Origin of the sequence: Photobacterium sp. 1_MG-2023 (assembly GCF_030547945.1) — a bacterium.
Classification (GTDB): domain Bacteria; phylum Pseudomonadota; class Gammaproteobacteria; order Enterobacterales; family Vibrionaceae; genus Photobacterium.
Window position 1 is genome coordinate 1 of record NZ_JAUORR010000034.1, and the last position, 41362, is coordinate 41362.

At 51.5% G+C, this 41362-nt stretch carries 46 protein-coding genes; 12 read left to right on the forward strand and 34 right to left on the reverse strand.

All coding sequences use genetic code 11. The features are described from left to right. Nucleotides 1-356 precede the first annotated feature (356 nt). From Q4579_RS20325 to Q4579_RS20335, 3 genes are all read right to left on the reverse strand, one after another. Nucleotides 357-518, reverse strand: a complete 162-nt coding sequence (locus Q4579_RS20325) for an RtcB family protein (protein ID WP_303566605.1) — start codon at nt 516-518, stop codon at nt 357-359. Next, the gene (locus Q4579_RS20330) at nt 448-777 is read right to left on the reverse strand and encodes an RtcB family protein (protein ID WP_303566607.1); all 330 of its coding nucleotides are present in this window, start codon (nt 775-777) and stop codon (nt 448-450) included. Before Q4579_RS20330 ends, Q4579_RS20325 begins: the two co-directional genes overlap by 71 nt. 198 nt (nt 778-975) lie before the next feature. Then, complete coding sequence (locus tag Q4579_RS20335) at nt 976-1863, reverse strand: DMT family transporter (RefSeq protein WP_303566608.1); 888 nt, start codon at nt 1861-1863, stop codon at nt 976-978. A 226-nt stretch (nt 1864-2089) separates the two neighbouring features. Here Q4579_RS20335 and Q4579_RS20340 point away from each other — a divergent pair, with 226 nt between their 5' ends. Further along, nucleotides 2090-3073: a GlxA family transcriptional regulator gene (locus Q4579_RS20340; protein ID WP_303566609.1), complete on the forward strand. Its 984-nt coding sequence runs from the start codon at nt 2090-2092 to the stop codon at nt 3071-3073. Between the two features lie 13 nt (nt 3074-3086). On the opposite strand, the gene Q4579_RS20345 is transcribed toward Q4579_RS20340, so the two are convergent. Both Q4579_RS20345 and Q4579_RS20350 read right to left on the reverse strand, forming a co-directional pair. After that, entirely contained in the window at nt 3087-4334 is a 1248-nt protein-coding gene (locus Q4579_RS20345) for an MFS transporter (protein WP_303566611.1), read from the reverse strand. Nucleotides 4335-4477: 143 nt separating this feature from the next. Next, nucleotides 4478-4927: an HPP family protein gene (locus Q4579_RS20350; protein WP_303566613.1), complete on the reverse strand. Its 450-nt coding sequence runs from the start codon at nt 4925-4927 to the stop codon at nt 4478-4480. A gap of 113 nt (nt 4928-5040) precedes the next feature. Here Q4579_RS20350 and Q4579_RS20355 point away from each other — a divergent pair, with 113 nt between their 5' ends. Then, a complete protein-coding gene (locus tag Q4579_RS20355) occupies nt 5041-5610 on the forward strand; it encodes a TetR/AcrR family transcriptional regulator (RefSeq protein WP_303566615.1) in 570 nt (189 codons plus the stop codon). Between the two features lie 289 nt (nt 5611-5899). Here Q4579_RS20355 and Q4579_RS20360 read toward each other — a convergent pair whose 3' ends face one another. The 4 genes from Q4579_RS20360 to Q4579_RS20375 all read right to left on the reverse strand — a co-directional run bounded on the left by Q4579_RS20360 (nt 5900) and on the right by Q4579_RS20375 (nt 8542). After that, entirely contained in the window at nt 5900-6253 is a 354-nt protein-coding gene (locus Q4579_RS20360; protein WP_303566617.1) for an endonuclease domain-containing protein, read from the reverse strand. A gap of 14 nt (nt 6254-6267) precedes the next feature. After that, entirely contained in the window at nt 6268-7005 is a 738-nt protein-coding gene (locus Q4579_RS20365; protein WP_303566618.1) for an SDR family NAD(P)-dependent oxidoreductase, read from the reverse strand. Between the two features lie 23 nt (nt 7006-7028). Further along, nucleotides 7029-7751, reverse strand: coding sequence for an SIMPL domain-containing protein (locus Q4579_RS20370; RefSeq protein ID WP_303566620.1), 723 nt, complete (start codon nt 7749-7751; stop codon nt 7029-7031). A 149-nt stretch (nt 7752-7900) separates the two neighbouring features. Beyond that, on the reverse strand, nt 7901-8542 hold the full coding sequence (locus tag Q4579_RS20375) for an NAD(P)-dependent oxidoreductase (RefSeq protein WP_303566622.1): 642 nt from the start codon (nt 8540-8542) through the stop codon (nt 7901-7903). A gap of 111 nt (nt 8543-8653) precedes the next feature. Here Q4579_RS20375 and Q4579_RS20380 point away from each other — a divergent pair, with 111 nt between their 5' ends. Beyond that, nucleotides 8654-9556, forward strand: a complete 903-nt coding sequence (locus Q4579_RS20380; RefSeq protein WP_303566623.1) for a LysR family transcriptional regulator — start codon at nt 8654-8656, stop codon at nt 9554-9556. 36 nt (nt 9557-9592) lie between these two features. Here the strand turns inward: Q4579_RS20380 and Q4579_RS20385 are convergent, their stop codons facing one another. The 4 genes from Q4579_RS20385 to Q4579_RS20400 form a co-directional block, all read right to left on the reverse strand. After that, entirely contained in the window at nt 9593-10168 is a 576-nt protein-coding gene (locus Q4579_RS20385; protein ID WP_303566624.1) for an NAD(P)H-dependent oxidoreductase, read from the reverse strand. A 47-nt stretch (nt 10169-10215) separates the two neighbouring features. After that, nucleotides 10216-10581, reverse strand: coding sequence for a MerR family transcriptional regulator (locus Q4579_RS20390; protein ID WP_303566625.1), 366 nt, complete (start codon nt 10579-10581; stop codon nt 10216-10218). A 95-nt stretch (nt 10582-10676) separates the two neighbouring features. Next, nucleotides 10677-12314: a hypothetical protein gene (locus Q4579_RS20395; RefSeq protein WP_303566626.1), complete on the reverse strand. Its 1638-nt coding sequence runs from the start codon at nt 12312-12314 to the stop codon at nt 10677-10679. 102 nt (nt 12315-12416) lie between these two features. Then, entirely contained in the window at nt 12417-14297 is a 1881-nt protein-coding gene (locus Q4579_RS20400; protein ID WP_303566627.1) for a sigma-54-dependent Fis family transcriptional regulator, read from the reverse strand. Between the two features lie 276 nt (nt 14298-14573). Between Q4579_RS20400 and Q4579_RS20405 the strand changes: the two genes are divergently transcribed. Genes Q4579_RS20405 through Q4579_RS20430 form a run of 6 tightly spaced genes read left to right on the forward strand, consistent with a single transcriptional unit; the run spans nt 14574 to nt 20498 of the window. Beyond that, on the forward strand, nt 14574-15665 hold the full coding sequence (locus Q4579_RS20405; RefSeq protein WP_303566628.1) for an ABC transporter ATP-binding protein: 1092 nt from the start codon (nt 14574-14576) through the stop codon (nt 15663-15665). Next, nucleotides 15665-16795, forward strand: a complete 1131-nt coding sequence (locus Q4579_RS20410) for an ABC transporter ATP-binding protein (protein WP_303566629.1) — start codon at nt 15665-15667, stop codon at nt 16793-16795. The genes Q4579_RS20405 and Q4579_RS20410 overlap by 1 nt, the downstream gene beginning before the upstream one ends. Then, nucleotides 16779-17648, forward strand: a complete 870-nt coding sequence (locus tag Q4579_RS20415; RefSeq protein WP_303566630.1) for a carbohydrate ABC transporter permease — start codon at nt 16779-16781, stop codon at nt 17646-17648. The genes Q4579_RS20410 and Q4579_RS20415 overlap by 17 nt, the downstream gene beginning before the upstream one ends. A 2-nt stretch (nt 17649-17650) precedes the next feature. Next, on the forward strand, nt 17651-18451 hold the full coding sequence (locus tag Q4579_RS20420; protein WP_303566631.1) for a carbohydrate ABC transporter permease: 801 nt from the start codon (nt 17651-17653) through the stop codon (nt 18449-18451). 24 nt (nt 18452-18475) lie between these two features. Then, nucleotides 18476-18748, forward strand: coding sequence for a DUF2160 domain-containing protein (locus Q4579_RS20425; RefSeq protein ID WP_303566633.1), 273 nt, complete (start codon nt 18476-18478; stop codon nt 18746-18748). 22 nt (nt 18749-18770) lie between these two features. Then, nucleotides 18771-20498, forward strand: a complete 1728-nt coding sequence (locus Q4579_RS20430) for an ABC transporter substrate-binding protein (RefSeq protein WP_303566635.1) — start codon at nt 18771-18773, stop codon at nt 20496-20498. A 65-nt stretch (nt 20499-20563) separates the two neighbouring features. Here the strand turns inward: Q4579_RS20430 and Q4579_RS20435 are convergent, their stop codons facing one another. From Q4579_RS20435 to Q4579_RS20465, 7 genes are all read right to left on the reverse strand, one after another. Then, on the reverse strand, nt 20564-21352 hold the full coding sequence (locus tag Q4579_RS20435; RefSeq protein ID WP_303566636.1) for a hypothetical protein: 789 nt from the start codon (nt 21350-21352) through the stop codon (nt 20564-20566). A gap of 107 nt (nt 21353-21459) precedes the next feature. Beyond that, nucleotides 21460-22089, reverse strand: a complete 630-nt coding sequence (locus Q4579_RS20440) for a hypothetical protein (protein ID WP_303566637.1) — start codon at nt 22087-22089, stop codon at nt 21460-21462. 350 nt (nt 22090-22439) lie between these two features. Further along, nucleotides 22440-22661, reverse strand: a complete 222-nt coding sequence (locus tag Q4579_RS20445; protein WP_211651138.1) for a VF530 family DNA-binding protein — start codon at nt 22659-22661, stop codon at nt 22440-22442. A gap of 128 nt (nt 22662-22789) precedes the next feature. Next, complete coding sequence (locus Q4579_RS20450; RefSeq protein ID WP_303566638.1) at nt 22790-22984, reverse strand: hypothetical protein; 195 nt, start codon at nt 22982-22984, stop codon at nt 22790-22792. Then, a complete protein-coding gene (locus Q4579_RS20455; protein ID WP_303566639.1) occupies nt 22981-24090 on the reverse strand; it encodes a DUF1566 domain-containing protein in 1110 nt (369 codons plus the stop codon). Before Q4579_RS20455 ends, Q4579_RS20450 begins: the two co-directional genes overlap by 4 nt. Nucleotides 24091-24374: 284 nt before the next feature. Then, nucleotides 24375-24944: a ribosomal protein S5-alanine N-acetyltransferase gene (gene rimJ, locus Q4579_RS20460; protein ID WP_303566640.1), complete on the reverse strand. Its 570-nt coding sequence runs from the start codon at nt 24942-24944 to the stop codon at nt 24375-24377. Nucleotides 24945-24976: 32 nt separating this feature from the next. Then, nucleotides 24977-25633, reverse strand: coding sequence for an HAD family phosphatase (locus Q4579_RS20465; protein ID WP_303566664.1), 657 nt, complete (start codon nt 25631-25633; stop codon nt 24977-24979). 133 nt (nt 25634-25766) lie between these two features. On the opposite strand from Q4579_RS20465, the gene Q4579_RS20470 reads away from it, so the two are divergent. Continuing rightward, a complete protein-coding gene (locus tag Q4579_RS20470; protein WP_303566641.1) occupies nt 25767-26240 on the forward strand; it encodes a peroxiredoxin in 474 nt (157 codons plus the stop codon). Between the two features lie 45 nt (nt 26241-26285). Here the strand turns inward: Q4579_RS20470 and Q4579_RS20475 are convergent, their stop codons facing one another. The 7 genes from Q4579_RS20475 to Q4579_RS20505 form a co-directional block, all read right to left on the reverse strand. Continuing rightward, nucleotides 26286-26825, reverse strand: a complete 540-nt coding sequence (locus tag Q4579_RS20475; protein WP_303566643.1) for a GNAT family N-acetyltransferase — start codon at nt 26823-26825, stop codon at nt 26286-26288. Beyond that, on the reverse strand, nt 26822-27274 hold the full coding sequence (locus Q4579_RS20480; RefSeq protein ID WP_303566645.1) for a GNAT family N-acetyltransferase: 453 nt from the start codon (nt 27272-27274) through the stop codon (nt 26822-26824). Before Q4579_RS20480 ends, Q4579_RS20475 begins: the two co-directional genes overlap by 4 nt. Nucleotides 27275-27284: 10 nt before the next feature. Beyond that, the gene (locus Q4579_RS20485; protein WP_303566646.1) at nt 27285-27794 is read right to left on the reverse strand and encodes a DUF2867 domain-containing protein; all 510 of its coding nucleotides are present in this window, start codon (nt 27792-27794) and stop codon (nt 27285-27287) included. A 3-nt stretch (nt 27795-27797) separates the two neighbouring features. Next, the gene (locus Q4579_RS20490; protein ID WP_303566647.1) at nt 27798-28259 is read right to left on the reverse strand and encodes a GNAT family N-acetyltransferase; all 462 of its coding nucleotides are present in this window, start codon (nt 28257-28259) and stop codon (nt 27798-27800) included. A gap of 2 nt (nt 28260-28261) precedes the next feature. Then, nucleotides 28262-29158: an alpha/beta hydrolase gene (locus tag Q4579_RS20495; RefSeq protein ID WP_303566648.1), complete on the reverse strand. Its 897-nt coding sequence runs from the start codon at nt 29156-29158 to the stop codon at nt 28262-28264. A 14-nt stretch (nt 29159-29172) separates the two neighbouring features. Further along, nucleotides 29173-29547, reverse strand: a complete 375-nt coding sequence (locus tag Q4579_RS20500) for a nuclear transport factor 2 family protein (RefSeq protein WP_303566649.1) — start codon at nt 29545-29547, stop codon at nt 29173-29175. Between the two features lie 157 nt (nt 29548-29704). Next, nucleotides 29705-30079 (reverse strand): GFA family protein, encoded by a 375-nt coding sequence (locus Q4579_RS20505; protein ID WP_303566650.1) that lies wholly within the window; start codon nt 30077-30079, stop codon nt 29705-29707. Between the two features lie 424 nt (nt 30080-30503). Between Q4579_RS20505 and Q4579_RS20510 the strand changes: the two genes are divergently transcribed. After that, entirely contained in the window at nt 30504-31409 is a 906-nt protein-coding gene (locus tag Q4579_RS20510) for a LysR substrate-binding domain-containing protein (RefSeq protein WP_303566651.1), read from the forward strand. An 86-nt stretch (nt 31410-31495) separates the two neighbouring features. On the opposite strand, the gene aspA is transcribed toward Q4579_RS20510, so the two are convergent. From aspA to Q4579_RS20545, 7 genes are all read right to left on the reverse strand, one after another. After that, nucleotides 31496-32926, reverse strand: coding sequence for an aspartate ammonia-lyase (gene aspA, locus Q4579_RS20515; protein ID WP_211651123.1), 1431 nt, complete (start codon nt 32924-32926; stop codon nt 31496-31498). A gap of 236 nt (nt 32927-33162) precedes the next feature. Beyond that, a complete protein-coding gene (locus tag Q4579_RS20520; RefSeq protein WP_303566654.1) occupies nt 33163-33300 on the reverse strand; it encodes a hypothetical protein in 138 nt (45 codons plus the stop codon). Between the two features lie 23 nt (nt 33301-33323). Further along, nucleotides 33324-34613 (reverse strand): dicarboxylate/amino acid:cation symporter, encoded by a 1290-nt coding sequence (locus Q4579_RS20525; RefSeq protein ID WP_303566655.1) that lies wholly within the window; start codon nt 34611-34613, stop codon nt 33324-33326. Between the two features lie 306 nt (nt 34614-34919). After that, nucleotides 34920-36335, reverse strand: coding sequence for a sigma-54 dependent transcriptional regulator (locus Q4579_RS20530; protein WP_303566657.1), 1416 nt, complete (start codon nt 36333-36335; stop codon nt 34920-34922). Then, nucleotides 36332-38044, reverse strand: coding sequence for a transporter substrate-binding domain-containing protein (locus Q4579_RS20535; RefSeq protein ID WP_303566658.1), 1713 nt, complete (start codon nt 38042-38044; stop codon nt 36332-36334). Before Q4579_RS20535 ends, Q4579_RS20530 begins: the two co-directional genes overlap by 4 nt. A gap of 224 nt (nt 38045-38268) precedes the next feature. Beyond that, nucleotides 38269-38727, reverse strand: coding sequence for a GNAT family N-acetyltransferase (locus tag Q4579_RS20540; protein ID WP_303566659.1), 459 nt, complete (start codon nt 38725-38727; stop codon nt 38269-38271). Next, nucleotides 38724-39194, reverse strand: a complete 471-nt coding sequence (locus Q4579_RS20545) for a GNAT family N-acetyltransferase (RefSeq protein WP_303566661.1) — start codon at nt 39192-39194, stop codon at nt 38724-38726. Before Q4579_RS20545 ends, Q4579_RS20540 begins: the two co-directional genes overlap by 4 nt. A gap of 407 nt (nt 39195-39601) precedes the next feature. Here Q4579_RS20545 and Q4579_RS20550 point away from each other — a divergent pair, with 407 nt between their 5' ends. Then, nucleotides 39602-40522, forward strand: a complete 921-nt coding sequence (locus tag Q4579_RS20550; protein WP_303566662.1) for a LysR substrate-binding domain-containing protein — start codon at nt 39602-39604, stop codon at nt 40520-40522. The last annotated feature ends 840 nt before the right edge of the window (nt 40523-41362 follow it).

Here is a 41362-nt window from a genome sequence, read left to right on the forward strand (position 1 = left end):
AAGTCATCTGCCTAGGGAAAAATTCAGGACGAATTTTTAGGTTGTCGGCGTCGGGAACGCCTACAACCGCCCCGGACAACACCAAAGAGCCAAAAGGCATTTCTGGATACGCTTTGGGCCAACAAAGCCTATCTGGCGCGAAATACCAGATAGACTCGAGTACAACACTGAGCTCATTTAGGATCCGAGCATCAACGTCACTGGATTCCCGCCTGCGCGGGAATGACATAAGCATATGATTTTAGTGAAAATATAACCCCAACCCACGCTACCGCCGGAACGCACATCATTGCATACCCCGAAACCTTCGCGTCTCAAGCTTAGAACAGGGTTTCAGGGTGACTGCATTCAATCTGTCACAATGTGATTTGTGACAGCAAATCCATACCACAGCTTTGTTTTTCCTCACCTTTCACGCAGACAATCTGCTTGAGGGTATGCACCACTTCAACCAGATCTTTCTGGGCGGCCATCACGCTCTCGATATCTTTGTAAGCCATGGGTATTTCGTCGATCATGCTGGCATCTTTGCGGCATTCCACACCTTGACGGCGCGTTCACAGATGGAATCACACTACCAATCGTAGCCCCTTTACCCAAGTGGACATCTGGCATCACCGCAATATGGTGATGCACGATATCCATCGCAGCGATGTTCTTGAGCTGCGCCTGTGCTTTGGCGTCAAAAGGCACGCCCCGGGTCCTGGCGTGGATTGACACATGGCCTGTACTTGCCAGGGTTTCGTACTGTTTTTCATGTCTCTTTTCGTGACTCATTGTTTTATTCCTTCTGTTCTGATCGAGCAACAAACAGGGGCGTGATCGATTCTGACAGCATGTGCTGCACAATTTCTCACATGCTCTCCCTTTCGAAATTATCGTACTGAACCCATCCGACTGTCTGGGCTTTCAAGGACTGAAAAACAAAAAAAGGCAGCGTTTCCGCTGCCTCGATAAATATAATCCGGTTGAATGTTACGCGGCCACCAGCTTGCGGCGACGGGCTCTGAGTTTGAGCTGGGCAATCGCGACACCGCACAGGACCATGCCCCCGCCAATCAGATGCACTGGCTCGAGTTGTTCGTTCAGTAAGACACTGGCGATGATGGCTGTAATCACGGGCATCAGGTTCATGAACATGGCCGTTTTATCGGCACCCAGCATCTTGATGGCTTTCAACCAGCACCAGGGGGCAATCACCGAGGCCGGGATCGCAGCAAACAGAATCAGCGGCAGCGATTCACCGGTAATGCCAACCCGCTGGCTGGTAAATACCATCGGTAGCAGAAACAGCACGGCAAACACGCCTTGAACATACACCGAATGCCAGTTACTCAGCGGCATGTCCCACCGTTTGATCAGCACACAATACAGCGCATACACAAAGGCAGCCAGCAGAAGCAAAGCATCCCCTTGATTCATCCCCTGAGACAGCAACTGCGACGGATCGCCGTGACTGAGCATCAGCACCAGTCCGCCCAAAGACAGCACAGCGCCGATAAAAGCCAGTGGCGAGAGTCTTTGTTTCAGAATCGGGACGCTCAGGAACATGCTCATCAGCGGAACCAGCGACATAATCAGTGCCATGTTCGTGGCTGTGGTCGTAGGTGCGGCAAAGTAGCCCAGCGATTGGTTCAGGACCATGCCAAGCAGAGCCAGAAACGCCAGTTTTGACAAATAGGGTTTGATGCTGGCCCAGTTTTGAATCACAGATTTCAGTACAAATGGGGTGAGTGCCAGCATGGCAAAAAACCAGCGGTAAAATGCGATCGCTCCCGGATCAATCACGCTGAATGAAAGTTTGTTAACAATGGCATTCCCTGCCCAAATTGATACCGTCAATAAGGGTAATAAGTAGATCATGCGCTGCCTTAGATTGAGATCGTAGAAAAATACGCGGAACGTATGATGCTATTGTGTCAGGTCAGGTCGGAAATACATATCTCCGATCGGACACACGACCCTTACAGTCGGACATATCAATAAATTTCGATCACAGAGGATCTCGCGCCTGTTGGATCCAGCGGTGGCTTTCGTACAAGGCGGAGTGATACATTGCTTACTCTCTGTTTCAAAGGACTGACAGGCTATGGCATCTGACCGGATCAACCCCGTGCCACTTTCTATTTATTTTCTGCTGACGCCGGATGTACATCTGCTGGATCTGGCGGGGCCCTGTCAGGCTTTTCATGAAGCGCTCAGCCAGGGCATGCCGCTGGAACTGCACTATATCGGCGATCAGACGACCTGTCACAGCCATCAGGGACTGACTTTCTGTGGCATTGAACCTTTGCCGGAAAGCTTGCCTGAACCGTCGATCGTGATGGTCTGCGCTTCCAAATATCACCACGGTATTTATCGTAATCAGGCCAGTGAACACTGTATCGACTGGCTCAGAACCGTGCCGCAGTCACAAACGACAATCGTCGGTATCTGCACCGGTGCTTTTCTGCTCGGACTGGCAGGCTGGCTGAATGACAGACACTGCACCACTCATCATCAGCTGACGCAGCAATTATCTGAACAGTTTCCGGCGACCACAGTGCTGCCGGAACGGATTGTGGTGCAGGACGGGCAAGTTTATACCACGGCAGGCGTGACCGCCGGAATTGATCTGGCGCTTCAGCTGATAGAAGCGCGCAACGGCAGTGCCTTTGCCATGAACATCGCCAGAGAACTGGTGGTCTACCGCCGCAGAATGGCCAATGATCCGCAAATCTCGAAACAGCTTTCCTATCGCAGCCATATTTCACCGCTGGTCCATGCGATTCAGGATGATTTGCAGCGCCGGATCAGCGAAAAAATCACATTAAACGACGTTGCTGCCCGCTTCCGGGTTTCTTCCCGCCACATGCAGCGCGAGTTCAAACAAGCGACGGGCATCACCATCCGGGCCTATCTGGTCGAACTACGGCTGGAAGAAGCGAAAAGCTATCTCGATAACGGGGAGACAATTGAATCTGCTGCGCTGAAATCCGGCTTTCCTCAGGCCAGCGCATTGCGCGCCGCCTGGAAGAAAAAATATCAGTCGCTGCCCGGAAAATTTGCGACCAAGCACAACACTGCGGGCTGAGCCAAAATCGGGCTCACGCCTGCCCTTGCTGTGCCAGGCCGGAGCGAGTTTTGAACGGCTCTGAAAAGAAGAACAGCAGCCCGGTGACGGCAGACACAAAACACAGCCCGGAAACCGCCAGTGTGACCCCGGCATAACTTTGTGTGGCATCGAAAGATAACCCTCCCAGCCAGACCGTGCCGAACACAAAGATCTGATGCACGGTAAACAGGCAGCCGAAGATTTTCCCTTTCACCTGTTCGCCATAAGCCTGCAGACACATCATGGACGTTACGATCACCGTGCCCATATAAGTCAGACCAAAAAGAACCGCGAAAATCATGCACATCAGCAGGTTGTCTGCCGCCAGCACAATCAGCAGCGATGCCCCGCGAACCAGATACAGTCCTGCCAGAATCAGTGCCGGCGCTGAAAAACGCAGCAGATATCCCACCCAGAATGCACCCACCAGTTCCGCAGCGCCGAGCACACTGAGCGACGTGGCCACGAGGGTGGCTTCACCTTCCCCGCCACTGAAACGTTCCTGAAGCAGCGGGACCAGATGCACATCAATGTACGCCATGGATGCCCCGCATCCCCCGAAAGACAATGCCAGCAGCAGGAACAGCGGTTTTCTTAGATGCTGATGCCATGTCAGCGCATCCGGCTGATTTTCAGCCTCTGGCGCGAGCACAAACGCACGAAGGGGAAACAAACGGCACAGCCAGAGACTGGCTGGCAGAATCAGCAGCGTAAAAACACCAAAGATGATCAGGCTGATGTCCTGCCAGACCAGAAACGTATTGAGCCAGACCCAGAGCGGTGACAACACCATAAAGCCAATCGCGGTGCCGTTGGTGATCGCCGCATAAGCCATGCCTTTGTTGCGATGGTCAAAAATGCGGTCCACCAGTAATGCCAGCGGGACAAAGGTCATGGCGGTTAATGCGTAAGCTGCCAGTACCCCGAAAAGCACCAGAAACAGCCAGAAATGGAAGGTGAGTGTCATGAGCAAATACACAAACATTGCCACAATGACACCCGATAAAATGGTCTGCGCCGGGCCAATCCGGTCGCAGATCCAGCCGACCACCGGAGATAAAATGCCAATCGACAAGCCAAACAGGGCGCTGGTGAGCGAAAACACACCCCGACCAAGTCCACACATGCTGGCCAGATCCAGAAAATAAACCTGATAGCTGCCCTTGATCGATGATGCCCAGAAGGTCACCAGCACCCCCACCGAAATAGCGATAACTTGCGTGTTGCGGGAAATATCCATTCGTCCTCGTCCGCATCTGAAAAGAATCCATTTGATGCTTTCCATGCTATGAACTGCCTGAGTTATTGACTAGGCCAAAAAGAGACATTTTTTCACGCAAATAATGACATCTTACCGGGAGCAGATGGATGCTTTCAGCGCGGTCAGCGACTCAGCACCCAGCCCCGGTGCTTCACCATCTGACCGATCAGCACCATAACCAACGCGCCAATCAGCACCGGAGTGACCAGAAAAGACCAGCTTTGTCCGGTCAGCATAATCAACAGCGGATTGGCACCTGCAGGCGGATGGGTGGTTTTCGTCAGCAACATCGCAGAAACGGCCAAGCCAGATGCAATCGCCATCGTCAGTGGGGTGACGCCAATAAAAGCGACAAAAAAGACACCGATAAAGGCTGTCAGCAGGTGACCGGCGATCACATTCTTTGGCTGTGCAAGCGGGCTGTCCGGCACCCCAAACACCAGCACGGCTGTCGCTCCGAACGGTGCCATCAGCCAGAGTCCGGCGGTTGTCATGCTGTCTGCCAGTGATAACAGCCCAATCGCCAAAGCCGCGCCAATGCCAGAAATCAGTGCCATACCGTATTGATTCATTTGATACTCCTTTGTGTTTTTAGGTAGACCGATTTGTCTCCTTTATTAGAGTAGACAGATCGGTCTCCTTGTGTCAACATCCTGATGAACTCAGTGAATCAGAGAGGTTTCAGATGAAAACCGATAAACGACAGCAACTGATCAGCACCGCGCTGACGCTGTTCTACCGTCATGGCATTCATGCCGTGGGGATTAACGAAGTGCTGAAAGTCTCTGGCGTGGCCAAAAAAACACTGTACAGCCACTTTGCCAGCAAAGATGAGCTGATCCTCGCCACGCTGGCCGCACGCGATGAGATTTTCATGGCCTGGTTGGCGCGGCGTCTGGCACCGGCACACACCAATACTGACGTGATCACCTGCCTCTTCAGTGCCCTGAGTGACTGGTTCCATGGCCGGGTGCCTGAACTGAGCCCCTTCCGAGGCTGTTTTTTTATCAATGCATCGGCTGAATTCAGTGAAGAAAACACCGTCATTGCCGACTATTGCAGCGAGCACAAACGCAAAGTCCGGTTGCTGATCCAGCAACACCTTCACACACCAGACGAGGCCTTAGTGGATACCATTTGCCTGTTGAAAGAAGGTGCCATTGTGTCGGCATTTGTCGGGAAAGATCTGGATGCGGCAGAGAAGTGTACTGGGGTGTTGCTGAATTCGATCTCTTCTGGAAATCAGCTCATGTAACATTGCTTCCTCCTCAAAGGAAGAAAAAATCAACGCTCGATCTGTCCCTCCCTCTTTTCAAGGGGAGGGAATGATCAGCACTCGCAACAAACACGATCTGTTCCCACCCTTACCAAGGCAAGGAAAAACTCAGTACTCACCGCAAGCTCGATCCGTCCCTCCCCCTTTTCAAGGGGGAGGTTAGGAGGGGGTTATCAATCCAATCACCAGCACCAAATCCAATTCTGTGCGCGCTGTTCGAACCCCACCCTAGCCCTCCCCTTGCCAAGGGGAGGGAATGATCAGCGCTTCATCGGTGAATCAACCGATATATCATCTCAACAACTTCGTCTAAATTGCGCATGACTTCCTGATTTGTAAAACGTAATACCCGAATACCTAATTCAGCCATCAAGGCATCACGCTTTTCATCGTACTGCAGACCCACTTCCGAATAATGGCTATCGCCATCAATTTCAATCACCAACTTTTTATCCGGGCAATAAAAATCCACAATATATCGGCCAATACCATGCTGACGACGAAACTTCACGCCAAGCTGATGACAACGCAGCTTTCTCCAGAGGCGCCGCTCAGGTTCAGTCAAATAAGTACGTAATTGGGAACGAAAGCTTTTATTTTCAGTGGCATTCAATACTGACAACTCACAGATTCCATTCAACTCAAACTCAATCCGCCATCCACGACCAGTGTATGCCCCACGATATAGCTGGCTTTGTCGGACAAAAGAAACAGGATGGCTTCAACCACCTCAGCAGATTCAGCATAGCGTTTGACGGGTACAACCGCAGAAACCTCTGTCCGAGTGCCAGGCGCGGCTGCTTCCCGGGCTTCCCAGCGGGGTGTCCAGGTCACCCCTGGCGCGACAGCATTGATGCGAATTCCATGCTGAATCGCCTCCAGTGCAACCGATCGGGTTAAGCCTTCAATGGCATGTTTTGCAGCGCTGTACATCGCAGCGTTGGGTGTTGGACGCAACCCATTCACAGAGCTGAGATTCACAATCGCAGCCCCGGAATGCATGAGTCGAAGCTCCAGTTGTAAACACACGGCCTGTGCCCAGAAATCCTGCTCAAGTGTTTCGCGCAGCGCTGAAGGTGCGACTTCAGAAAATTGTCCGCGGGAAGCCAGTTCAGGCGACGCATTATTCACCGCCAGATCCAACTTGCCGTATGTCTCTTGAATCTGCGCAAACATGCGATTCAACTGCGAGTCATCGCCAATATCCACCGCATGATAATCCACAGAACTGAGTTGCGGATATCGCGCAACCTGTTGCTGCCAGACGGATGCCCGTCTTGAACAGGTAATGACCTGATAATCTTCTGCCACCAAACGCAACACTGTTTCGAGTCCGATTCCCTGGCTGCCACCGGTGACCAATGCTGTTTTCATCTTTCCTCCTTGGATTCAATAACTCAATCCGACAAATAATATTCGACGGTTGAAACGACTCTGATTTTCTTAATATGCGGATTATTTTTATCACGCGCACTGATTGAAAACTGTCCCTGCGACGCTTTGCGAATTTTGCCGAGTGTGCTGTCGGAATCCGATGCAAATTTTTGTGCCACTTCACGGGCGTTGGTCGTGGCTTCTTCAATCATGCCGGGCTTAATCTCGTTCAGACGGGTAAAGAGATATTCAGTCTGCGTCTGATACGCATCGCCGGTAAAGACAATCCCCTGTTTCCCCAGCTCTGACAGGGTTCCCATCACAGCCCGGACATTCTCAATCTCGCTGGAATAAACGGTCACGGTCTGAAACGCCGTATATCGGTAAGCCACCTGAGCCTCGTTGCCATATTGCTGGGCCGATTTATCGGTGATCGCCGGGGTAGAGACAGAGATTTCATTCGCACCGATACCATTGCTGCGAAGATAAGCACGAATTTGCGACGTCTGTCCGTCCAGCATCTGATACAGCTCCCCCAGATCATTGCTGGCAACGTTAAACTGAATCGGCCAGATCACAATATCCGCCGGAAACTCCCGTTCAGACAACCCTTTTACCGTCACACTGCGATCGAATTGTTTATAAGCCAGCGCTGCATGCCCCAGCAAATATCCTAAACATGCCAACCCGAGAAAAATAAAAACCCCGAGCAGCGCGAACCCGATTTTGTCCTGTTGTTTTTGCATGCCAATTCCCTATATGAATCGTGTCCTCAAACAATGGCTTATTTTTCCATGCAAATGAAATATAGGTGAAAAATCATGACCATGAACGATGAAAACCCAAAAACGCAGCCGAAGCTGCGTTTTTCCATCCAAAGGCAGGGACGGCGGGATCAGGCGTAAGCCAGCGTGAAGCGTTGATTCGTATTCGCCGGGGCTTCCAGCTCGTCAATCATGGCTTTTGCGTAGTCTTCAACTGAAATCTGGCTGTTGCCTGCTGCATCCGTGAGCAACTGATCGGTGCCCAGCTGATACTGGCCGGTCCGCTCGCCCGGTGCAATCATCGCCGCCGGAGACAACATAGTCCAGTTCACGCCCTGCTGGGCACGCAGTGCATTCAGCGCATATCTGGCCCCTTCGGCTGTGGCTTTGTATTCCGCCGGAAACTCTGGCGTATCAATCAGTTGTACACCGGGTGCGACTTCCAGAGAGCCCGCGCCACCAACAACCATCAGGCGATTGGCCTTTGCAGCTTGTGCTGCCGCCAGAATGCTGTCGAAACCCTGTGCAAAGTAACCGGCGACATCCGTTTGTGCGTGTCCGGAAAATGCGCTCAGTACGGCATCGTAACCTGCCAGTTGCGCTGTCAGTGCCTGGGTATCCTGCACATCGGCTTTCTGAATCGTCAGGCCGGGTTGTGTTGCCAGGCGCTCTGGACGACTGACCAGTGCCGTCACCTGATGACCACGGCTCAGTGCTTCTTCTCGCAGTGCTGAACCAATAAAACCACTTGCGCCAATGATTGCAATGTTCATGATGTTGTCCTCGATTGTTTTCGTTGATGGACACATTGTGCGATGAAAGATTGATTTGAAAAATACGCCGTTGGATAATTCACTGTTATTGATTCCATAACAGTCAGCATGATGAGCCACGCACTTGATCTCAATACCCTGCCCTTATTCATTGCCACCGTTGAGGCAGGATCATTTACGGCTGCGGCCGAGAAACTGGGCTGTACGAAAACCAAGATCAGCCTGAATATCAAAGCGCTGGAAACCCATCTGGGTTCTGCGCTGTTTAACCGGACCACGCGTCAGGTCACGCTGACGGAAGCGGGTCAACAGCTCTATCTGGCCTGCCAGCCATTGCTGACAAAGCTGGACGAAACACTCAGCGAAGCCAGTACCAGTGCGCAAGCTCTGTCTGGCACCCTGCGGATCACGGCGCCAGTGGATCATATGGCACTGATGCTGGCTCCCGCTGTGGCCGCTTTTTCAAAACGACATCCAAAGCTCACAGTTGAGCTGCGGGGCGGCGACAAGGTGTCGGACATGGTGCGCGATGGGATTGATTTAGCCATTCGGATGGGATGGCTGAAAGATTCCAGCCTTCGGGCGCAGAAACTGGGCGAGTTTGAGCAGCGTGTGATGGCTTCTGCCGGATATATGCAGGAAATGGGCAGACCACAGCATCCGAGCGAACTGAAGCATCATCGCTGGATTGAGTTTTCGCCCCTGCCAAGCGCGCTGACCTGGACGTTCACCCGATCTGACGAACAGGTTCAGGTTCAGATGCAAAGTCATGTTCGGGTCGACAACACCAGTGCCATGCGAAGCCTGATCAAAAGCAACGCGGGATTGTCGGTGATTGCGACCCATTTTGGCGAAAACGATCCGGAATTAGTGCCCTTGTTCACCGACTGGCAATTACCCAGAGGCGGGATTTACGCCGTCTTCCCGCCGGGCGCATTTATTCCGGCGAAAGTCAGAACTTTTGTTGAATTTTACCGGAGATGGCTGACCGAAAAGATGTCAGCCCATGTGTAATACCAATCCCAGTCAACCGGGTGTCTCACCGCATCGCTACAGCCCCTGCCGCCCAAGTGCTTGAATGTCTTTCAGCCATAATTGCCGCTGGGTTTCCGTCGACAGGATCACCGACCCCAGCAAAGTGGTTTCGGCAGGGCTAAACCCGCAAAACTGAAGCGTGAAACGATCAAGCTGAGCCAGCACAGGTTCAGCCTGTTCGGCCAGCATTTCGGCAGGGGCATCCATGGTCAGAATGATCCGGGCCGTTTTCCCTTTCAGTAACGGTACAGGCTCCGGGCTATCGCCTTCAAACTGAAAAGCAAATCCAGGCAAGAAGGTTCGATCAATGAAGCCTTTCAATTGAGCGGGTAATCCCCCCCACCAGATCGGAGCTATCAGTACCAGATGATCTGCACCGGCAAGCTGGCGCTGAAACGCCTTTAAACCGGGCTCCAGTGGCTGGATGGCATCGTAACCGGCAGCCAGATTCGGGTCGAATTCCATGTCCGATAAATTCAGTCGATGCACCGTGAATTGCTCACGCGCCTCAATTTCATAGGCGTCGGCCAACGCCCGGGCAAAACTCTCTGTTTTCGGGTTGGCATTCAGGAGCAGGATGTTTTTTCTCATGATTGTTCCTTGTTTCTGCAGGTTCAACCATGAGTGTAAAGTCTGCCCTATAGGGCAGAGTCAAGCCCCTGAGGACAAGTATGGATCGTTGCAAGGCAATGCTCGACCTGCTGAATTTGCGCATTCAGTCGCTGGCGTTCTGCCATCAGTTCACCCCGGACGTCCTTTAAAAACTGATGAATGCGCGCCCAGTCCACCACACCATGCTGATACCGGATCACGCCTTTCAGGCGGTTCAAAGTCACCCCCAGTTGTTTGGCTTCTGCGATCAACTGCAAGACCTCAATATCCGTTTCAGAATAGGTCCGGTATCGGTTCACCCGGGGTAGGGTACGAATCAGGCCCATCTCCTCATAAAGCCGGATCGCTTTTGCGGATAATCCAGTGCGTTGAGAAACTTCTCCGATGTACATATATTCACAACCTTGATTACATCTCCACTACTTCACACAAAAAAAGCAGACGGTATGTTGACCAGCCTGCTTCCATGAAAATACTTCAGTCTAAACTACCTGAGTGATGTTTCCAGCCTCTGATCCCAGGGCTCCAAATGCACCATCAGGGTCTGCCATTCGTCTGAATAATTCACAACATCCAATCCCCAGGCAACAACTGTCCCATCCTGCTGGAGTGCCAGAAATTTATCTTCAGCAGCTTTTAACAGGCGTGTGCGACTCAATTCACCAGATGCAGATGACAGATCGCCACCACCATGTTGATCTCCCCAGGCGACTAATCTGCCATCTGCCCGTAGCGCCGCAAATGCACAAGTCGTCGCTTCTACTTGTATGATATCTGTCATCCCTGCAGTGGCATGATTCGTTCCACCGCAATTATCAAATCCCCAGCTCACAACTGAACCATCTGCCTTGAAAGCAGTAAAGGCATTTGCATTCGGTACAATGGTTTTGACCTGATTCAGTTGATGACTGACAGACGAACTATTCCCACCCACGTACTCTGATCCCCAAGTCATCACATCCCCGGATTCAGTCAATGCAGCGTAAGCATCCCAGGTTGAAAAGATTTCTTTCGCGCCCGGAATGCTTAGTCTCCGCTCTTTCCTCAAATCTGCGAAGGTATTTGCGCCCCATGAAATGACAACGCCGTCATCTCTAATGGCAATAAAATCTGTACCATTCGTATAAGCACCCGGAAATGGTGTTCGGTTTGAAAAGACGCCCCGGATATTCACCAAATCCTTGCCAAACTCTCCGGTCGATCCGCCGTAATTCAGCTCTCCCCAAGTCACAAGCGTGTTGTCCGCTCTGATTGCAGCAAAAGAGCTATTATTTTCAATAATCGTCTGGATATTTGTCAGGTCAGCCTGAACCCCGCTGCTATTACCAGCGTCACCTCCTCCCCAAGCAACAACCGTCTGATCATTTTTCAATGCAGCAAAAGCATCTTTGGAGCTAAAGATTGATTCAACATCAGTCAGCTGCGCTTGCACCTGACTGCTTTCACCGCCGGAATAATCATCGCCCCACGTCACAACACTGCCATCACTTTGAATCACAGCGAACCCGCCTCCTTGATTTGAGTGAAATGATTTTGCGTGATAAATCGTGGGCATATCCGAAGGCATGGCAGTACGCCGCCAGGTAATCAATTTCCCATCCTTGTCTTGAGCTGCAAGACCAAAATCACTTTCAAAAACTGATTCTATTCCCTCATACGTGATTATCCGGCCATTTTGCCAGGTCACCATCTCGCCATTGGTTTTTAAGAAAGCAACATCACCCTTATGATTGCTAAATATCTTTTCCACTAGCACGGGCTGATAAATGACAAAGCCTGATTTAGATTGGCCATCAACCTGATACTGTATTGTCAGACGGGCGTTTGCACCATAATCATCCTCGCGCAATGTATAACGCTGGTTCTGAATCTCTTGATCAGAGACTAACCTGCCATTCACCAGAATGGTGTCACCCCATATCCCATTGCGGTTTGTATCCAACATCCAGGAATATTGAATTTGTTCACAGTCATTGCATCGAGCTGTTGCGGAGACTGTACTGCCAACGACCAGCTCTCCTTGTTTTTCTAATGCCACCAATCCCCTTCTTGGACCCGTGCCTTCTGAACCACAACCAACCAATGCCAGTCCGATCACGCCAGCTAAGAGAAATTTCGTTTTCATTCTTCTTCATATTTATCCAAGACAAACAATGCGTGTCATTTTTCATATGAATTATTGAAAATCAATCTCTTTTTCATTTGAGATGACCAATGATGAGAAACATCACCCGTCATGCCACAAGCCAAGCTGTTTCAATCGTTTATAGACGGTGTTCCGGCTGACGCCCATGGCTTCGGCGGTTTTGCTGACATTACGTCCCAGTGCTTTGTACACTTTGGGCAAAGCGACCTGCCAGTCATCTTCCAGCAGATCAGATTCGAGCAAGTCTGCATCTCTGGTGATGCCTTTAAGATCCCAGAAAAAATCATCCGGTAAATGTTCCGGCTGGATCTGTTGATCGCCGGCAAGCACCGAGGCCACGCGCAACACATTAAACAGTTGCCGGATATTCCCCGGCCAGAGGTGGGACAGAAACAGCTGCATCACTTCTTCGCTGACATCCCCTTTCAGGCCGCTGTCAGCCAGTTCTGCCAGCACCGCCTCAACCACTTTCGGCAAATCCTGCCGGTCTTTAAGCGATGGTAAGCTCACAGTGAGACCATTCATCCGGTAATACAGATCTTCACGGAACTGTCTGCGCTGAATAGCTTCCCGTAACGGTTGATGCGTAGCACACACCAGACGAAAATCCACCGGGTAGCGCTCGCTGCTACCCAGTGGGGTCACACATTTATCCTGCAAGACCCGCAGCAGTCTTGCCTGAGTTGAAAGGGGCATGTCACCGATTTCGTCCAGAAACAAAGTGCCCTGATCGGCACGGCGAATCAGGCCGATACTGCCTTTCGGACTGGCACCGGTGAACGCACCTTTGACGTAGCCGAAGAGTTCCGCTTCCACCAGCTCGGAGGGGATTGCCGCACAATTCACGGCAACCAGCTCAGCATCATGACGTGCAGATGACGCATGAAATGCACGAACAAAAATTTCTTTGCCCACGCCGGTTTCCCCCTGAATCAGCAACGGAATATCACTGTGGACCACACGCAAGGCCTGATCCACAGCGCGAGCCATGTGTTTATCGCCGGTGTCTAAATCGGCGAGTACACGCGCGTCGCCAGAAGGAAGCGTCGTGGGCCCTGGCGCTGTGACCATGGGTAAAGTCGCCACCTCACCGGAGACGTGCGGCGCAATGATCCGGGCAAACAACGGGATGGCTTCCGGCCCTTTCACGGTCATCGCTTCTGCGGCTTGCCAAGCCAGCAGTGTTGCCAGTGGCTGGCCGGTGACCGTTTCAATCGGCTGGCCCTGAAGTGACTGTCCCAGTAATGCATTGGCTCGCTGGTTCGACACCAGAATCTGTCCCTGCGCATTAAAAACCAGTAACCCTGCCCACTGACTGTCCAGATTATCAGGACTCGTATTCAGCATCAGTTGCCAGAAATGCTGCTGATAAGCGGCTGAAATCATCTGATTTTCAATGACCTGTGCCATAACTTTGGCCATACCGTGCACCAGGGTGGTCGGCAGATACGCGTCACTGGACACATTCAGCACCCCGACCAAGCGCCGGTTGGCATCAAAAATCGGCGACGCAGAAGCACTCATCATCCGGTTCACCGCCAGGAAGTGTTCATCACACTGCACATCTGCGATCGCCTGCGTTTGCAACACCGTGCCAATGGCATTGGTCCCGACGGCTTTCTCCTGCCAGCAGGCCCCCGGGGTCAGTAATTCAGCCGGAAGCTGCTGACAGAACGGCGGAGCACCCCATCGCTCCAGCAGATAGCCCTGCGAATCGGTCAGTAAAACCAGGCTGTTACTGTTATGGAGCATGCGCTGATACATGGGCAGCACTTTCTCCCGTGTGACCGAGACCATCTGCTGAGACTGCGCCAACCGCTGCTGCCATTGCTCTGGACTGAGCCGGGTGACCACAGGCGCCTGCTTGCAGTCCAGCCCATAACCCCGGCAACGTTGCCAGGAATCCGCAACCCGGCTTATCTGTCCGGCTTTTCCATAGAGACTCGCTTTATCTTCCTGCATGACTGATCCCAGAACTGATTCCAGAACTGACTCCTGAAAAAATCGCCACCGCACAGCGGCTTACACACCGGTAGAGGACCTGATGAACGTTGCTGAATGTTCAGACACACTGAACATTTCACAACAGCAGAGCCCAATGCCGGTCTCTGAATTCGGGCAGCACGCTGATAAATATTCGGAAAATCATCAGGATACCGACCTGGCACAAATGTTAAATAATTGTGGCACAACTTTAGCCACTTCGTTAACAGGTTAATCTCAGGAGCCCGATAACACATGTCGCTCAAATTGGATCAGATCACCCGCATCGTCGACGGCAGTCATTGGATCAAAAACGCCAGCCTGACGCTGGAGCCCGGCTCATTCAATGTCCTGCTGGGCAGAACGCTGGCCGGTAAAACCAGCCTGATGCGGTTAATGGCAGGGCTGGATCGTCCAACGCAGGGCCACATCTATTTCAATGGCAAAGAAGTCACCGGCATACCGGTTCGAGAACGCAATGTGTCGATGGTCTATCAGCAATTTATCAACTATCCCAATCTGACGGTTTACGACAACATTGCCTCCCCGCTGAAACTGGGCAAATTGCCGCAGGCTGACATCGATGCGCGTGTCCGCCAGACCGCTGAAATGCTGCATATCGAACCTTTTCTGAAACGGTTTCCGCTGGAACTGTCGGGCGGTCAGCAGCAACGTACAGCCATGGCCAGAGCATTGGTCAAAGATGCGGACATCATTTTATTCGATGAGCCTCTGGTGAACCTGGACTATAAACTGCGCGAAGAATTACGGCAGGAAATGCGCGAACTGTTCGCCGCAAGGAACACGATTGCAGTGTATGCGACGACTGAACCCAACGAGGCGCTGGCACTGGGCGGCAATGTGGTTCTGATGCATGAGGGAGAGATCATTCAGTCGGGTCATACGCCGGTCGTCTATCACAATCCGGCCAGCGTCACCTGTGCTGAACTCTTTGGTGAACCGCCGATCAATCTGATTCAGGGACAGGTCAGCCAGAGCACGGTGTCGTTTTCCGATCAGATTCATTTTGCCCTGAACGACGATCTGGGCGACCTCGCGCCCGGTGATTACATCTTTGGGATTCGCCCCAACCACCTGACGCTGGTGCCCGGACATGACGACGATCTGGAGCTGGCCGTGACGGTCGAACTGGCTGAAATCAGCGGCAGCGAAACCTTTCTGCATGTTTCCAACCGCGACATGAGCATGGTGCTGCATTTATCTGGCGTCCATGAATACGCCGTCGATGCCCGTATCAGCATCTATGTCCCCACTCACAAGCTATATGTCTTTTCGCAGGAGCACCAGTTAATCCAGACTGCGCGTTCCGACTGGGAGAAACGCTGATGGCTGAAATACGTCTCGAATCTCTGGCGCACAGCTATACCGCCACGCCCACCGGCGATGATGACTATGCGATCCGCCGGATGAACCATGTCTGGACGGATGGCGGCGCATTTGCGTTACTCGGGCCATCCGGCTGCGGCAAAAGTACCATGCTGAATATCATCTCCGGACTGCTGTCGCCTTCAGAAGGTCAGGTCAAATTCAACGGGAAAACGGTCAATCAGCTACCGCCGCAGGATCGTAACATTGCGCAGGTTTTCCAGTTCCCGGTGATCTACGACACCATGACGGTCTTCGACAATCTGGCCTTTCCGCTGCGCAATATGAAAACGCCAGAGGCGCAAATCCGCATCAAGGTTCACGAAATTGCAGACATTCTGGAGTTAACGCCTGTTCTGGACCGGAAGGCCCGTAATCTCAATGCCGACGAGAAGCAGAAAGTCTCAATGGGACGCGGCCTGGTGCGGGATGATGTGTCCGCCATTCTGTTTGATGAACCCCTGACGGTGATCGACCCGCACCTGAAATGGAAATTGCGCCGCAAGCTCAAGCAGATCCACGAGCAGTTCAATATCACCATGGTTTACGTGACCCATGATCAGCTTGAAGCTGCCACCTTTGCGGATCAAATCGCGGTGATGTACGAAGGCCGGATCGTTCAGTTCGGCACACCCCGTGAGCTGTTTGAGCGGCCCAACCATACCTTCGTCGGCTATTTCATCGGCAGTCCCGGCATGAACCTGTTACCGGTTGAACGGGACAGTGACTCACTCAGTCTGAAATTCAACGGGCTGAGTATCCCGCTGTCTGCCCACCAGCGGGAAGTGCTGCACCAATCGCAATCAGCCAATCTCAAACTGGGCATCCGTCCGGAGTTTATTCAGCTCTGGGCATCGGAACGGAATCTGAGCTATCCCGTGACCATCACCCACACCGAAGATCTGGGCACTTACAAAATTGTTACGGCCATGCTGGCCGGTACGCCGATCAAAATTCGTCTGGCTGAAGGGGCTTCCGTGCCCGAATCACAAGGCTGGGTGACCTTCCCGGCCCAGTGGCTGAAACTCTATATCGACGAATATCTGATTGATGACCAGGCTCCGGGAGGCACTCATGCAGCAAAAAACTGAAAATAACCGCGCCTGGTGGCTGGTTGTCCCGGTATTCCTGCTGGTCGCTTTTTCAGCCATCATCCCGCTGATGACCGTCGTCAACTACTCCATTCAGGATATTTTCGACCAGAATACCGCTTATTTTGTCGGCACCGAGTGGTACCGGGAAATTCTCAATGATTCCCGCCTGCATGATTCCTTACTGCGCCAGTTCATCTATTCGGCCAGTGTGCTGCTGATTGAAATTCCGCTGGGTATTCTGGTTGCACTGAGCATGCCCGCCCGAGGAATGAAAGCCTCACTGGTACTGATTGTGCTGGCGATTCCGTTGCTGATCCCCTGGAACGTGGTCGGGACGATCTGGCAGATTTTTGGCCGGGCCGATATTGGTCTGCTGGGCTGGTTTCTCAATCACATCGGGGTGGATTACAACTATGCCTCCGATCCGGTAGATGCCTGGATTACTGTGCTGGTCATGGATGTGTGGCACTGGACATCGCTGGTGGCCCTGCTCTGTTATTCCGGCCTCAGAGCCATCCCGGATGTCTATTATCAGGCAGCCAAAATCGACCGGGCTTCCAACTGGGCGGTCTTCCGCTACATTCAGTTACCCAAGCTGAAAAATGTCCTGCTGATTGGCGTACTGCTGCGTTTTATGGACAGCTTTATGATCTATACCGAGCCGTTTGTGCTCACCGGCGGCGGGCCGGGGAACGCGACCACTTTTCTGTCGCAGGCACTCACCAAAATGGCTGTCGGTCAGTTTGATCTGGGGCCCGCAGCGGCATTCTCCATGATTTACTTCCTGATCATTTTACTGGTGAGCTGGCTGTTCTACACCGTCATGACCACCATGGATAAGGAGAAATAACCATGCAGACACGCAAAACCATCGGGCTGCTGCTCTACATTCTGTTTCTCCTGTTGCCGATTTACTGGCTGCTGATGATGTCGTTTAAAACCAATGAGGAGATTCTGGGCGGACTCTCTTTCTGGCCGCAGCATTTTACATTCGATAATTATACGGTGATCTTCACCGATCCGTCCTGGTACAGCGGTTATCTGAACTCGCTGACCTATGTGTCGATGAATACGCTGATTTCGTTATTCGTGGCTTTACCGGCAGCCTATGCGTTTTCCCGCTATCGCTTTATCGGCGACAAACACATGTTTTTCTGGCTGCTGACCAATCGGATGGCGCCACCCGCGGTCTTTCTGCTGCCCTTTTTCCAGCTTTATTCTTCGGTCGGGTTATTCGATACCCATATCGCCGTGGCACTGGCGCACTGCCTGTTCAACGTGCCATTGGCCGTGTGGATTCTGGAGGGCTTCATGTCTGGTGTCCCCAAAGAGATTGATGAAACCGCCTATATTGATGGTTACAGTTTTCCGCGTTTCTTCGTCCGGATCTTCCTGCCGATGATCCGTTCCGGCATCGGGGTAACGGCCTTCTTCTGTTTCATGTTCAGCTGGGTCGAACTCTTACTGGCCCGAACGCTGACCTCGGTAAACGCAAAGCCGATTGTCGCCACCATGACCCGGACGGTCAGTGCTTCCGGCATTGACTGGGGGGTGCTGGCTGCCGCCGGTGTGCTGACCATTATTCCCGGATTGCTGGTGATCTGGTTTGTCCGGAACCATGTTGCCAAAGGTTTCGCCCTGGGCCGTGTTTAGACCTCACACGAAAAGGAGAACCGCATGAAGTGGATGGCATGGACACTCCCCAGTGCGCTGTTTTTTATCTCTATCGCGGGTCTGTTACTGACCATGACGGTATTTGAAATTCTGAAACCCTGTGTAGAACGCAAAGGCTTTCTGCCGCTCCACACAACACGGGGCGATCGCCTGTTTATCGGCCTGCTCAGCAGTGCTTATATTCATCTGATTTTCATCGGCATGACCGACTTGTCCATCTGGATACCGTTTACGTTATCCGTCTTGTGGCTGGCGATTGTGCTTCGTTGGGGATAACACAAGTCGAAGGAGTTCAATCATGAACCGGAAACACCCTGTACCTGCACCAACGACCCTGGGGCTGATCATTACCCTGCTGCTGGCTCCGGCCGCGTGGGCGGATCAATACAGTGATGCCGCAGATAAATGGGTCAAAGATGAGTTTGCCCAATCGTCACTCAGTCAGTCCGATCAGCTCAAAGAGCTGGCCTGGTTTACTGAGGCTGCGAAACCTTTTCGCGGCATGACGATCAAAGTCGTCTCGGAAACCATCACCACCCATGAATATGAATCCAAAGTACTGGCAAAAGCCTTTGAGGAAATCACAGGCATCAAAGTCACGCACGATCTGATTCAGGAAGGGGACGTCGTTGAAAAGCTGCAAACCGAAATGCAGTCGAACCGGAGTATCTATGATGCTTATATCAATGACTCCGATTTGATCGGCACCCATTTCCGCTATGGGAAGGTCATCCCGATCAGTGATTACATCCAGGGCGAAGGGAAAGACGTCACCCTGCCGACGCTGGATCTGGATGATTTCATTGGTCTGAGTTTCACCACCGGACCGGATGGCAAGGTGTATCAGTTGCCGGATCAGCAGTTCGCCAACCTGTACTGGTTCCGTGCCGACTGGTTTGAACGCGACGATCTGAAAAAACAATTCAAAGATCTGTATGGCTATGATCTCGGGGTGCCGGTCAACTGGTCGGCTTATGAAGATATTGCCGAGTTCTTCACCGAACATGTGAAAGAAATCGACGGCCAGCGGGTTTACGGCCATATGGACTACGGGAAAAAAGATCCGTCTCTGGGCTGGCGATTCACAGATGCCTGGTTCTCCATGGCGGGTGCCGGGGACAAAGGGCTGCCAAACGGGAAACCGGTCGATGAATGGGGCATTCGGGTCGATGGCTGTCGTCCGGTTGGTTCCAGTGTTGAACGGGGGGGTGCAACCAACGGACCAGCAGCCGTTTATGCGACCGCCAAATACGTGGACTGGCTCCGCAAATACGCCCCGCCAGAAGCCCAGGGCATGACCTTCTCGGAAGCAGGTCCGGTGCCGGCACAGGGCAATATCGCGCAGCAGATTTTCTGGTACACCGCCTTTACTGCGGATATGACCAAACCCGGACTGGCCGTCGTGAATCCGGATGGCACGCCAAAATGGCGGATGGCACCGTCCCCGAAAGGGCCGTATTGGGAAGAAGGCATGAAACTCGGCTATCAGGATACCGGGGCCTGGACGCTGATGAAATCGACCGATCCGAAACGCCGGATGGCGGCCTGGCTGTACGCGCAGTTCACGGTCTCGAAAACAGTGTCGCTGAAGAAAACGCTGGTGGGCCTGACCCCAATCCGGGAGTCTGATCTGAATACCGACATCATGACGGAAGCCGCACCCAAACTCGGCGGACTGGTAGAATTTTACCGCAGCCCTGCCCGTGTTCAGTGGACACCAACCGGCACCAATGTTCCGGATTACCCGAAACTGGCGCAATTGTGGTGGCAGTACATTGCAGAAGCGGCCAACGGCGAGAAAACCCCGCAACAGGCGCTGGATGGGCTGGCGACAGCACAGGATCGGGTCTTACAACGCCTGGAACGTGCCAATGTTCAGGGTGAATGTGGTCCGAAACTCAACGAACCGAGAGATGCAGCTTACTGGCTGTCTCAGCCCGGCGCACCCAAGGCCAAACTCGACAACGAGAAGCCGAAAGGTGTCACCATTCAGTACGCAGAACTGCTGAAATCCTGGCAGCAATAGCCGTCAAATCAAGCCTCAACACAAGGGAGACGATTGTCTCCCTTGTCATTCACAGAGGTGCCAGATTACTTCTGAGGTATCAGAGGGTCGGCATAGATCAGAAATAAAAAGTCATGGTGATGAATCATATCTTCCAAAGCTTTTCTGACGACGGGATCTTCTGTGTATTCAATCTCATCATCCGTCATGCTGCTGATCTCAAAAAAATTGTCGATCAGGTGATTGACCTCAGTTTCACTGAAAGACTTGGTTTTTTGATAACACAGCAATGACGCACCAATCCCGTAAAACTCGTACCCATACGCCTTTTTCAAATGTTCAGACATTTCATAGACGTCGTTGGGCTCCATATCGCAGGAAAAGTATCCGTTTGGCAACGCAGTTAAAGCCAGCGGACTGTCCTTGACTGGTACGACAATAAAGAAGATATCTTGATCTAAAACTTCAATGGGATTGAAATTTGCGCGCCTGAAGAAATCATAGTGTTCATAGTCCAGCCAGTAGGTCTCGAAATCACTTTCCTCTGAAACAAACTCATGCTTAAAATTGATTTCTCGGATTTTGAATTTCGAATCAATCGGCAAATTTTCATAATCTTCATCGGAATGAATGTCAAACTGCTCTGCCAGCGTTTCATAATCATCCAACCCAAAAGAGTTTGTACGGTGCATTGACGTATAACGCGCCTGATAATAATTATCCAGCGTGATGAGGATGGTGTGATTTTTAAACTCGTCCTGAAGCTGATCGCGATACCGAACGATCTCATCGAATGAAGTGACATTTTCAGCCACATAGGTCAGACAAACTTCCACCGCATCTCGATGATCCTGCGGGATCTTTTTCAATGTCATCATGTATTTCCTCAGTTAAATCACCCGAAATCAGGTTTCATTTCAGCACCGCTATGGCCCTGTATAGCAGAATAAACAAAAACGTACATCGTGACCGATACCGGCCGTTAATGGATGACCAGGCCACCATTTGTTGTCACAACAATCAGAAAAAATGACACGGCCGCAAACACGATCACGCCATCTAAAATAACCGCCGCCGGAGTAACAACCATTTTACCGACCGTTTCTATCATCGGATCCGCAACCCTGACGGTGGTGGTCAACGGATATTGCAGCACTTCAAAAGGCAGCACGCCTTCCATGACATAAGGTTTTGCCTGAAACGAAAAAGTCTGCTTCTTCCAGTGGTAGCCATTCTTCTTATAGAGCAGCCCCATATCCATGTATCTTCTCACCCAAACCGGATCGCTTGGGGGGACATCTCCCCCCGCAGGACTGAAAGTCACTTCACCGTATACGACACCATTTGGCATGAGTGACAATTCACCAAATGTGGTCTTCATTTCTAAATGACGACTCGCTTGAGCGGCATTGCAAAGCTGACTGTCGCATTGAATGACATAATTGTATTTTTCCCCCGAAATCAACATGACCCGATCTTTGGGATTGAGATAAAACCCTCGAATGGTTTCCTGATATGAAGACGCTTTCCAAAGCGCTGAATTGAGCGGGCCGCTACACCCCGCCAAGGTCACGATGAAAAGCATCACGAAACTACGTCGGAACCAATCCATTCGTTGCTTCTCCTAAAAATAAACGCGGGCCTTCCTTTCATGCATTGAATGAATCACTCAAGGAAAATCAAAGTGTTCCACGGTCTGAACAAGGCGACCTTTTCAGCAGCAAAGCTAATTCATATGCATCACGATCGGAAAAAAGCCAATATCGCGTATTCATACACATTGGAATGACTTGTCAGGCTTCATCATCAGGGCGGTTTGCAATCAGGTCGTCCAGGGCAGACAGAAACAGGAAGGCGGCAGGTGAAGAACAACACGAACTATTGATTTTGAATGCTTTTCAACACGTTATCCAGGGTTCAGTCAGACAGAAAGAGAAGACTTCCCCCTGGATACGAATGAACTTATTCGCTGAAGGCGGACAGGTAAAGCTTTTCGACTTTGGCTCTGGCCCAGGGCGTCCTTCTTAAGAACTTCAGTGACGACTTGATTGACGGGTCGTTTTTGAAGCAATTGATATCAATTTCGCACGCCAGAATCGTCCAGCCATAATGCTCGACCAGCCGGGTCAGAATTTTTTCGAGGGTCATGCCATGCAGCGGATTATTGGGTTGTTCATGATTCATGGGCTGTGTACTTCAGATTGTCAGAGAGTATTTGGCACCGAGTATACAGGAGCTCGCCTGCGCACCAAAACAGACAACACCTCACAAGGCCAGACATCCACGGCTGAAACAAAAGTGACCGGCACCATTCAGCCAACGTTCCGGACACAACGCACCTGATTCTTAACCCGGAGAATCTCCCCGCTTGCCCCCAGAAAGTGAAAGGGCCCCGCCCCCAGATTGAACACGCCAATTCCGGCGGCATGGCGCACATCCGGTTTCTGATGACTCCGCTGCGCGCCGGCTCCGTGGGCATCCAGCAGATTCAGCGACAAAAAGCTCAAGGCTCTGCCAAACGCGAGATAGGTTCCGCGCGTGCCACGATTTTGCTGATCCACATGCGTGGTGGAAGCCCAGTAATATCCCCAGTCCGGCAGTCCGGCAGTCCGGCCTCGTTCAGGATGCCGGTTGAATGAAACAACACATCAATTGCAGCGTCGCCATCTGTATCCGGCGAGCGGGTATAGTCGACCAGACTCTGTAACTCTTTCACATTCGGCAGGCGCCAATCCGTATGCTCAGCTGTGGTTGCAGATTCACAGATTTCAATCGCGTGGTCCCAGTCGCGGCTGCTGTGATCGTTTTGCGCCCACATCAGCCCGGTGGCCTGGTCCGTGATCGTCCCATTGCCATTGTCGAAAAAGCTGTTCTGTCCGTACAACGTATTCCCGGTAACGCAACGCACGTAGAATTTTGTCCGCTCGGCCGGATAACCGTTGATCCGTCCGGTAAGATAATTGACGCCAAACAGGGTGGCGTCACCATGCATCGTGGTCGACACATAAAGCGTCCCGGTCGCATAGGGTACATCCATCCATCGTTCTCCGGCACGCACACCAAAGGCCCGGTCGAACTCAGGCGCGAGAAAAGGTGTCAATCCTGTGGGTTCAGTGCCCAAAGCAGTGCTGGCGTCTTTCCCACTGAATAACATCAGTGAATAGGCTTCTTTGACGTTTGGCAGCCGCCATCGGTAACCCCCCAGCCTGAGCGTCTGGCAATAATGAACCGCGGCTGACTGCGACAACAGGTCGGCCTCATCGACCGAGCCACTGCGATTCACGTCCGTACTTTGGGTCCAGCGCAGACCGGTCACATTGTCCAGCACGGTCCGGCCATCGCTGCTGGTGGTATAGCTTGGCTGGTTGCCCTGATAATCCGCATCATATCCGGCACCGGTGCATCGGATTTCCACTCCGGTCTCCGAGTCATAACATCGATTCTGGTCCGTATCGACAATCGGATAGGCGTAAGTGGTTTGCCAGACCACTGTGTTGGTATTCGTCGATTCAGGCACAACAGGCTGATAATCCGCATTACAGCCGCTCAGCAGCACCGGCAGGAACACACCATGCCGGAAGACCTCAGTTTTCCAAAGATTGAAAGCACACATCTTCTGATCTCTATCTATTCTGACATCGGCAGTGACGTGAACCCATCAAAATACAGCACCCTCATTGCGTTCACAGCATGCCGGAATCCCGCTTCACACAGATTCATTATGTGCATGCGAACGCAGTGAAGTGCGTCAATCAAAGTCAAACGTTGCGTTTTACGAAGCGACCTCACATTCCTTTATGGAATATTCAATCAGGAATCAAAGCGTGAATCACCTGAAAATCCAGCCGGGCTGGCTCAACACTCACTTCATATCCCTGCATGACTGCACCTGCAATCTCACACGATATTCATACCAACGGGCGAACCGCTCAGATCCCCTCTGATCTTGGACGTCAGAATATGATCTTCCCACTGACCTGCAATCTTTAGGTATCGTTTGGCATAGCCTTCTCTTTCAAAGCCGAGCTTTTCCAGAACATATCCGCTGCGGGTATTCCCGGGCATATAATTTGCCATCACCCGATTTAACCCGACAACATCAAACATATAGTGAATACCTGCCGTCAGAATTTCCTGCATCAACCCTTGCCCCTGATATTTTCGGGCAATGGAATATCCTAAAAAACACGCCTGAAATGCACCGCGGGAAACCCCTGTAAAATTACACACACCAATCACTTCTGTCCGTGCATGATTCAGCGCAACAAAACGGTACGCTTCGCCAGCCTCAAAAGCAGATTGCGCTTCCGCGAGCTGGGTTTTCCAGTTCGCCAGTGTCAGATAATCATCATTCCGGACAGGTTCCCAAGGTACCAGGTGCGCCTGATTGTCGATGTAATAAGCCAGCAGCAACGCGGCATCTTCTACCGGTAAAATGTCTAGGACGGTTCTGTGCGTTTTCAGCATATTGTTTCCTGTCTGGTTTATGGTGTATCCGTTTATCGCTGAACCGGCATCAAATCGTCATAGTTCTGAATGACTTGCAGCGCCTGCGAGAAATCATTCTGACCATTAAAGTCATGAGCGAAAGCAATCACATCACATCCGCTCTGGATCCCTGCAAGGACGCCCGCGCTGGAATCCTCGAAAACAACCGCAGCAGTAGCGGGAAGCGCTAAATGATGCAAAGCGAACGTATAGGCTTGTGGATCTGGCTTATGTTTAGAAACATCTTCCTGTGTAATCACCACATCAAACAAATGATTGATTGCGAGATCCTCAAGAATTTGCTCGACCATCCAGGAAGCGGCTGAACTGACAATGGCACAGGGCTTACCTGCCGCCCTTAATGACTCGATATATCGCAAAGCACCTGAGTTCAGAGAAACTTGGTCTGAGAGCAAAGCTTCATAATAAGTTCTGAAGTGCAGGTTAAATTCGGAGACAGAAGGAGAAATCCCTGCATGCAGGAAGAAGTGGCCGGTTACTGTTTCCCAATTTTCTCCCATCACAGCTTTGTAAATGTTCTGATCGACGGTCACACCATAATCTTTGCAAGCCATCGAGAGGGCCTGAGCTTTCAAAGGCTCGGAATTCACCAAGGTACCATCCAGGTCAAACAGATAAGCCTGATAATCCTTCATCGTGTCTTTCATTTGATCTACCCCCATTTGAAACTCATTGAATATCGCGATTGATAATAACCTGAAACCCTTATGTTTTCTCAGTGTTTATTCTGTCCAATACCGACTAGACTGAATTGAATCTCAACCATGAAGGAAAAAAACAATGATTCAACAAGGCCAGAAACTGCCGGAAGTGACGCTGAGCGAACTGACCCAAGATGGCATGGTTCACCATGACGTTTCAGCATTGTTCGCTGGAAAAAAAGCGGTGCTGTTTGCGGTTCCGGGTGCATTTACCCCAACCTGTTCTGAAGCTCACCTGCCCGGTTATGTGGTACTTGCCGACCAACTGAAAGCCAAAGGTGTAGATCTGATTGCCTGCGTCTCGGTGAACGATGCATTTGTGATGCAAGCCTGGGGCGAAGCGCAAAATGCTTCTGAAATCCTGATGCTGGCCGACGGTGACGGCAGCTTCACCAAAGCCTTGGGTCTGGAAATGGATACAGCCACATTCGGTGGCCTGCGCTCACAGCGCTACGCCATGATCATCGACAACGGTGTGGTCACGCAACTGAATGTTGAAGCGCCAAAAGAATTTGAAGCCAGTAAAGCAGAAACCATTCTGGCACTGCTGTAATTCAGGCACGGATTAAAAACGGAAGTCAGTGCTTCCGTTTTTTTCTCAACGCAGCGGTCGCTCAAAGGCAATCATCCTTTGTTTTTTTCCATTCAGTGTCACGGTATCCCGGCAGTGCTCCGTCTGAACAAATCCCAATTTCTTCAGGACCGCAATAGAAGGCAAATTATTCAGGGTCGTTTTCGCGATGAGTTGATTCAGTTTCAGTTCTTGTCTGGCCAACGTCACAAGACAGGCAATGGCTTTTGACATCAGCCCCTGACCTGCCACAGCCTGCCCGACCCGATATCCGACTTCTGCTCGGGTTGCAGAGAGATCATATAAATTTAACCGGCCAAGAATCCGGCCCTGATTTTCCAGCACAAAAAAATAATATCGCCCCAATGCTTGCTCTAACAGCAGCGCTTCAATCTCAGTGCGAAACGAAGAAAGCTGCCGATAGCTCTCCGGGCGGGGAGGCACAGATTGCTCAAACCAAACCCGGTTTTCCTGCTCAAAATCAAAGAGCGCCTCAATATGCTTTCGCTGCAGTGTTGACAAAGTCACAGCAGAATTCTCTGCCAGACGCTCGTTCTCAATGATCACGCCTTTCCCTGCAAATCCGTGATTGAAAAGTGATGGCTGGCAATATGAAAGCCCTCACGCAGATAAAACCGATGCGCCGGGAAACGCTGAACACCGGAGTCCAGATGCAATTGCTGGCATCCCTGTGCCCGGCCATAATCTTTCAGCCATTGTAGCAAGCACTCACCGACGCCTTTGCTGCGATGTTGCTGATCGGTCACCAGATCATCGACATAAATTGCCTTGCCCCAAGCCAGTTTTTCCGTCACAACAAATCCGGCAACACCCACGACTTGTTCGGCTGACTTCACATAGATCACCTGATAGCCCTGCGCCATTTGCTGCGTGATTGTCGCCAGCAAAGACGCAGAATCATATTGCGGGCGTAATTGCAGCAACACATTCAGAACCCCCTGAATATCCGGGTGGGTTTCGAGTGGCATTGTTTTCTCTAAAATCGATATTTCCATGACTTTCTCTTTAAGGTTTCAGCATCGCATCTGGCAACTGCTTTAATGAACTGGGTACGATCAGGCGATGCATGGGGGTAACAAAAAACATATAGAGTTTGCCTAACCTATTTTTCACGTGGACGACAGTGGTCACATGAAGGATCGCCTGTACGCCATCTGGCTCAACATAAAGTGACACACGCACATTCAGGTGCTTATCGCGATCTTCCACAATCACTTCCTGATGGGACATGGCGTGAATCGAAAAGATCCCGACCCGGTCTCCAATCTGATAGGCCGATAAGGGTTTATCGCGGTCGATATCACCCAGGTGCCCCAAATTCTTCAGACCCACAAAACCCACCACCTGATTTCTGATCTTCATCAGCACATTCACCCAGGCAGGCGTCGTGCGTGCCACCGTGAAAAAGATTTCTAAAGCAGACTGTCCCCGATACGGCACACGCTGCGTGTGACAATCATAAAAAGATGCATCCTGAAGCAACGGGAGAATACCGGACTGACTCGGAATCTTCATGGTTTATCTCCTGAGCTCTGCCAGCACCATGGTGACCCGGTCAATCTCTTCACCAAAGCCATTGTGCACCACTTCAGTGATTTCAAATCCGAACCGGGCGTAGAAACCCTGTGTATGCTGAGAAGTGTCTATCTGCACGCGCGGGGAGCACTGCTGGTCGCGAATCAAATCGAGCCGGTATTGCGCGAGTAACGATCCAACGCCTGTCCCATGATACGCCCGGTGTACCATGCCCCAGCATAAATAACTGACACCCTGAACATCACTCACCCCGCCACAGCCAATCAGCTGCCCGGCTTTGATGACCACATAATAAGGCACCTGTAAGGCAAAGCTATCCAGAAACGCAGCGAATTCTTCGTATTCCGAGGGGGCAAAATAAACCGCGGCATTGCTTTGAAACACGGCCAGACAATCTGATTTATCCTGCGCGGTATAGGGCCTGATTTCGATTGTCTCTGTCATCTTTATTTCCTTTCCAGCCAGTGGCGGATATCGCGAACGACTTGCCCGGCCTGACTTTGCCCTTGCGGGTCCCGGAAGCCATGATCCAGATCGGGATATAGTGTTGTCATCAGATTGGGTTTCGATGATTTGAGCCTGTCTGTCATCGCCGAGAATGCCGCCGGATCCACCTGCGTATCCTTCGCGCCCTGCATCAGAAGTACAGGCACATCAATCGCGGATAACAATTGCTGCTGATCCAGCGTGAACATGCTTTTCCACCACGGGAAGCCGTGTCCACTCATCGTCAGTTCCATGGCATCACTCTGTGTTACCTGACTGGCAAATTGCCGGAACCCGGCTTCAGCTTCCGGATAAGCCTCGGGGGGCATCTGAGATTTCATGTTAAACAACACGTCATCAAGGAAAAATCGGCCACCGCCGTTCAGCGCAATCACATGAGAAATCAGGTCCGTTTCCTGAGCCAGCATCTGGGCAACCAAGGCCCCTTCACTGCCACCAAGCACAACGATACGCTGATAACCTTGCGCTGCGTGGATCGTCTGAAGGACTTTCAGGTAATCCTGAGCCCGCTGCGCCGGGGAGTCATGCCTGAGGTAAGCCGCCGGGCAATCCTGACGTTCCGGGTTCGGGTTCCAGGGCAGTTGCGCCGTAATGCCATACTTTTCAACCGTCAGAATGTCTGCCTGCGCCATCACCTGACTAAACTGACGATTGATGTTGTCATTGTGAGCCACACTGTTGCAATCCGAGCCCTGCATCAGGATCAGCAATGCGTCATCTGTGCCTTTTTTCAGGTAATACGTGATTTCAGAACCGTCCTCCCGGGTGATCGGTTCCGAGGCATGAATCCCCAAAGAGACACCGGATAACCAGCAAAACATCAGTAACTTTTTCATCGCCCCTCCAAAGTTCAGGCAATCATGCTGGCGTGCGCTGCTTTCACTTGCAGCTTGCCGTTTTTCTTCAGCCAAATCCGGGTAAATCGAAAACAGCCATTCGCAGGCTGACCATCATACTGCCCGTTGATATCGGCTTTGAGACTCACGATTGCAAATGTCCCGATCTGCCGAATCAACTCTTCTGAGGTTTCAATCGAATCAATACTGACCAGGCCTGAAATGTGCGCGGATAAGTCATGATCACGGGTTAACCTTTGCCCCAGATGATTGGTGAAAATCAGATCCTCAGCGAGTAACACTGAGAGTTGATCTGTGTCTGAACTCAGCATCGCTTGTTTGAGTTGTGCTTCTGCATGTCTGACTTCATTGATGAAGTGACTGTCCATAGTGCTTCCTTTCGTTTTATTCTGATTTCATGTCACGACATGTCATTGCTTTCGCATGTTCAGGATTCTCCTGAATCAAATTCAGTGTATCTGCCGATTCAAGACGCCCTCCCGATGATTTCCCGCCTGCGCGGACAAAAAAGACGATACAAGTCAGTCACCGATCAGACGGATGATTCACGCCATCATTGATTTTGACCGGTTCCAGTTCGTAAGGATTAACACCCTCCAAACAAGCAACATTGATGGCGAACTGATGGGGATTGGAGCGACGCTGATGATGGGTGTAGATACCGCAGGTTTTGCAGAAATAATGTTTGGCGGTCATGGTATTGAACTGATAAAGCGTCAGGTTTTCTTCTCCTTTGACGACCTTCAGGTTTTCCAGCAGGACCGATGCTGCAATTGCCCCGCGCTTGCGGCACATCGAGCAAGTGCAACGACGCGGGTCTTCCAGACCATGGGGCATTTTCAATTCAAGTTCCACGGCACCACAATGGCAACTCGCCTTGTGAATTGGTTTGATTACCATTCCCTTCTCCTGATAGCAGCCATTGGCTGAAATGCAAATTATCCTAATGCTTTATGCATCCAGATTCACCCTGTATCACAACTTGATGTCCGATTCTGTGCAACTACGCAATAAGTTGCGCAACATTTTGCAATTATCCTCTTACGTCAGACCGCTCAAATGCCTCAGTCTGTTCAGGCAGAACACCCAATATTGCAACTTCCAGTATCATGCCGCTTTCCTGCCATTGTTGTTCACAGATTCCGTCTGAAAACCTAACACAAACAATCATGTAGAGATTCAGATTTTTTCAGTTCGCTGAGTGTTCATGAAAACGGCAAAAACATCCGAGATAAAGATGGCAGCCCTTGTCAGGGTTTTGGTAATCTTATCGGTTCATGGCTCTGCATGAACCAGAGCTTCCTTCGATCTCACTGTCGTTCACATGAAAAATATCGAAACGAAATGGTTGCAGGATTTCCTGACCCTGGCCGAACTGCGTAATTTTTCGCATGCGGCTGCTGTTCGCAATGTCACTCAGCCCGCCTTCAGTCGCCGGATTAAGTCCCTCGAAACCGAACTGGGCCTGAATCTTATCGATCGGGGAAAAACGCCGATTGAACTGACGCTGCATGGAAAACAGTTTAAAACCACGGCCCAATCCATCCTGCAGCAGCTGGATGATGAAGTAAATCGCCTGTCCGGCAGCTCCTTTCTGGGCCGGCATACGGTCCGGATCAGTTCCTCGCATTCCATGGCAATCAGCGTTTTACCGAAACTGCATGCCTGCCTCTTTAACCCGGCACTGAATACCCAGCTTTCAGTGGTAGCCAATGAAGTTGACGAAGCGGTGAAACTTCTAATCGATGGCAAATGCGATTTTCTGTTCTCGTTTTATGAAGACCGGCTGCAGGTGGCCCCTTATCGATCCATCCATTTAGGACGCAGTTATCTGTATTGCGTCTCTGCGGTGGACGAACACGGTAAACCGCTGTTTGACCCGGCCGAGAATGAAGCTGTGCCCTGTTTAGATTACACGCCGGAGAGTTATATGGGACGGGCATTACAACGATCGAACCGCACCCTGACGCACAATACCGTGTGTACTTCTTCCATGACGGACTTCATCAAAGCGTTGGTGATGCAGGGCAAAGGGATCAGCTGGCTGCCGGATTATGCGATCAAAGAAGAACTGGCCGCAGGCCGTTTGCAGATCTTATCCGCCCGGGAGCCCATCCCGCTGGATTTATACGTCTATCGTTACCATTCCCGCCTGCATGCAACCTGCGAGGCTATCTGGAGTGCAATGAGTAAAATGAGCCCGATTGATGGGTTACTGAGCCGGGATTAATTTCGGCAGACATAAAAAAACCTCCCTGCGAACAGGGAGGGTGTAGGGCGGTACTCGACCTTTTGTTGTTATTCTTTGGATGTGTTTCAGCTATACAGCTTGGCTTTATACACCGGGCGCATCAGATTCTGTGCCGAGAAGATATCGTTCAGATCATCTTCACTCAACAGCCCGCGCTCCAGCGCCACTTCCTTCACGCTGCGGCCGGTTTCGGCACAAATCTTACCGACGATATCGCCTTCATGATGGCCGATATACGGGTTCAGATAAGTCACGATACCGATTGAGTTAAACACGTAATCTTCACAGATCTGACGGTTCACGGTAATACCCGACACGCATTTGTCCGCCAGGTTGATGCAGGCATTGCCCAGCAATTCAATCGATTCAAACAATGCCTGGCCGATCACAGGCTCCATCACGTTCAGCTGCAACTGGCCTGCTTCCGCAGCCATGGTCACAGTAGTGTCATTCCCGATGACCTTAAAGCACACCTGATTCACCACTTCCGGAATCACTGGGTTTACTTTTGCTGGCATGATGGATGACCCCGCCTGCATTTCAGGCAGGTTGATTTCATTCAGGCCGGCACGCGGGCCGGATGACAGCAAGCGCAGGTCATTCGACACCTTGGACATTTTCACCGCAAGACGTTTCAGGGCCGCATGCACAGTCACGTAAGCGCCGCAGTCTGAAGTCGCCTCAATCAGATCTTCTGCCGGTACGCAGTCCAGACCTGTTGCTTCCGCCAGATATTGCACAGCCAGCGCCTGATAACCTGCGGGGGCATTCAGACCAGTACCGATGGCGGTTGCACCCAAATTCACTTCCAGCAGCAGCGCGGCAGCGTAATGCAGGTTTTTTATCTCTTCTTTCAGTAGCACGCTGAAGGCACGGAATTCCTGGCCAACCGTCATGGGAACGGCATCCTGAAGCTGGGTACGGCCCATCTTCAGCACGTCGGAAAATTCTACGCTTTTCGCATCGAATGCTGCCTGCAGATGCTCAATTGAGCCCAGCAGTTTCATGATGCTGTGATAGACCGCAATGCGGAAGCCTGTCGGATACGCACAGTTGGTCGACTGACTTTTGTTCACGTGATCATTCGGGTTAATGATGTGGTACTCACCCTTTTCACGACCCATCAGTTCCAAGGCAACGTTTGCGATCACTTCATTGGTGTTCATGTTGACCGAGGTGCCAGCGCCGCCCTGATAAACATCTGAAATAAACTGATCCATGCACTTGCCGGTTTCCAGAATCAGATCGCAGGCCTGGATAATCATCTGACCAACATCGGATGGAATTGAACCCAGCGCCATATTCGCTCGTGCGGCTGCTTTTTTGGTAAAGACCATGCCACGCACAAACTCCGGAATATCCGAAATACGCATGGACGAAATATTAAAATTCTCGTAAGCGCGCAGGGAGTGAATACCGTAATATGCATTCGCAGGGATTTCACGTGTGCCGAGCAGGTCTTCTTCAATACGTACCTTTTGGGCAATGTCTAACATAGCGGTCACCTTTGACTCTGGGTAGAAAAGACGGAAATACAATGTTCTTTTTGCCCGGCAAAAGGAAATGCTGAAAAGTAAGTGATGATGCATTTAATGCATAGCGGAAATGATTGCATTCAACAGAAAATTATAGTTATTCCGTTTTTTTATTCCTCGGTCGTGAAATCCTATTTCGAACGAGCGGATAATTAATCAGCTTTTATCCCATTCCAAGGCATGATTATCCAAACGGCTCAGCGTTCACTATTCTGGCCTTCCTGACGTTCATCAAAACAATGTGCATCATGAAATTTATCCTTCGTCACAAATTCGATTTTTCCATACTTCAGAGGAATGAAAAAAGGCCAGCTGAAAAGCTGGCCTTTTTTCATTTTCTTGATTCTTGAAAAACCTGTCAGGCGGTTTCTTCTTTCACTTTCAGATTTTCGCCTTCAGCACGGTAATAGATACTTTCATCCAGCTCGCCCTCACTGCGACCAACCAGAACAGACACCATCAGGTCACCACACACGTTCACAGTGGTTCGGGCCATGTCCAGAATCCGATCAATACCGGCAATAATTGCCAGACCTTCCATCGGCAGGCCAACCGTCGTCAGCACCAGCGACAACATAATCAGACCAGCGCCCGGCACGCCTGCCGTCCCAATCGACGCCAGCGTCGCCGTCATCACAATGGTCACGTAGTCCGCAAATTCCAGCTGAATACCAAAGGCCTGAGCGACAAACAATGCTGCAACCCCCTGATACAGGGCTGTACCGTCCATATTGATGGTTGCACCCAGCGGCAAGACAAAACTGGACACACCTTTCGAGACACCCAGATCTTCACGGGCACATTTGATACTCGCAGGCAACGTCCCTGAACTGCTGGTTGTTGTGAACGCAACGGCAGCCGGTGTCATGATCCCCTTGATATAAGGCACAGGATTCAAACGGCCCACCACCTGAATCACAGCAGGATAAAACAGCAATACCAGGATCACACTTCCCAGATAGGCCACCCCAATCACCTTGAACAGCGGCAGCAGAATTTCCAGGCCGTATTTACCGGCGACCCAAGCCATCAGGCCGAAAATCCCGTAAGGCGCGAGTTTCATCACCAGTTCGGTCAGTTTGTACATGGCTTCCGCCAGGCTTTCAAACACTTGCACTGCAGGTTTGCCTTTTTCACCACACAGGTTCAATGCAACACCCAGGCCCAATGCAAACACAATAATTTGGAGAATATTGCCCGCAGCCAACGCGCTGATCGGGTTATTCGGAATCAGACTGAGAATGGTCTGAACCAGAGTGGGCGCTTCTTTCGCATCTGCGGCAGCAGCAGAAGCTGTCATTCCCAGTCCGGCACCCGGGGCCAGAATATGCGACAGGCCCAGACCCACACTGATGGCCACAGCGGTCGTGCCCAGATAGATCACGATCGATTTTGCGCCAATCCGGCCCATTTTCCGGGTGTCTTGCATTGAAGTCACACCCACAACCAGCGAACAGAATACCAGGGGCACAATCAGCATTTTGATTGCATTCACAAACAATGTCCCAATCGGTTTCAGCAGCTCGGCATCCGGGCCCATCAGACTGCCGGCGATCACCCCCAAAATCATCCCGACCAGTATTTTTTTCCACAATGCCAGTCGGCTCCAAACCCCTTTCGGCGACGGCTTCATGCTTGCTTGATCCATGTTGATCCCTCTTCCATTGGCAAAAGTCAGGACGTTCTGTTTCAGGAACGCTCGCTGCTTTGCTCATCATGATGCGTGGGTTATCCCACATTTAAAGAAGCAGAATTGTTGCAAGCATGATGCCAAATTGTTCTATTGGCATATCTGTTTGATTTTTATCATTTTTTGTCCTTAGCAGACAGTGGCATGTGATGCAATGGGGTATAACCAAAGGAATACCCAGAAAAGGCAACGAGATAAACTGTATAAAAACAGACGGTTACATACATTCCTTTGGTTATAGTCATCAAGCAGGTTATAGGGGTTTCATTCACCCGTTTGTGTTTTCTTCAACCGCTTACTCAACGCAGGCTGCGAAATCCCCAGCAGTCTGGCTGCCAGTGACTGATTCCCGTCTGAACGGCGCATCGCTTCCTGTGTCAGTAAATCCCCGATGTCCTGTAACGAAGGCAAAGGCAGATCCGGATCGAACAGCATGACTTCTGCCTGCGCGACAGATTCAGGAGCGGACTTTTGCTGCGCCAATACCCGGCGAAACACGTCCATCGACAGCATTCTGGCGCGATGCTGACTCATCGCGTCATAGGCCAGCGCCCGTAATTCCCGGATGTTGCCGGGAAAGGTGTAATTCGCCAGCAGCACTGGCAGCTCCTTAGGAATCGTGGGCTTTTCTTTGCCCAGCTCATCGGCGGCTTCCTGCAAAAAATGCTCGAGCAGTAGCGGAATATCCAGACGGCGTTTTCGCAGTGGCGGAATGTCGACCTGATGGGTTTTGAGCCGGTAATAGAGATCTTTGCGGAACTCGCCAGCCGCCTGTTTCCGGACCAGATCCTGATGCGTGGCCACCACAATTCTGGCTTTCAGGCGTTTGGGCCGATCGCTGCCAAGCGGGTAGTATTCCCCTTCCTGAATCAACCGGAGTAATTTCACTTGCGAGGCCTGACTCAGATCGCCAATCTCATCCAGAAAGAGCATCCCGCCCGCGGCCTGCTCAATCAGTCCGCCGCGAGCCGCATCTGCTCCGGTAAAAGCCCCGCGATGATGGCCGAACAAGGTATCCGCAAAGACATTATCGTCCAGCCCGGCCACATTCACGCTGATCAATGGGCCATTTCGGTTGCTTAAACGATGCAGCGCCCGGGCAATCAGCTCTTTGCCGACCCCACTTTCCCCGCATATCATCACGGGCTGGCTGCTGGGTGCGACCGACTCCAGATACTGAAACACCGAGCGCATAGCCTTATCCCGGGTGATGATACTGGCAAACACCTCCGGCCTTTCCAGTGTGTCGGTGAGAAACCGACGACGCAGAGCGTAATTTTCTGCCTGCATCTCCTGCAGTAAAATGACGCGCTTCACCCCTTCCACCAGCCGGTTCTCTTCCGTGGTTTTCACGAAATAATCGTGGGCCCCAAGCCGGATACAATTCATGGCCGTTTCAGCCTGATTCAGGCCGCTGATAATGATCACGGCGACTTCCGGAAATTCGGCTTTGATCTGCGTCAGCAAGGCTTCACCGGACAAATGCGGCATTGTCAGATCCAACAGCACCAGCCCGATATTCTCCCGCTCTATCATTGCGATCGCTTCACGGCTGTCCTGACACTGAAATATATGGTTAATCCCGCCACGGCGTTCCAGCACAATGCTCAGACTTCGTAAAAAGGCCGGTTCATCATCGACCAGTAAAACGCCAAATGCCGGATATGGATTACTATTCATGAATCAGAATTCCTTTGATGGGCAGGCAATGCAAGCGTGACGCAGGTCCCTTGCTGCGGAATGGAGTCGTAGGTCAGCGTCCCGCCATGTTCACTGACAATACTGAACGAAATCGACAGTCCCAGCCCGGTTCCGCCCTGCTCCCGTTTAGTGGTAAAGAAAGGATCGCTCAGACGCGACACATGTTCAGGATCAATGCCCTGTCCCTGATCCCGTACTTCCAGGATGAGTTTTCTGTCCACAGGGAGGTATGCAGTCCGAACCTGAATCGCCTGTTCCGGTGAGCTCAGGGCCTGACAGGCATTGATGATCAGATTAATCACCACCTGTTCAATGCGTTGTGCGTTCCCTTCAAAATCAGGCAGGTTATCGCCGTAAATCACGGAGAAATGATGTGTCGACTGGGAAATCGTGCGATCCACTAAACGAATCGCTGCCGCCGTGACTGTATTCAGATCGACATGATCACGGCAATTGGTGGGTTCCTGACGGGCAAAATCTCTTAAATCGTCCACAATGCGACGAATTCGCTGCGTGCCTTCCAGCATCTCATCCAGCATCGATGGAATTTCATCCCGCATCCGGCTGTAGGACAAACCGCCCAGTGAAAAATCACCATGCTGCTGGTAATGCGCTTCAAGAATGTCTTCCGCATCCTGATAGGCATCTTTCAGCAACGGCAGATTCAGCAATAACAGACTGCTGGGATTATTGATCTCATGCGCCATCCCGGACACTAAGATGCCCAGAGACGTCATTTTATCGGCCTGAATCAGTTGCTGTTGCTGCAATTGCTGCGCCTCTGTTCTGCGTGCGACTTCCCGGCTGAGGGCACGGTTCCAGATCATAATGCCGCCCAGCACCAGCAACAGAATCCCCGACACCACGGCGGCAGCCATGCCCAGTTGCTTCCAGCTCACGCTCTGGTTTTCCAGCGGTCCCAGCCATTTGTCGTAAATCGCCTGCTGACGGCCGGTATTTTTCAGAATCGCCAGCCCTTCGCTGAACTGGGCCAGCAGATCTTCATTCCCTTTCAGCACCGCATAACCGTAATGCTGCGCGCCCAGCGGCCGCCCCACCGGCATGATGTTCGACAGTTCCAGCGCCTTGCCGGTATACAATCCAGGCAGATTGGCGACCAAGGCATAATCATGTTGACCGGAGGCCAGCAACCGGAGGGCATCGGCATGAGAGTCCACCAGGACCAGTCCGGCACCGGGTTGCTGATGGTTCAGAAAATCATGCATGGCACCGCTGTGCTGTACGATGACCGATTTGCCGCTGAGGTCAGCTAAACCCAAAATCGGTTCAGCCCCTTTTCGGGCAAAAACGGACTGATGCACAATGGCGTGCGGGGGAGAAAAACTGTAGCGCTGTTGCCGTGCGCTGGATTGCACCATCCCTTGAACAATATCAATATCACCCTGATCAAACTGACGCCGGATATCTTCCCAGCCGCCCATCCGGAACTCAACCTGAATGCCCATGACTTCAGCAATCGCGCGGGTCATCTCGGTGTTGTATCCATCCGGCTTGCCATCTTCATTGATAAACTCATAAGGTGGATATTGATGATCGCCACCAACGACGATGACCTCCCGCCCCTGGGCAGCCAGCACACTGACACTGCCCAGCAAGACCAGCCCCGCGCCCAGACAACGCATCCAGTTCCGCCAGGCAGCACGACAGTCATCTACGTTCAGAGGCATGCTGAGTTCCTTTATCCGCCCGGTTTTATCGCAGCCTTCTCAGCCGAAAACCGTCTCATGAGCCATGCAGGAGAAAGGTGATTCTTCTCCCAATTGAATGACCGGATATTTTATAGATTTGTTATCAATAACCAAGGGAGGATCAATCGGAATGCAGCAAGAATTCGATCTGAATTGAAGAAAATACCAGGTTCACAGCATTGGTGCCTGTTGGACAGAACATTCTATAGATCCGCAAAATTCAAACGCAGCCTGAGCATATCCCGGTGCTGTAAGCCATGCTCAAAAATGGGTTCATCATAATGGTCCGTAAAAAAATCTTTTTCGACGGATGCCACCCGAAACCCCATTTTCTGATAAAACGTCAGCTGATAGCCAAAAGTGCCCGTGCCCAGCTCGACAACGGCCACACCGAGCTTTTTCAGCCGGGGAAACAAGGCGGACAGCAACTGTGAGCCAATGCCCTGCTGCTGATAGAGAGGATCAACAGCCAGATTGAAAATCTCATAAGTGCCGGGTTTCGTCTCTTTAGCGACACAGACACCCAAAATTTCTCCCCCAACAACCGCCGCCAGACAATACGCATCATTCAGGTAAGCCCGAATACAGGTTTCTGAGGGATCGGCTTCCAGCAGCAATGCCATGGGAACCAGCGTTGGATCGACATGTCGGAATTCAATCATCGTAAAGTCAGCACCATATTCAGTTCTCTCTCGGTTTGACCGGCCACCTGGAAGCCCGCCTGTTCATAGCGACGTTTCGCCCGAAGATTATGCGGATACACATTCAGCTGAAGGACATGCGCCTGATGAGCGGCAACCGCGATGCGCTTTGCCGCATCAATCAGAATCTGACCGACCCCGTGCCCCTGATAGGCAGATTTCACATACATCTGCGTGATCAACGCCACGTGATTTTCCAGCGCTGAGACACCACAGAGCCCCATCAGTAATTCACCATCAAAAGCACCCAGCATCGTATGGTGCGGATCCTGCGATGCAATTTTCTGCTCAAAATGCATTTGAGCTAACTGCCGCTGCGCCTCATAATTGGCACCAAAACACTCTGGATGCAAACGCAGACTTTCCAGGCGAATGTCCCGGTAAGGCTGAAGATCGGCAGGCGTTAGCGCCCGTACTTTCACATTCATCTGATGTTTCCTGAAGATTCCTTTCCCTCAGCATCTTAACCACAAACTCAATGGGTTGCACAATAAAAAGTCCGGCCTTCATCCTGAAACTCAGCGCTGTTCCATCCCTGGACTGGCCTGTTTCAGGATAAGAAGCGGTGATAGTCCGAAGCACGGGGTGGCTCAGAAGTCAGCCCTAAATCCCGCTGTAAATGGGGTGACAAATGTTCTGCAGGCTGCAGTGATTTTTCTTTGTCAGGTCCGCATTTTTCAGATTTTGACTGCCAGAACAGCTGAAAATTAAAGATTCGGTTCATCGCAAGTCTGATCATGTTTTATCCCTCAATTCACATCTCTTGCGGGAATTATGCGTATAATGACGTTTATCAACGAACGATGATTTGTGACACCAACTATAAGCTGAGATTATGGACAATCGACTCCAGTACTTATCCGGTTTGCGCTACTTTGAGGCAGCAGCCCGCCGCCAGAGCTACAGTAAAGCCGCGGAAGAACTGTTTGTCAGTCAGGCGGCTGTCAGTCAGAAAATTCGACAACTGGAGGAATCTCTGGGATGCAAACTGTTTTACCGCCAGGGTCGAAACATGATGCTGACCCCGCAGGGATCCAGTCTGTTCACCGATGTTTCCCGCGGATTCGACCAGATTCTCGCAGGGTTGAACCGTATTCAGGCCGAGCCGCTGGAAGGCATTCTGACCGTGAACACTTCCCGTTCATTCGCCTCACGCTGGCTGATGCCGAGATTGTGGAAATTCACCATGATTCATCCCGATATCTCCATTCGGGTGGATGCCACCGCAGAAAACCCGGACATGAAATACGGCCGGGCAGATTTGGCAATTCGTCAGGGATTTAAAAATGACTTCGGCGACGGTATTCAATCCTGCATCTTATATGAAGAGCCGGTTTATCCGCTCTGCTCACCAGAACTGGCGCATTCCATCAAGTTCACGCACCCGGAACAATTGCTGAAATGCTGGCTGGTGCACTGGGCGGAAACCTGCAATTTAACCTGGGCGCGATGGTTTGAGGCTGCGGACGTCCACATGCCGGAGCGTAATCTGCAATGGATGGAAGTGAGCACCTTCGAAATGGGTCTGAATGCTGTGATGGCAGGTCATGGCGCCTGTTTAGGCACCTTAAGTCTGGCGGGGGATTATCTGGACAATGGGCTGCTTGTTCAACCCTTTGATATTGGCCTGGTGCCCGGTATCCGCTACACCCTGTTTTACGACCCGACTTCCCCGCGCATGGCCCGTGCTCAGGCTTTTATCGACTGGCTGAAACAGGAAGTGAGTCTGCTGCAAACAGAGCGGGCGCTCCCCTGAGCGTCCATGCGTCGTCCCCGCTTCCCCCGTCGTTCCCGCGCAGGCGGGAACCCAGTGACGTTGATGCGCCAGAGCTTCATCTGAGTGCTGTAAACGATTCTGCCGAATGGCTGATCCTTACTGTGATTTAATCTATTCCATGATGATTTTCGTGTGTTTTTAACCCGGCGCCCTATGGATTCCCGCCTTCGCGGGAATGACGGTAAGTGGTTGATTTAAAATATAGATGAACTTGAGGTGCCGCTCCAGCTCTTCCCCCGTCGTTCCCGCGCAGGCGGGAACCCTGTGACGTTGATGCGCCAGAGCCTCGTCTGAACGTTGGGATGAGTGTACAGAGTGGCTGAACCTCGTTGTGGTTTTATCTGTGCAGTGATGATTTTCTCATGCTGTTAACCCGGTGCCCTATGGATTCCCGCCTTCGCGGGAATGACAGTAAGTTGTTGATTTAAAATATTAAAACACAGATGAGCTTGAGGTGCCGCTCCAGCTCTTCCCCCGTCGTTCCCGCGCAGGCGGGAACCCAGTGACGTTGCTGCGCCAGAGCCTCGTCTGAGCGCTGTAAACGATTCTGCCGAATGGCTGATCCTTACTGTGATTTAATCTATTCCATAATGATTTTCGTGTGTTTTTAACCCGGCGCCCTATGGATTCCCGCCTTCGCGGGAATGACGGTAAACAGTTGATTTAAAATATTAAAAAGTTAATTTTGAGGTGTCATTCCAGCCATCTCACGGTAACCACTTGTCTCCGTCATCCCCGCTTCCCCCGTCGTTCCCGCGCAGGCGGGAACCCAGTGACGTTGATGCGCCAGAGCCTCGTCTGAACGTTGGGATGAGTGTA

Bases quoted from the DNA above. Each gene is read 5' to 3' on its own strand.
- Q4579_RS20455 (WP_303566639.1), bottom strand. From the start codon at position 24,090: ATGTGTGCTTTCAATCTTTGGAAAACTGAGGTCTTCCGGCATGGTGTG.
- Q4579_RS20385 (WP_303566624.1), bottom strand. From the start codon at position 10,168: ATGAGAAAAAACATCCTGCTCCTGAATGCCAACCCGAAAACAGAGAGT.
- Q4579_RS20380 (WP_303566623.1), top strand. From the start codon at position 8,654: ATGAGCCACGCACTTGATCTCAATACCCTGCCCTTATTCATTGCCACC.
- rimJ (WP_303566640.1), bottom strand. From the start codon at position 24,944: ATGCTGAAAACGCACAGAACCGTCCTAGACATTTTACCGGTAGAAGAT.
- Q4579_RS20480 (WP_303566645.1), bottom strand. From the start codon at position 27,274: ATGGAAATATCGATTTTAGAGAAAACAATGCCACTCGAAACCCACCCG.
- Q4579_RS20330 (WP_303566607.1), bottom strand. From the start codon at position 777: ATGAGTCACGAAAAGAGACATGAAAAACAGTACGAAACCCTGGCAAGT.
- Q4579_RS20440 (WP_303566637.1), bottom strand. From the start codon at position 22,089: ATGGATTGGTTCCGACGTAGTTTCGTGATGCTTTTCATCGTGACCTTG.
- Q4579_RS20335 (WP_303566608.1), bottom strand. From the start codon at position 1,863: ATGATCTACTTATTACCCTTATTGACGGTATCAATTTGGGCAGGGAAT.
- Q4579_RS20530 (WP_303566657.1), bottom strand. From the start codon at position 36,335: ATGAATAGTAATCCATATCCGGCATTTGGCGTTTTACTGGTCGATGAT.
- Q4579_RS20405 (WP_303566628.1), top strand. From the start codon at position 14,574: ATGTCGCTCAAATTGGATCAGATCACCCGCATCGTCGACGGCAGTCAT.
- Q4579_RS20540 (WP_303566659.1), bottom strand. From the start codon at position 38,727: ATGATTGAATTCCGACATGTCGATCCAACGCTGGTTCCCATGGCATTG.
- Q4579_RS20410 (WP_303566629.1), top strand. From the start codon at position 15,665: ATGGCTGAAATACGTCTCGAATCTCTGGCGCACAGCTATACCGCCACG.
- Q4579_RS20525 (WP_303566655.1), bottom strand. From the start codon at position 34,613: ATGGATCAAGCAAGCATGAAGCCGTCGCCGAAAGGGGTTTGGAGCCGA.
- Q4579_RS20340 (WP_303566609.1), top strand. From the start codon at position 2,090: ATGGCATCTGACCGGATCAACCCCGTGCCACTTTCTATTTATTTTCTG.
- Q4579_RS20430 (WP_303566635.1), top strand. From the start codon at position 18,771: ATGAACCGGAAACACCCTGTACCTGCACCAACGACCCTGGGGCTGATC.
- Q4579_RS20415 (WP_303566630.1), top strand. From the start codon at position 16,779: ATGCAGCAAAAAACTGAAAATAACCGCGCCTGGTGGCTGGTTGTCCCG.
- Q4579_RS20470 (WP_303566641.1), top strand. From the start codon at position 25,767: ATGATTCAACAAGGCCAGAAACTGCCGGAAGTGACGCTGAGCGAACTG.
- Q4579_RS20465 (WP_303566664.1), bottom strand. From the start codon at position 25,633: ATGAAAGACACGATGAAGGATTATCAGGCTTATCTGTTTGACCTGGAT.
- Q4579_RS20345 (WP_303566611.1), bottom strand. From the start codon at position 4,334: ATGGATATTTCCCGCAACACGCAAGTTATCGCTATTTCGGTGGGGGTG.
- Q4579_RS20425 (WP_303566633.1), top strand. From the start codon at position 18,476: ATGAAGTGGATGGCATGGACACTCCCCAGTGCGCTGTTTTTTATCTCT.
- Q4579_RS20510 (WP_303566651.1), top strand. From the start codon at position 30,504: ATGAAAAATATCGAAACGAAATGGTTGCAGGATTTCCTGACCCTGGCC.
- Q4579_RS20485 (WP_303566646.1), bottom strand. From the start codon at position 27,794: ATGAAGATTCCGAGTCAGTCCGGTATTCTCCCGTTGCTTCAGGATGCA.
- Q4579_RS20390 (WP_303566625.1), bottom strand. From the start codon at position 10,581: ATGTACATCGGAGAAGTTTCTCAACGCACTGGATTATCCGCAAAAGCG.
- Q4579_RS20550 (WP_303566662.1), top strand. From the start codon at position 39,602: ATGGACAATCGACTCCAGTACTTATCCGGTTTGCGCTACTTTGAGGCA.
- Q4579_RS20420 (WP_303566631.1), top strand. From the start codon at position 17,651: ATGCAGACACGCAAAACCATCGGGCTGCTGCTCTACATTCTGTTTCTC.
- Q4579_RS20435 (WP_303566636.1), bottom strand. From the start codon at position 21,352: ATGACATTGAAAAAGATCCCGCAGGATCATCGAGATGCGGTGGAAGTT.
- Q4579_RS20395 (WP_303566626.1), bottom strand. From the start codon at position 12,314: ATGAAAACGAAATTTCTCTTAGCTGGCGTGATCGGACTGGCATTGGTT.
- Q4579_RS20400 (WP_303566627.1), bottom strand. From the start codon at position 14,297: ATGCAGGAAGATAAAGCGAGTCTCTATGGAAAAGCCGGACAGATAAGC.
- Q4579_RS20355 (WP_303566615.1), top strand. From the start codon at position 5,041: ATGAAAACCGATAAACGACAGCAACTGATCAGCACCGCGCTGACGCTG.
- Q4579_RS20500 (WP_303566649.1), bottom strand. From the start codon at position 29,547: ATGGACAGTCACTTCATCAATGAAGTCAGACATGCAGAAGCACAACTC.
- Q4579_RS20495 (WP_303566648.1), bottom strand. From the start codon at position 29,158: ATGAAAAAGTTACTGATGTTTTGCTGGTTATCCGGTGTCTCTTTGGGG.
- Q4579_RS20520 (WP_303566654.1), bottom strand. From the start codon at position 33,300: ATGAAAAAAGGCCAGCTTTTCAGCTGGCCTTTTTTCATTCCTCTGAAG.
- Q4579_RS20445 (WP_211651138.1), bottom strand. From the start codon at position 22,661: ATGAATCATGAACAACCCAATAATCCGCTGCATGGCATGACCCTCGAA.
- Q4579_RS20490 (WP_303566647.1), bottom strand. From the start codon at position 28,259: ATGACAGAGACAATCGAAATCAGGCCCTATACCGCGCAGGATAAATCA.
- Q4579_RS20535 (WP_303566658.1), bottom strand. From the start codon at position 38,044: ATGCCTCTGAACGTAGATGACTGTCGTGCTGCCTGGCGGAACTGGATG.
- Q4579_RS20375 (WP_303566622.1), bottom strand. From the start codon at position 8,542: ATGAACATTGCAATCATTGGCGCAAGTGGTTTTATTGGTTCAGCACTG.
- Q4579_RS20325 (WP_303566605.1), bottom strand. From the start codon at position 518: ATGATCGACGAAATACCCATGGCTTACAAAGATATCGAGAGCGTGATG.
- Q4579_RS20365 (WP_303566618.1), bottom strand. From the start codon at position 7,005: ATGAAAACAGCATTGGTCACCGGTGGCAGCCAGGGAATCGGACTCGAA.
- Q4579_RS20350 (WP_303566613.1), bottom strand. From the start codon at position 4,927: ATGAATCAATACGGTATGGCACTGATTTCTGGCATTGGCGCGGCTTTG.
- Q4579_RS20370 (WP_303566620.1), bottom strand. From the start codon at position 7,751: ATGCAAAAACAACAGGACAAAATCGGGTTCGCGCTGCTCGGGGTTTTT.
- aspA (WP_211651123.1), bottom strand. From the start codon at position 32,926: ATGTTAGACATTGCCCAAAAGGTACGTATTGAAGAAGACCTGCTCGGC.
- Q4579_RS20545 (WP_303566661.1), bottom strand. From the start codon at position 39,194: ATGAATGTGAAAGTACGGGCGCTAACGCCTGCCGATCTTCAGCCTTAC.
- Q4579_RS20505 (WP_303566650.1), bottom strand. From the start codon at position 30,079: ATGGTAATCAAACCAATTCACAAGGCGAGTTGCCATTGTGGTGCCGTG.